The following is a 57,671-nucleotide window of genomic DNA, read 5'->3' as shown; positions in this document are numbered from 1 at the left end:
CTATCGTTTTGGTGAAGATGGCTATCAACGTTGGTTGAAAGAAGACGCGGGATTCTTAGCCCGTGCGCTCAACGATACCCGTTATCTGAGCAAAATCGCGCGTGAATATGTGCAATTAATCTGTCCAGATACACGTGTCATTCCTGGACAAATGACGGCTATGCTGCGCGCCAAGTTTGGACTCAACGATATCCTTGGTTTGAACGGTGAGAAGAATCGTAACGACCATCGACATCATGCAGTCGATGCTTGTGTTATCGGTGTCACTGATCAAGGACTCTTACAACGCTTCGCGCAAGCATCAGCTAGCTCCCGCGAAAAGCAACTCAATCGACTTGTAGAAACGATGCCGTTGCCTTGGGAGACCTACCGAGAGCACGTCGAACGCGCTGTACAGCGCATTTGGGTTAGCCATAAACCCGATCACAGTCATGAAGGTGCGATGCACAATGACACTGCCTACCGCATCATTGGCAATGGCAAGGTCAGTGTGCATAAATTCGAAGATGGCAAACGTATCCGTGTTGAAGATAATCTCAAAGTAATTCCTTTTTCTGATGTCAAACAAAACGATAGACATGGCGTATTAGACAATGGCGATCCAAAACCCTATAAAGGTTATAAGGGAGACAGTAACTACTGTATTGAAATCGTTCGTAATGAAAAAGGAAAATGGGAAAGCGAAGTTGTTTCGACCTATGACGCATACCAAATCGTAAAAATTTCTGGTATTCAGAAACTTCGAAACGATACATATGGTACTTGTGGCAAACCACTCGCGATGCGTTTAATGATCAACGATACTGTTCGATTAGAAGTTGACGGGAGAGAACAAACAATGCGAGTTGCGACTATTAGTGGAAATGGTCAAATTTTTATGGCTGCCACTAATGAAGCAAACGTCGATACCCGCAACAGAAATAAGGATGATCCCTTCAGCTATGTTTCAAAAATGGCTGGATCATTACAAAAATCAAAAGCTCGTCGAATCACCATCTCGCCTCTTGGAGAAATCCGAGACCTAGGATTTAAGGAATAGCCATCATGATAGGCCGCATAGTAGAAATCGCTGATGATCGACGACATCTATTTCTATCGCGCGGCTTTATGGTAGTTCAGGACACGGAGGGTGAGCGGAAGGAGCTAGGCCAAGTACCGTTAGACGATATTGCAGCAGTCATCGCCAACGCCCATGGGTTAAGTTATACAAACAATTTACTGATAGCCTTAGCGGAACGCTGCGCTCCTTTCGTTCTCTGCTCTGAAAATCACAATGCTGCAGGAATGCTCTTACCTATTGAAGGCAACTTCCAGCAAGCCAAGCGATTTGATGCACAACTCGCTGCATCCCAACCGACGATCAAGCGGTTATGGGCAGATATTGTTAAATCAAAACTTCAACAACAAGCCGCTGCATTAGAAGCTGCCAATGTCGCCAGCATCCCCCTCTCATCTTTAGTAAAAAAAGTTCGATCTGGTGACCCGGACAATTTTGAGGCACAAGGTGCAAGACGATATTGGACTTTACTGTTCGGCAATGATTTCAGACGAGATCAACAAGCAGGAGGTCTAAACGCCATGCTGAACTACGGCTATACGATTTTGCGGGCAACAACAGCGCGCGCCATCGTCGCCGCCGGATTACATCCGACCATGGGGCTGCACCATAGCAATCAAGGTAATGCTATGCGCTTAGTCGATGATTTGATGGAACCATTTCGACCAATGATTGATCTAAAAGTATGGCAACTGTATCGGCGGGGTGAACAAACAATTACACCAAATTCCAAACGTGCACTCGTACACACTATGTATGATGATATGCAAACAAATGTCGGCGTTACGCCAGTCATCGTATGTACGCAAAAGCTTGCTACCTCACTGGTGCAAATTTTTCTGGGTGAAAGAGAAAAACTCGATTTACCTTTACCAGGATTACCACTCAACTTATCAGCCGCTTTACAAGACGAATAATCCAATACTCAAACATCTTTTTCCTGCGAAGTTTTTTTAAGTCCAAAACATTATGCTAAGCGGATATCGTATTATGTGGATGATCGTTATGTTTGATTTACCAGTGATCGAGAAAAAGGAGCGTAAAGCCGCTACTGACTTCCGCAACTCATTACTGGATATGGGCTTTGAGATGTCGCAATTCTCCGTCTACATGCGCTTCTGCACGAGCCAGGCACAAGTCGACACCTATTGTAAAAAAGTTGAGAAAGATTTACCAAGCGGTGGCAAAGTCAACATCCTCCAATTTACCGACAAACAGTACGAACGAATCATCACTTTTCAAGGGCAAACCAAACAAGCGCCCAATAAAACACCTGACCAATTTAATCTTTTCTAATGAAAACAGAGATTTTTCCAAGCACAAAAAAGCACAAACCCTTGAATAATCAAGGGTTTGTGTTGTATCTAGTTTAGCAGATTGGGATATGTGCTGTGACCGGAACTACAAAGGCTTAACTTCTAATTAAGGAATTAGTTTAGCAGATTGGGATATGTGCTGTGACCGGAACGCAGCTCAGGCGAGTGTGTCAGATACCACGAGTTTAGCAGATTGGGATATGTGCTGTGACCGGAACTACAGAGCAACAATGGCAAAAATTGCGAGAAGTTTAGCAGATTGGGATATGTGCTGTGACCGGAACTCTCAAAAAGCTCTGGAAAACCAGTCTTATAGTTTAGCAGATTGGGATATGTGCTGTGACCGGAACTCGTGGCCTGGCACTAATTGATTTTCAATTAGTTTAGCAGATTGGGATATGTGCTGTGACCGGAACTCGGTGATCAGTGTAGCAACGGCGGTTAGCAGTTTAGCAGATTGGGATATGTGCTGTGACCGGAACTACATTTTCACCACAGCCATCAGCGGGGAAAGTTTAGCAGATTGGGATATGTGCTGTGACCGGAACACGCCAACCACTGATGCAACAACTGGTGCAAGTTTAGCAGATTGGGATATGTGCTGTGACCGGAACAGAAGGAGGTTAGTGATGGAGATAAACACTAGTTTAGCAGATTGGGATATGTGCTGTGACCGGAACACAATCGACTGTGTAATACCGCCAATAGGCAGTTTAGCAGATTGGGATATGTGCTGTGACCGGAACTACGTTTCTAGCGCAGAAACAACAGAACTAAGTTTAGCAGATTGGGATATGTGCTGTGACCGGAACAAAGCGAGTGTGTTGGTTTCTGGTATGCCGAGTTTAGCAGATTGGGATATGTGCTGTGACCGGAACTCACGATCAGCGGCATGTTTTTGCCATACGAGTTTAGCAGATTGGGATATGTGCTGTGACCGGAACTCAGCCATTTACAAGATGTTCAAGCGCCCTAGTTTAGCAGATTGGGATATGTGCTGTGACCGGAACCCTGGGATCAAGCTGACGAACTTCTAAAAAAGTTTAGCAGATTGGGATATGTGCTGTGACCGGAACCTGTAGATTGGGAGCCCTACGAAGTCTCGCAGTTTAGCAGATTGGGATATGTGCTGTGACCGGAACAGCGGCTGTGTTATTGAGCGGTGGCATGGAAGTTTAGCAGATTGGGATATGTGCTGTGACCGGAACTGGAGGCGTAATACCAAGTAGTATTGAAAGAGTTTAGCAGATTGGGATATGTGCTGTGACCGGAACCTCAAGCATGTGCTCGAAAAATACCCACATAGTTTAGCAGATTGGGATATGTGCTGTGACCGGAACTTGCTATTAATTATTAAAAGCGGACAAACAAGTTTAGCAGATTGGGATATGTGCTGTGACCGGAACAGTGTATACGAACTAGAGAAAAAGAGGTAAAGTTTAGCAGATTGGGATATGTGCTGTGACCGGAACTACAACGCCAGGTGAATAAGGCCTAGCGCTAGTTTAGCAGATTGGGATATGTGCTGTGACCGGAACTCAAAGCTTGGCTCTACAGAGCGGACGACAAGTTTAGCAGATTGGGATATGTGCTGTGACCGGAACAAAATTGATCACGTATTACATTTAAAATTGAAGTTTAGCAGATTGGGATATGTGCTGTGACCGGAACTCAGCTGCTGTCTTGACGTCGGTCATCTTAAGTTTAGCAGATTGGGATATGTGCTGTGACCGGAACCGATTCGGGATCGATGAAGGCGCAACGGGTAGTTTAGCAGATTGGGATATGTGCTGTGACCGGAACACCGCCACCGGCAACGATTAAATAGTCAGCAGTTTAGCAGATTGGGATATGTGCTGTGACCGGAACTGATACACCTTCGACTCGCCAGTCGTTATGAGTTTAGCAGATTGGGATATGTGCTGTGACCGGAACACTCATGTAAAATTAAGATTATTAAGACAGAGTTTAGCAGATTGGGATATGTGCTGTGACCGGAACTGCAGAGCATCGCCAGTGCACCACGATCAAAGTTTAGCAGATTGGGATATGTGCTGTGACCGGAACTGGGAAGACTGCGCAATTCATGGCGGATTCAGTTTAGCAGATTGGGATATGTGCTGTGACCGGAACTATCGGCTTTGGAAAGGTATCGAAGGGCGAGTTTAGCAGATTGGGATATGTGCTGTGACCGGAACCTAGAAGAACTTATGCTTGAGAAGTGCCGAAGTTTAGCAGATTGGGATATGTGCTGTGACCGGAACTGCGGCTGTTTTGTTGCCGATTGACCGAGTAGTTTAGCAGATTGGGATATGTGCTGTGACCGGAACTACTGCGGCGGCTCATCACCCCATTTTGATAGTTTAGCAGATTGGGATATGTGCTGTGACCGGAACAGCACGACATTTACTAAGCCAACTGGGTATAGTTTAGCAGATTGGGATATGTGCTGTGACCGGAACTTGGTCATCAGTTGGAGCCTTGTCGATTTCAGTTTAGCAGATTGGGATATGTGCTGTGACCGGAACAATCTGACGGTATTGACGATACAGTGACAAAGTTTAGCAGATTGGGATATGTGCTGTGACCGGAACTGGCATCAACTATTCGTCATAATCGCGCTAAGTTTAGCAGATTGGGATATGTGCTGTGACCGGAACTTGCACAGCTAGAGACAGATCTAGCGGCAGAGTTTAGCAGATTGGGATATGTGCTGTGACCGGAACAGCACGACATTTACTAAGCCAACTGGGTATAGTTTAGCAGATTGGGATATGTGCTGTGACCGGAACTTGGTCATCAGTTGGAGCCTTGTCGATTTCAGTTTAGCAGATTGGGATATGTGCTGTGACCGGAACATTACTCCCTTAGTTGACATTTTCTTTGGCAGTTCAGCAGATTAAAATGGCTACGAATGACGACAAAAATTAGCTAAATTCATTAGCACCTTAAACCCGTCAAGTTCGACGGGTTTAGATCATTAGCGATCGCAATATTTCAAGCTATATCACTCAGATAAACCACAAAAATCTACTGACTCACTTGTGGTTTATGCACGGTGACGGTATAGCTCTCGCCGCGCTCTGATGGGGAATAGACGACGATCAATGCTTGTCGGGCGCTGTATCTTTGTCCGTAAGTATCCGTGCCGTCTTTGAGGTAATCGATCTTGACGCGTTCACCAGCTTTGTAAGGTCCCATGATTTTTTGAAATGCGATGGATGAGGAGCCGAATGCGCTGTGCATTTGATATTGGTTGCCAGACATCCAGATTTCCCATTTTAAGTTCTTTGCTATGCCAGCATCAACCGTGACGTCAAAATGCGCTGGTGCGTAACCGGAGTACCCTTTTGCATCAGGCAATGAGGTGTAGGGTACGGTCTTTACATGGATTTTGCCTAAGCCAGCTGGGCTTAATGCATAGCCCGCTTGCCAATCATCGCCACTGCCAATTTTGTTTTGAAAAACTTGGGTACTGGATTTAACTTCTAAGGCTGGGTCATGGAAATTTTCTAACTTGGCGTAATCGCTTGGTCCTACATGTTGAGCGACAATATTGCCACAACCGAAAAGACCGCTGCTAATGATACCTACGGCGAGTAACTTAGTGAAAGAAGTGATGTGAGCTTGCATGATTATTCCCCTTTAATGGTGTGCAGCGACATGATTTTCATGTCGATAGCCGCGTGATATTAGTTCGTAACAATGCTATGCTACGAGTCTGGTTTGACTACTTTTTTTACTGGTATTAAGTTCTATTTAGTTTTGGTATTTTCTGGATCAGCGGCAGCTAGCATGGACTTCAACTCGGCGAGTGTTGCTTTCAAAGCGGGCCACAGTTTTTCAGAAATAAGATCGGATTCATTCGACATATAGGCACGTAGCTCTTCTAAACCAGGGTTACGCTTTAAAAAATCCTGCTGCGAACGCTCTGCTGCACGTTGCTCATTGGCGACGTTGGCTTCGGCGTTTTTCAATTGCGCTTCCAACATTTTTTGATTTGCCAATGTATTTTCGCGCACCATGCCTTTGAATGTGGTTTGGTCAGAATACGAACCTCGGCTGTCTTTATAGCGTATGACATCTGGGCCGCTTCCCAGTGCTTTATAGAAATTCGCATTGTTGGCTAAGGCGCCTTGCAATGAATTAGTATTAGCCATTTGGGCCTCACGCAGGCGTTCGTTTTGCTGCCCCTGCACTTTGACTAGTTGCGTGTAATTGGTTTTTTTGCGCACGACTTCCATGCTTTTTAGACGATCGATAATGTCGGATAACTGACTCTTCAATTTGGTTTGATTCACCGGCAATTGAGCGTAATAAGCATAGGTCGCCTGAGCGCGTTTGCGATCACCTTTGAACTCATCAGTCATGCCATCGACACGCTCTTTTTCCGTTCCTTGATAGAAGCGAGCTTCATTGAGTTGCCGCAGAACCGAGGCATTTTCAGTGATGAGTACTTCGCTGATTTTAATGTCCGCGAGCAGTTCGTCCGACGGACCAAATTCTGCCCCTTTTAAGGTCGCTTTTGCATTCCCGATTAAGGGGTCATGCACGGCAACGCAGGCATTCAACATAAAGATGACGCAACAAAAGCACATTGCCCGAGTAGGTAGGCGCTGAAGGAATAACATGATTTTTCTCCCAAATAGTTTGACCCGCACTTACACCTCATCTGTGGTGATTCCAGCATCATCTGATTAGAAAAGTCGAGGAGGAAGGGTGCTTAATACGTAATGCAAGATTTCTCGTCAAACTGGCTCATGGGATCAAAAATAAGATGAAAAATATTTTGTAGGCGGGCGCAACTTGTGCCGCCAAACCACTGGACACCTGAGCAGCGCGGGTTTCACCCGCTCTACGAAATCACTTATTTAGATGGTCGTGTTGGATGGACGTGAGAGTAGTTCTGGAATAGCAAAGTTTTGGATGACTCGACATAACACCAAATGAAAGCATTTAAAGTGCCTAATAATGTCATCTTAATTTGGACCACCCTCATCCCCGCCCCTTCTCCCGCTTGCGGGAGAAGGGAGTGCCAATCCAAAGGTATCGGGAAAATTAGTCCGGACAGGGCTGTGCCTGCGCGGGTGTAACGATAGGTTAATGTTAGCTTGAGTAGATTTTAGGCTAGGGTCATCCGATCGAGTCCAGTATGCCTGCCGACCAGCCGGAGCTCTATACCAGCACCTACGGTGAAGCCGGATGCAAAAAGCCCTGTGCTTCTGTAACCCATTTACTGCCAGGCTCTTTCGTAAAAATATCGGGATATTTCTTGGCGAGTTGCAGAAAAATTTCAGCGTGTTTGCTGGCTTCTTGCCCATTTTTTTCTGCAAAGTAGGTTTTGCTCAAAAGAAAACTCGCCTCACCTTGCTGACGTCGCATGTGGGGCAGCACATCGATGGTGTCGGCGAATCGCCAAAGCGCGATACTTTTCAACAATTCTTGTTTCGCTTCGGGCGCTTGTCCTAGCGCTAATAACACGCGTCCAAAGTGCGTGTACAAACGGGCGTTTCCACTCAGTATTTCTATGTTTTCAGTATCGAGCTTCATTAATTGATTCGATACCACCTGCGCTCGCTGCAGACGGTTAACGACCTCTTTCGCAAGCTTGGGATCGGCGATAAATTGCTCCATGGCGCTATTCATCAAGGCGGTTCGTTTATGTAATAGATGGTTGAAGTTATCAGGCTCGCGCGCTATCCATTGGTCGATGATCGTGATTTCTGCATCCGACAATTTCAAGGCCGCCTCCAATCCCTCGAATGCCATCGCTTGCCGATATTGAATGCGATACATAAACATTTGCATGTTGTCGATTTCTTTATCGCCGGGTGATCGATCGGCTTTCCAAATCGAAAATTGCTCTTGCGCCTTGGCTAGTAGCGGTGCCGCCGTTTTGTCGTCATTTAAGGTGGCCGCTGCTGCTGCCAGATAGGTGCGTATCAATTCAAAGCGAATATCGCCATTTTTGTCTGGTCCTTTGAGTGCCAAGAGATAGTGCTTGAACGCCATGTCAAAGCGTTTCAGTGCTTGCTCAACATGGTCGGTACTGCCTAATATGGCGGCGACGTCCGCATCCACCGCTGCCATTTCGGCGTAGGCGCTCGTATTATTGGGATCGCCACGAATCACTTTTAAGAGCAATTGTTCTGCCTTGAGGCGGGCGCTGTCACCGCCAGCTCTATCGCCAAGACTGGCCATATTGCGGCCATTAAACAGAACTTCGCCCATCTTTCTATAACCGGTGGCGATATCGACGGCTAAGCGTGGATCGTAATCTGCTTCTTGTGCTAACTCGTCAAGAAAAACCAAGGCGTCTTTCACCATATCGCGCCGTACTGCCACTGTGCCCGCGATGGTCTCAATGCGGTCGTAGTATTTGGTAATCACACGGGTGGGTATTTCTCTTACTTGTTCGTAACGCGCTTGTGCTTTATTTTTTTGAACGATCGTGCCGACTGCACCGGCGGTGATCGCACAGCCGGCCATGACTGATAGCGCCGTGCCAACTCGATGACGACTGACAAATTTACGGGCTAAATAGCCCCAACTCGGCGCACGCGCTGCAATCGGTCTTTGCTCCAACCAGCGGCTCAAATCATCGGCCAAAGCCGCCACGGTGGGATAGCGTTCCTGCTGCGACTTGGCACAAGCTTTCATCAGGATCGCATCGAGATCACCTTTGAGTTGCGGCGCAAATGCGGGCATCGCCTGTTTTGCCAGTGAGCTGGCCGTCGCGATAGTATCTTCTGCCACCACTCGCATGACTGCTGCAAAGTTGGTGATGTCGGTGTTGGTCATGCGCGGATAAGGGCTGGTTCCCGCGAGTAGTTCATAAAGTAAGGCACCTAAACCATAAACGTCGGTCGCGACACTGACCGGCGTGCCATTGACCTGCTCTGGGCTGGCATAACGCGGCGTGAATAACATGGCATCGGCCTGCGTCAAATCGGAACGGCCTTCACTCTGTTCATTGAGTTCATTTTGTTTTTTACTCGCCTCCAATAATCGGGCGATACCAAAATCCAGCAGCTTTGGTTTGCCATTGGCATCAACCAAGATATTAGATGGTTTGATATCCCGATGGATAAGTAATTGCTGATGCGCGCTCTGTACCGCATCACAGACCATTCTGACCAAATCAACGCGTTGCGCCACGCTGAGTGCATGGTGTTGTGCGTAGCGCTCTATGGTGTCACCTTCGATATATTCCATCACCAGAAATGGCGTTCCACCTGCCGTGGTGCCGCCATCGAGCAAACGCGCTACAAAGGGATGAGTCAAACCGGCCAAGGCTTGTCGTTCACGATTCATGCGAGCGACATCTTGACGTCCGGCGCCGCGCAATAATTTCACGGCGGCACGTTGAGTGTATGCACCATCAGCGCGTTCTGCCAAATACACGACACCCATCCCACCACGCCCAATTTCCTCCAGTAAACGCCAAGCACCAAGCACTTGTCCAGCCAAGGCTGATTTCTCTTCCAAACTAACGGTGGGCACTTCGATGGGCGAATCAAGAAAACCAGAGCGCTGCCCTTCCACCGTTTCTACACCCAACAAAGATTCAACCTCAGCACGCAAATCCGGAAAATCCTGCAATTGCGCTTCGACAAATGCGGCGCGCTTATCGGTATTTAATTCAAGCGCATCGGCGACGATATTTTTGGCACGTTGCCAATTGTTGGCGGCGGTATTCATCGAGACATGGCTCTCTTTAAAAATAGACGGGCAACAGCCCATTCGCGTTTGACGGTGGCGACCGATAGTTTGATCGCATCGGCGGTTTCTTCTATCGTCAGTCCGGCAAAATAGCGTAGTTCAACAATCTCTGCCTGACGCGGATCGAGTTCCCCCAAGGCCTTTAGGGCTTCGTCCAAAGTCAGGATATCTACAGCCCCATCGACTTGAGCTTCGATCTCAGGCTCAGCTCCGGTTAGTGTCAATTTGATCCAATCACCGCCACGCTTTTCAGAGCGATGTGCCAACGCATAGTTCACCAAAATTTGACGCATCGCTCGGGCTGCAATAGCACGAAAATGTGGGGCGTTTTCCCACTTCAAATCAGTTTGTACTAGTTTGAGATACGCCTCGTGCACCAAACCCGTTGCCGACAAAGTATGATCGGCACGTTCTAAGCGCAGACGTGACGCAGCGATGCGTTTTAATTCGCTATATACCACTTCCACTTCACTCCCTACGGCGGGAAATAAGGGTAGGTTCATAGGCTGACACCTCTTTGTATGGGTTTGATTTCCACGAATAGATTTATTCAGCGTCAATCGTGGAAACAATTAAACTAACATAGATCTTTATTAACAAGGCATGAATGCGCGACGATGTGGTTTTCTCATCTTGTGACACGGCATAGCACGACTTTATTCTGGACTTAGTCCCTGCGGTTACGACGCTCGGCGGTAACCACGTGTAAGTAAGGAGTAGACATAAAAAAACCGCCACGAAGGCGGTTTTTTTATATAGTAAAACTGTGACCAAATTACTTGCTAGCTGCTGGTGCCGCTGCTGCTGGCGCAGATGCTGGTGCTGCTGTCATTGCTGAAGCCGATGCTGAAGCAGATGCTGCTTTCTCGCCGACGATGTCAATCTTCGCTTTTTCTTTCAAGCCATCCAAAAATTTCTTCAAGCTTTGTTGTTGCAGTTGCTGAGTCAAACGTGGTTTGACTTGTTCTAAGCTTGGCGCTTCTTTCGCACGGCTGTCGTCGAGAATAATCACGTGGTAGCCATATTGGGATTTCACTGGTTCTTCAGTAAATTTACCTTTTTCCAATTTCGCTACGGCACTACCAAATTCTGGCACCATACCGCGTGGATCAAACCAGCCCAATTCGCCGCCTTTGTCTTTAGAGCCTGGATCTTTCGATTGCGCTTTTGCTAAAGCTGCAAATACTTTAACGTCTTTTTTCAATTTTGCGATGATCGCTTTTGCGTCGTCTTCTTTTTCTACCAAAATATGGCGTGCAGAGTATTCATTGCCAGCTGTTGTTGCTTTGATTTTGTCGTATTCTGCTGCGTATTCTGCATCAGTCACTGGCGTGTTTTTCAAATAGTCTTCCACAAAACTTTGTGCCAATACATTGGTTTTCATCATTTCGAGTTGATCTGCAACGTCACCCGATTTGTCCAAACCTTTTTTTACCGCTTCTTGCGCGACTAAAGATGCCATCGCCAGATTGTCGATAATCATTTTGCGCATTTCTGGATTGTCTGGCATACCTTGAGCAGCTTGCTGCTTCATAATCATGTCGACTTGCTTGGTACTGATAGGCTTGCCATTCACTGTGGCAGCGATCACACTGGCTGCACCTTCAGCTGGCTTGTCTGCATTTTTTGTACAAGCGGATAAAGCCAATACTGCTACAGCACTACCGATCATGAAACGGGATTTAATCAACATCTTGGTCTTCCTTTATGATTTTCTATATTGTAATAAAGCGGCGTTAGCCGCTGGTGTTTTGGATAAAGCAATTATTGAAACAAAAATTTGTGCTGGCGAATTTTACCTGTGATTTTGTAATTGCACTTAGAATTTGCGCAGATTCTGGTGATTTCTAAGACTTTTTGAATGTTTTTTGAGCATTTATTGACGTGAAGAAAATCATCAACACTCAACTCGTGGAGATGGAAGTAATGATCGATTTTTCAGAAATGCTGCCGGTTGGTATGGTGGCGCATGGTGGACAGGTTGCGCAGATCATGGCGGAGCTTGCCAAACGACAACGTGGTCTGGCAGACTGGGAGGCTTTTCATTATGAAAAAGTGTCAGATGTGGCCGTCGAACTTACCGGTGGGATTGTGAGTATCACGAATGGGGCGAAGCGATGGTTAGAGCCACATGACTGTATTACCATTCCACTCGCCGCAGTGATCTCCGAAATGCAAAAACAAGGATTGTTGGAAACAGCACCCGAACCGCCGATCACACAGCTTCCCGCTCAGCGGCAGACGCAATCGGGCAATCAAACAAATATCCCTGGCACCAGCAACGCAGATTATCCCTATCTGCATTTAAAATTGGCATTGCCAGTCGATCCACTCAGCCGCCAAAAGTTGCTGCAAACACTACACTTACAAGCTGATTTGATGGGGGCGACGATTATTGCTTGCAGCTTGGAATAAGCGTTTTCGCGCGGCACACTGTCATCGTACGGTCACAAAATTTGCCTACATTGGGAAGATGATTTTTATTTCCCACCGCCAACTTTATTTGCGGAGTCTGTATGCAATTTTTATTCTCCCCTGCAATTACACTGATGCGGCAACTGCGTCTGCTACCCAAATTTTTAATGGTTGCCTGCCTATTTGCCCTGCCGGCACTGATCGTCTCCGGTTTGTTCGTGTATGAATTAAATAAGGCAATTGGTTTGAACAAACTTGAACAGGGCGGTCTGCAAAATCTGCGTATCGTGCAAGAGTTAAGCCTGCAGACGCAACAACATCAAGCCTTGCGACACTTGGCGTTGGCAGGCAACGTGAAGGCCAAACAAGCGGCACTGGAAGTCAAGCGAGAAATAGACAAAGGCTTCCAACGTTTGGTGGCATTGCAGGCGCAATATCCCGAACATGACCTCGCCGACGCATCCATTAAGGCGCTCATTGAGTCCATCAAAAATGTCCAAAGTAGCTGGACTGCGCTGCAACAAGCTCTCGATACAAGCAAAGCAAAAGAGAGTTACGCTGCACACAATGGCGTATTGCTGCAATTAAAATCGCTGTCCAACATGATCGCCGATCAAAGTAACCTCAGTTTAGATCCGCAGGTCGATACCTATTATCTAATCGCTCTGTATGCAAAATCCTTACCTGAACTCACCAGCGTGTTGGCAGATACTGCAGCGCGTGGGGCTCCCTACATTGATACTGGATTATTAGAGGCCAATGAAGATGTCTTGATCAATGCAAATGTACTATTGAGTCAACGCGATCTACCGAAAGTACAGGCGCAGTTAGAAGCGATTGTGAAAGCCTATCCGGCACTGCAAAATTTACAGCAACAACAGCAACAAGTCATTGCCAACCATTTGGCTTTTTTAGAGCGCACCAAAACCGAGATTCTCAATACCCTCAATCAGACTAGCGGCACCGACTATTTAGCCGCAGGACAAAAAAGTATTAATGCTTGGCATGATTTAAGCGTAAGTCTGGCAGATTTAATCCACTCGCAATTAGAACAACGCCTCAGCAATCATGTATGGAACCGGAATGCAATCGTACTGGCAATCGCCTTAATCATCAGCATTGCCACCTATTTGTTAGCGGGATTTTATCTGGCGTTTGCCCGTGAGCTAGGACAATTGACAGTTGCTGTGCATAGAATCAGGGATGGTAACTTGAGCATCGCCTGCGAGGCGCATGGCAAAGATGAAGTGGCGCAGCTTGTGTTTGAATTCGAAAGCATGCGGCAGGTTTTAATCGGTCTGGTGCAAAGAATACGCAGTAGCACAGAGCAGATCGCCAGTTCATCCAAAGGAATTGCGAGGGGGAATGCCGATTTGTCTATGCGTACCGAGCAACAAGCGAGTTCATTAGAGGAAACCTCCAGCTCGATGGAAGAATTAACCAGTACCGTTAAACAAAACATCCAGAGCGCGCAACAAGCGAATGCGATGGCAATTGAGGCGACTACTATCGCTGGACATGGCGGCAATGCAGTCGCGCAAATGAATGCCATGATGACGGGAATTCAGAATTCATCCAAACAAATTACCGACATCATTGCTGTGATCGATAGCATTGCCTTTCAAACCAATATTCTGGCGCTCAACGCCGCCGTGGAAGCCGCCCGTGCTGGCGAACAGGGGCGAGGCTTTGCAGTGGTTGCAACCGAGGTACGCAATCTAGCACAGCGCTCGGCTGGTGCCGCGAAAGAAATCAAAATTCTCATCGGTAATTCGGTGCAACAAGTCAATGCAGGTCATCAGCAAGTGCAGCAAGCAGGCAATACGATGACGCAGATTGTTGATGCGATTGCCGAATTGAATCGTAATATGCAAGCGATTACGGATGCTAGCGTAGAACAAGGTGATGGCATCCAAATGGTCAACTCAACGATAGGCCAACTCGATCACATTACGCAGCAAAATGCGGCTTTAGTCGAACACGCTGCCGCGGCGGCAGAAAATATGCATCAACAGGCACTGAGGTTAAGTGAAGCAGTTTCCGTCTTTGTGACCGAAGATCAGCTTAACGCACAAGAGAAAGATATGCAGGAATTTGAAGAGCATTCTTTCCCTTCTGCACCCACTTCGTTGCAGGTGCCTACACATAGAGCACAGAAGCAATCGGCGCGATCGGACAAGCGAAAACGCAAATTAAATGACCGCCTTAAATTAGCATGAATGATTTGACTGTTTGACTGATTGAATGGCTTGAACTTCCTACACAAGCTTCATCGCAAGCTTAGCAAAAGGCGGTCAGACATAGTGATGTTGTGCGATATATCTTATGCCATATTTTGCGGCATATTCCATACGTAAAAAAGCCCCGAACTTGTCGGGGCTTTTTACATGCAGTGATGACTTCGATCAATTAGCAACCTGTAGTCGTCAACGTCAGTGTTGGAGCTGTGGTTGCCGAGGTTGGCTCAGCATAAACCACAGAACAAGTGGCTGCCGTCGGAGCAGAAACTGGGGAAACCGTCAAAGTAGTACCTGCCGCCGTCAACGTGTAGTCAGCTGCGTTCAATCCTGCAGCAGCTGCAAACGCGGTATCCGCTTTTGGGTAACCTGATGCGAAAGCCGTAGAGAATGTAATCGTCGTACCTTCAAATGTCACCGTAGTTGGTACTGGAGAAGTTACCAGAAATTTGCCATGTGCCATCGCTGCAGTCGCCGCGATGGAGCCTTTAGCTGCATTAATGCTAGCAATGCGCGCATCTTTGCCTAAGTCCGCAAATTTTGGTAAGGCAGTCGCCGCCAAAATACCTAAAATCACGATGACCACGATCAATTCGATCAAAGTAAAACCCGTTTGTTTTTGTGAATTCATTTTTCTCTCCAATTTTCGTTAATAGCTTTGCGTATTTGGATCGCTTTTAAGCTTGGTATTTTGACATTTTTAATGTCACTAACATTGTCACTTATTGCTACTGTCGTTCGCACTAAAGACACCTAGTACCAGTATCACACACAGCCCCCTTATCTACAAGTAACATTTTGTGAATTCGTTGTATTCAAAAAAAATTTCAAAATTACAATTTTGTTCGCAACTTTGTCTTTAGAAAATACAAAAAATTCACTGCCAAACTAATTATCGGTCAAAAATAGGTGAACATGAACTAGCATGACGAGCATGGCTTACACCGCAGCCTGCATGTTATTAGACTCGGTTAGAATTTAACCTGTGTTATCGATCTGACGCACACACTTCACTCACACTCTATGCGCACACCCCTTCCCGCCATCGCAGAATTTCATAACGTCACTTATGACCTATTTCATCAAAAGATTCAGCCGCTGTATCGTCCCGCAATCTTGCGCGGACTGGTACAAGATTGGCCTTTGGTCCAACATGCAAAGCGGGCGATGCCAGATTTGCTAAATGACTTGGCAAAACGTGACAGCGGTGCTGCAGTCGATGCCATCATGCTGCGCCCCGAACATGACGGGAGAATTTTTTATGATGAGACGATGGATGGTTTTAACTTCATCAAAAATCGCGTACCGATAACGGCCGTACTCGAACAATTGGTGCGCTATGCACAGTTTGCGACCCCGCCCTCGGTGGCGGTACAAAGTGCACTGGTCGCCGAATGCTTACCTGGCTTGCAGCAAGATCATCCCATGCCTTTACTGGGCGACGATACTGCGGCTCGCATCTGGCTTGGGAATCACATCGTCACGCCGACACACATTGACGGTTCTGACAATATTGCCTGCGTAATCAGTGGACGGCGCGAGTTTGTCTTGTTTCCACCTGAGCAGATCGCCAATTTGTACATTGGCCCTTTAGATTTTGCACCAACACCCTCGCCGATCAGCATGGTGAATTTAGCGACGCCAGATTTCGATCGATTCCCACACTTTCAGACAGCATTGGAACACGCACAAAGCGCCATTTTGGAACCCGGCGACGCGATTTATATTCCGAATCTGTGGTGGCATCATGTTGAGTCTTTGGACAAGATCAATATTCTGATGAATTATTGGTGGGGTGGATCGAATTTTTCGACTGAGAATAAAACGTCACCGTACGGTTTGTTATTGCAAGCACTCTTAAGTTTTAAAGAATTACCACTCGCACAGCGCGCTGCCTGGGGCAGTGTGTTTCAGCACTACGTGTTTAGTACAGACGACCCGGCCGCACATATTCCTTCGCATCGCCGGGGTGTTTTACAAAGATTAGGAAAAAAACAAAAATTCAGCTAGCTGCGAACGCTGCATCTAAGCGTTTCAGCAAATCTTTATGCGTAGAAAAATGATGCGACTGCCAATGTTTTTTCATTTGTTCTATCTGTTCGCGTTGCTTCAATGCCGTACTTTTGTCGCCCTGTGCCAACGCCCAAACCGCATGTTCCACATAAGCTTCAACACTACCGTGATCGCGTGTCGCTTTCGTAAATTCTTCCCCTGCAGCCTGATGTTGCCCTGCCAGCGCATAGGCTTTCGCCAACAACAAAGCGACTTGTTCTAAACGGAAATCAGCATGGTGCTGGCGTAGCTTCAGCAATAATTCTATCGCCGCATCGGCTTGCCCGTTTTGCAATCTGGCGCGCGCCGCACCCAGTAACATTTCTCTTTCATTGGCGAATGGGCCTTTCAAACAAGCTTCATATTCATGTGCCGCTTGTTGTGCATCACCCGTCTCCAGATAGGCTGCCGCCAAACGCATTTGATTTTGTGCAGACGGTGTCAACTCAAAAGCTTGTTGCGCTTCACGCAATTCTTTGCCCGGATCGAGCGCTTTTAAAGTCGCAGTCGTTATCTTACGTGCGCCATATTGCAAACGACTGTCCGGCAAATAAATCGCAAAGAAATACACGACACTACCCAATAAAGGAAAGGCAAATAAAATCATCAACCAATACAGTTCACGTCCATGGCGTATCGCGTGCACTGCAAAAAAAATCGCGACCAAAATATGTAAGCTAACACCAATATACGGCATGTTTTCCTCTGCAAATGTTGAAATAATCTGGATTTAAAACTTCGCTACACCCGTTCAAAAATGAACGCAAGCGAAACAAAAAGTGAAACTATACCTATTTTATACACACTAGTCTGACCTGTTTCATATCGGTGATACCGGACAGCACTTTTTCCATACCATCCATTTTCAGCGTCAGCATACCGTCTTCCAAAGCTGCGGTGAACAGCTGCGCTACGCGCGCATGTTCTTGTATCAGCTTCTTGACGGGATCGGTACCGACCATCAATTCATGCAAGCCTACACGACCTTTATAACCACCGTTACATTTGTCGCAGCCTTGCGGACGATACAGCGTCAATTGCCCTTGCGGATTCGCATATTCTTTCATCCACCGCTTCAACACTTCGCGCTTAGCTGCATCGGCATCAGCCTGAAAGGCGGCGGTCGCTAACAACTCTGAACAATATTCATTGAGCAGCGATTGGATTTCTTCCGGTGCTGGCTGATACGCGACTTTGCAATTGCTACATAGGCGTTTAGCCAGACGTTGCGCCAAGATACCCAACAGGGCATCTGCGAAATTGAACGGGTCCATCCCCATATCAAGCAGGCGAATAATCGATTCTGGTGCGCTATTCGTATGCAAAGTAGCGAACACTAAGTGTCCAGTCAAAGATGCTTCGAGACCGATAGAGACCGTTTCTTTATCGCGCATTTCGCCGACCATAATGATATCGGGATCAGCGCGCAAGAATGCCCGCATCACCGTGGCAAAATCCATTCCCGCTTTACGGTTAACTTGCACCTGACGCAAACCTTTCTGCGTGATTTCAACCGGATCTTCGGCGGTCCAGATTTTGGTTTCTGGCCGGTTTAGATAATTCAAGACCGAATGCAAAGTCGTGGTTTTGCCTGAGCCAGTCGGCCCACATACGAAGAAAATACCATAGGGTTTTTCCACGACGTCTTTTAAGCGCTGCAAATTGTGCGGCAAGACCCCCAGCTTATCGAGTGGAATCGGTTCACCCGCAGCCAAAATCCGCATAACGACGTCTTCCATCCCTGCCGACGATGGTATCGTAGCAACCCGCAATTCAATGTCCAAGGGACCATATTTCTTGAACTTAATCTTGCCGTCTTGCGGCTTACGTTTTTCAGAAATGTCGAGGTCGCACATAATCTTAATCCGCGCTAGCAGGGCGTTTCTATAACTAGCGGGAATTTCTATATAGGGCGACAAAGAACCGTCTTTGCGAAAGCGGATCAAGGTTTTTTCTTTACCTGGACGTGGCTCGATATGAATATCCGATGCTCCTTGTTGATACGCATCGACAATAATTTTATTGAGTAATTTGACCAGCTCATTTTCTACTGCTGCCGATACTTCTGTATTACCACTTCCACTATCGTCCTCTTCACCTTCCATACCTGACAACAACTCACCAACACTAGCAGATTCGCCGGTTTGTCCAAAGAATTGGTCAATGGTCTGCGCAAATTCACGCTTAGTGGTGACCTTATAATGCAGGCGCGCTGTTGGGAAAATCAAATTCACAACGCGCGTCGTCTTCACTTGTTCAGGGTCAACCGCAAGTATCGTCATGCCGGTTTTATCGTCCGAAATCGGTAGCCACAAATTTTCCTCGACATACTGACGCTTCAGTTTCTTGACCAATTCAACATCGATCACGCGTTCAACTTGCCAAGCTTCATACGGCACACCGAAAAAGCGCGCGAGCGCCTTGCCAATTTGATCTGGCGAGACTTGAAATTCATCGATTAAGACATCTTCTAAATCAAGTTGTTTTTTACGAGCGGAACTAATTGCCAATTCAAATTCTGGTACCGAAAGAACGCCATCGGACACCAATCCGTTAAATTTAGAAGGCGGGATTTGCAATGGCTTGTTCTTTTGCGTAAAGGCAATCGCCAAGGTTTCACATAATTCGCGAACACCTTCTTGCGCTATCGACGTAAATGCTTTTCCATGACGGCTATTAATAAATTGTATCGCGCCTAACAGTTCGTCTTTTTCCGCATCAATAATCGGCGCAACTAACATTTCTTTGGTGCGATAACCCGTACGTCCGTCAATCGCTTTTTGAAAATGTAAATGCGGCGAGATTTCTTTTAACTCAGCTTCGTCATACACGTCATTCAGACACAAAACTTCTTTATGCAAAGCGACAAAGCCGGCAATACTTTGATCAGAAATTGGCAGGCGAATATCTTTAAACGAATTTAAACCTTTCTTCACCTTAGAAATCAGATTATTGCCATCAGGTGCAACCACGTAAATAGTCAAGCGATCGCAATCAAAGAGATCGCAAATATCGGAGGTCAAATCGAGCATGATTTGATCGACAGCGTGGGTTGCATGTATCTTATTTGTCAGTGTCTGTAATCGTTTAAAAAAAATCAGGCGCTGCGCAGCGCTTTCTGCTTTTCCTGCATCACTGACTGGTTTGACCTGCATCATGTGCCTCTTTCCTGAAACAATATGGCGTCTAATTTGGTGCAAAAATAAATGTTAAAAACGAAGGTAAATGCTTGCACTTGAATTGTTATTTTGCATTGCTGCATTATCACCCAATCCCAGGCAATTCGATTCCATTAGCGAGCGATCCGGTGATACTTGGGGCACATCTGCAACAATTCTCCGCGTATCAAGGCGTGAACGCGGTAGATGCTGACAAATATTCAGCGATGAGCTTCGATGTTAAAAAATTTCAAAATAAACGAAGTTAGCGCACTTTATTGCTTGATGTTTTACACAGCTGTTTTTTTAACAATGAAAAAAAGATTAGGTGATTTTGGATAAAGCCTGTATATTCCGGTTTGTACTTGTATCAGGTCGTAATATTGTTGGTCCCAATTCCGCATGGCTGTTCTCTTCTAGTCGTTCTGTTTTATCTCCTTCGGTTTCATCTCTTGGTTTTAAGTGCCTAATAGGCAATATCGCCTTTTGGCTACTACCTTCAGCTGCGCAAATTATCATGTGCGTGCTGAGTTGGTCGCCATCCATAATCTAAAGAAATAAAGGAAATAAAATGAGCAATCAAACTGGAATCGTAAAATGGTTTAACGACGCTAAGGGCTTCGGCTTCATCACACCTGATGCTGGTGGTCCTGACTTGTTCGCCCACTTTCAAGACATTCAATCTTCTGGCTTCAAAAGTCTTTCAGAAAATCAACGCGTTTCTTTCGAACGCAGTGCTAGTCCAAAAGGCGACAAAGCAAGCAATATTCAGATTTTGTAATTTACAAAGTCACTAAAAATTTGGTGTGTGATCTCAGCATGACACACCAAGGAATGCAGATTCATCGTTCGCTAAGGCGTATCGATGCTTCCTCAGTGAGCATTGCACCATGCAGATAGCACGGGTGATGTTTACTTAGAAAACTGGATTCAACCGCAAATGGTCGACGTGCACGCACACAGACCGCACAAACTGATTCTAACCGGCTTGGCCCACTTTGCAGATAGCATTGGGGTGAGGAAAATGGTTTAGTCAGGCGTAGTGAAAATCAAGATGAGCGCAGCATGCAAGAATCCTGCGCTCGCTTTAAGATACCTTGGACACCACGCAAAGCTAAAATTTCGCAAAATAAGATGCTGATTTGTGTTCTTTGTGATTTGACGATTTATCGTCCTACGCAAAAATTTGCTGCAAATAATTTGTACTTTGCACTTCACTGGTGTGATCAAACCAGTCTAGTCGCATAATTCCAAACGCACACCACGCAGATAGCATGGGTGCCGGAACCTTAATGACACTTGGCAGATAGCCTTGGTGATTAATGAATTATCGCAATGCATGAAGAGCCCGCCTTTGGTGGGCTTTTTGCTTTTGTGCGTTGAGATTCGCCTCCCTGAATTTATTTTTGTTTTTTGTGTTTGCTTTTTTCAATTTGAATTTTGCATGCTATGGCAAGTGTCGGAGCGGCTGTTGGTCGCCGGCGTCATTTTTCGCAATCAAATTTGACCAGCATCGTGGTAGCAAGGATACTAAGCGCCTGTTCAGAATATCCTCACGGCAATTTCTTTCCCCCTTGGAGTCACAGATGAAAAAAACAATTTGTTCTACCCTAGTGGCAGCGGTATGCGCATTCACAGCCAACGCATTTGCGAGCGATGTCTTGATTACTGCCAGCAATATGTTAGATGTACGCACAGGTAAAACCATCGCCAATCCACAAATTCTGGTGCGCGACGGCCGCATTGTGAGCATCAAAAATGGCGGCGCAGCTAATACCGACGCGAATGTGCAAAAAATCGATTTGCCTGGCATGACCTTATTACCTGGCCTGATCGACATGCATGTCCATCTCGATTCTGATCCTACTTATGGCGGCTATAACACCTTGCAATTTGGTGATCGCTTTTGGTCCATATTAACAGTGCCACATGCTAGTCGTACTTTGGATGCGGGATTCACAACGGTTCGCAATGTTGGTGCGGATGCCTGGAATGATGTCGGTTTACGTCAAGCGATTGAGGAAGGCAAAGTGCGTGGTCCACGTGTCGTGACAGCGGCGTATTCATTCGGTGCGACCGGTGGACATTGCGATTCCACATTCTTCCCACCATCGATGAATCAGCAAAGCGCATTCAATGCCGACAATCCAGAAGAGGGTCGCAAGCGAGTGCGAGAATTGCGTAAATACGGTGCGCAAGTCATCAAAATCTGCGCAACGGGTGGCGTATTTTCGCACAACACCGAACCAGGCCAGCAGCAAATGAGCTTGAAGGAAATGACTGCGATTGCCGAAGAAGCGCATCAATGGGGCTTACGTGTAGCCGCGCATGCGCACGGCACTTCCGGGATTAAAGACGCAATTCGTGCGGGTATCGACACGATCGAGCACGCTAGTCTGATCGACGATGAAGGTATCGCGCTGGCGAAGAAACATGGTGCTTATCTGTCGATGGATATTTACAACACCGACTATACCCAATCGGAAGGTAAGAAAAACGGTGTACTGGAAGACAATTTACGCAAAGACCGTGAAATCGCAGATGTGCAACGAGAAGGCTTCCGCCGCGCAAATGCGGCTGGCGTGAAAATGGTATTTGGTACCGATGCCGGTATTTATCCACATGGTGACAATGCCAAGCAATTTGCCACCATGGTGAAATACGGCATGACGCCAGTCCAAGCGATTCAGTCTGCAACTGTGGTGGCGGCAGATGCCCTCGCGAGTAAGGATGTTGGTGTGATTGAAGCAGGTCGCTTTGCCGATATCATCGCCGTCGTTGGCGACCCTGCTAAAGATGTACGCTTATTGGAAAACGTGGCCGTGGTGATCAAAGGTGGTGAAGTGGTGAAGTCAACGATGAAGTCAACTAAGTAGGACAAACATACATCGCGGCATGACCTGAGTCCGGTCCGAAAGGACCGGTACAACTCACGGCGTCAATACATTACGCACCAGAACAACGCGGGTCGCACCTGCGATGCGAAATCGCTTAACGAGATAGCTGCCTAGATAGTTTGGACGCTCAGGTCGGTGTAGATAAAACCAAAACTATGAGAATGATTATCCCTGCCTATGCTGGGATAATATCCCGTTATTTCCAGCTTCAAGAATGGTTCACCCATCAACTAGATTTTTTCTTGAGTTTTAGTTCACCTAAAATTTGCGCAGCCCGCTCTGCAGCAGCTTGCTTCAATTCGGCGCTAGAATTTTGCGCCATGTCAGTTCGTCGAAACCAGTCAGCACTGATGTCATCGCCAAGTTGATCCGACACTAAGTGCCAAGCATAGGCTTCTAAGGTATTTTTTTCTTGGTAATACAGTTCAGCGATAATGCCGGCTGAACGAATATTGCCAGCAATCAAGGCATCTTGAAACGAGGTTTTGGCGGCTTTAGCGTAATCCATATTTTTGTCAAATTCAGGATGACTAGGCTGACCTTGCAATTCAAAATAATATTTTTCGCCCATGTGCATCATGGCAAACGCGTCGCCGGTTTTTGCCATTCTTTTCAAAGCCTTTAGATCTTTGGTGTAGTAATCCGGTGGCAGCATATAGCCTAGCTGTTCTAGTTTTTTGCGGCGCGCAGCCTCGGCTGGCGAAACCACTTCTGGCGCTGGCATTTCCAGCATATTTTTCGTTGCCGACTTGGATTCTCCGGCAATCTGCTCGGCCATTTGCGCACCCGCATTACCCAACTCAAAAGGAGAGGCATGGACGCCTGTTCCATGAGTTGGATCAAGCGCTGCTTGCTTAGCATTTATCGCATCATGGGTCGACGAGTTTGCCTCTGTGGAGGAAACAGTGTGTTCAAGAAGTCCGCGCTGATTGTCATCGCCTTTCATCAGCAAATACAGCCCAACTGAGGTCAGCAAGCACGCCATGCCTAGCGCTACCACGCTCATTTTTTTCATACAATTTCCCTAGTGATAGAAATTCGTTCGCAGCATCTGACTGCGAACGAAGCTGAGGCTTATCATTCACATAGAATGGTCCTCTATTTATGTTCACACACGTGGCAAGCTACCAAGACATTTCGTGATGCCATTGGTGTAACCCCAACGTGTGTAGTAATCGCGTTGCGCTGGTGTACCGTGATCACCACCGGCATAAGCACGTGCTGTGTTCACTGCAGTCGTCAGAAAATTTGCGTAACGCAGGGTATCCACCGCATAACGGATAAAGGAACCGCCAGCACAATCCGCTTGCAATTCCATATATGGCGCAGTCTGTCTGATATTGCGCGTAAATTGAATCGTGTGACCCCACTCATGTCCAAGAATTGCCTTGGCTGCGTAGTTACCATAATTACTCTCCGCGCCTTGCAAGAATGCCGTACCCACACTGATCGTATAAGGGCCACAGGCAAACGCAGATAAACTCGATTCACCACAGGCGCGGCGATCGATATAAATCGTCGGATTTGAATAACTACCAAACACCCCGCGGATTTCAGTCCCGGTTTTGTTGATATAGGTCGCATTCACAGTTACTGCATTAGCGCTATGCGCAATACCTGCTGCTGCCATGGCGGCGAGTAACAAGCCGTGTATTTTTTTCATAAAATTCTCCCAAAAATGGACTTTGTTTTATTGAATTACCAATGAATTTATTGATAACCATTTGTAGTTAAGTCGATTTTTTGAAACATGGGGAATATTTATTACTAGAATAATTGACAACCAGAAACGGGCATATTAAACGAATATTAGTTGCCGGACGATTTACCTGCGGGCGAGCATATAATATTTTTGAACGATCACAGCTTCTCTATAAAAATTTGTTACTAAATGACTTTTGATCACAGATGTTTTGACTAAAACAGCGCTGCAATAAAAACCACAGATTCAAATTATTTACACTATATTTTCCTCAAAAGCTAAATTTTATTTGGCAATTGCTTTATTTGTGGTGGTCGAACAAAATTTCCCACGTGAATTGCCTTAATCTGATGAGATGGCAGTTGGGCGGCGGTCATGCAGTTTTGGGCGGCAAACTCGCTCTAGTTTCAAGTCGGCACCCAGAAAATACTTAGTTTCAGCTCTGCAATATCAGAGTCGGACGCAAAAGCGCAATGGCAGCTTATGCCTGTTCGCGCCTCCATAAAGCAAGCAAACAAAGCATGCTGAACAGAATAAATGGCCAGCTCGGCAAGCGTTGCCGTGACCCAGCAAGCTGAGTTGCCGATTGCGGTAATTGCTGCCCATACTCTGCACTTGCCAGACGTTTTTGTTGCCTTTGCCAGGTCGGCCAATCGTTGGTGTTGTACACATAAAGTGCTCCCGCACCCTGCTCGTTGTTTTTATCCGTAGTCGATGGTTTTCCATCTGCAGGCACAACCTGCCAATCGTGCCAACCCGCCGCTTTCGGCCAGAATCCGGCGCACTGCGCTTCGGCTTTCGCGGCATGTGCTCGCAATGGCAAGCTCTTGCTGTTGGCTGCACTTTCAGAAGTACTGTTCGCCGCTGAAATCTGTATCTGCGCTTGCGCATACCCTCGCCCGCAAATTTGCCAACTTTGACCGGCAAGCGGCATGCGTTGCTGTGCCTTATTTGAATCCCATTCCGAACTCTGCGCACGCGTCACTGCACTTTGATCAATCAGTGATTGCCACCATTGCTTCAAAGCTGGAGTATCACTAATCAGTGCCTGATGCCAGCCCGCTGCCGCAATCCAGACTATTTTTCCCTGCCCCCATAGCCGCGAAGCTAGCCAGGGCTGAACTGGATCCAGTTGCCAGCCCGACTGTGGCGTATTCTGCGGCATCCAAGCAACCGAGTGTAAATGCACAGCTTGCGGCGTTTGCCATTCTTGCTCTTCGGCCACACTTGCTTGTTGGCGCAAATTCAGACCCATGGCATTTTTCCAGACTGCCACTTGCTGCGCGTTCGCACCGAGTATGAGTAAAGAACGCCCCGCTGCAACCTGCGCCAAAACCTGAGTGCGCTGTGGCACTGACATTTGTTCAAAATAGGCGGCATCTTGCACCAGCAAATCGGCTTCCATTTCGGTGCGTGCGGTTTCGCGACGCACTAAGCCTTTACCAATTTGTGTTTGCCAATCTATCAGCGCATGACTTTGCACCAACAATTGATTCAATGTCTGGGTATCAAATGAAGGTGCTGCAAAGCGCCCTTGAACTCGTAGTTCGGGCATGGGTATGACATCGAGTGGTATCGGCCCCTGGTCTATCAGGTGATTTTTTTCATCTAAAACCCGCGCCCGTAACACCATGCGCGCAGCAACAGGTGGTAACCAATGTACGCTGATACTCGCACCCTTGCCAGTCTGTTCTGCTAGGACTTGATGATTTTCAGCGATCAATTGCACACGCCAGTCACCTCGCGCTTGCGGACGTTCCACCTTCAGCTCGAAGATACGACCAAACGGTATTTGTTGCGAAAAATTCAGACTCAGGCTTTCGGCTTTAGACCAGCTACTCTTATCCCAGATCAGTTTTCTCGGTGGCAGGTCGCGCCATTCGCTGGCGAAAAGGCCATCACCTTGCAGGCGTAAAGTTTTCGCTTGCGCAAGTTGCGATCGAAGCCTTACCAGATCTGGATGTTCCTGACGAGTATCGATCAATAACTCCTGCTCTGGGTTACGCTGATATTCCACTGGGAGCATGAGTAAGATCAACGACAGGCTGGCACACGCGATCAAGAGACTATCGAGCCGTCGCGCACGACGCCAATACAAAACTACCGACATGCTGCCAACAGCAGCAATCGCCAACACGGAGGCGAGTGGCCACCAAGACCAATTCCCCATCACCAAGATACCCGTCATGGCTTGCTCCCCTGCACTGGTTTTTGTGTTGGTCTTTGCGTAGTTTTTTGCGTCATTGCGGAGGTCTTTTGAGATTCAACCGCAGGCAGCGAATGCGCATTCCAGTAGCGATCCAATGCGCCGGCTTGGCTTGCTTTAAATTTAGATGCCGCTTGCAAACTGATACCTTCGTTAGCGATTCCCTGACGCAACCATGCAGCAAGTTCAGCGCGACAAGGCTGGCAGCCATCAGCCACATCTTGCAATGCGGATTGCGCTTTCAAACGTTGTTCATCATCCGAAATATGCGTCGCAATCCACGCGCGTGCAGTTTTGCTCCACAAAGCCGGCAAAGTATCTGCTTTAGCCAGTGCGCTTAAAAGTGCGGTCAATTCTGCCGGCACACCGATTTCGGATTCTGCCTGCATTCTTTGCTGATTTTTAACGTCGAGTACATCACCGCTTAACCGCTTTTCTTCTTTAATTGCGGGCGGGGTGAACGCCGCTTTATGCAAATAAATCCTATCAGCCTGCTGCAGTTGTTTAATCGCTTCTAAGGCCTTGTTTTCAGGCGCTAATGCTGTTTTCGGCGTGATCGCCCGTAGCGATTTTTCTGCGTCCCACATCGCCACTAAAGCCCGCCGTAAAATCTTCTTAGTTGCTTCATCAAACAAGGTGGCGTTTTCTTCCTGATCATGCGCATGGCCATATTGTGCGGCTAAATCGCCAACCGGTTTTTCGTTGGCATGCGCACCATCTTCATGTTCATCGCCGAATAGACTGGATTCTTCCCCCAAGAATCGACCATAACGTCGACGCAGGGCGGCTTGATCATTGGCAATCATTTCACTACGGTTGCGTATCAACGGCGGATTCAATTTAGGATTAGCCTGCATGTCTGTCACCAACTGCTCGGTATCGATAATAATTTGGCGCTGACTGCGCAAGGATTCAGGTTTAACCAAAATCGGTAGCACTGACGTTTCTTCCTCCAGCGCATCGGGTGCTGGTAGACGCAAGGTGTAGGTTGGCGAACGCACGATATGTGGATTCTTTGCCGCATTGTCGCTCGCTCGCACAAAGAAATATAATTCGTCACCCGGCTCCATGCCTAATTCTGTCAGGCTCCAGCGCTTATTCCACTGACGTTGACGTTGATCACTCCCCTGCGGTATCACTATTTCTTTGTCGCTGAAGCGAATGTTTTCACCACTACCCCGTGCCAGGGTCATGTGCACGCTCGCGTTCGCTATTTGATAGTCATCCTTGATCTGTATCGACATCGTGATATTTTGCGTCTGTGTGGAGAGTACTTGTAACAACTCTAGCGGCTGTAACACGGCGATCTCGGGCGCTTGATCCTGTGTGACTTTGAGGGTGTAGCGATGCTGTTTGGTATCAGCGCTCCAACTCCAGAATACCGTTTCACTCGCTTCCCAACGTGCACATGTCGTTCCTGAATCTTCTGCAAAACTCATTTCCTGCCCATTGCTGAGGCGTATATGACTGGTATTTACTTGATTCAAATATTCGGCGTTCAGCAACGACTTTGCGATACACCATTCGATCTGGCTATGTTCCGGCACCTGCAAGTCTTGCGCCACAGACTGTGTTGCGGGTACTTGTGTATAGGCTGGCGGATTGACCTTCAAGCTTAATGTCAAACTCAATGCAGACACACTTGTGCTCTGAACTACCGATGCCACAGCGCGCGGTGCCATGGTCTGAACCGGATGGGTATAAACGGTAAGCAGCGCAGCGAGCGTCGCACTCATGAAAAACAAACCGGCTAAGGTCCAGCGGCTGAACCGCAATTCCCGCGCACCAAGTTGCTTGAACGCGGCGGGTGTCAACACGGTTTCTAGTCGTTGTAACAAACGCGCCCTTTGCAACTGAATCAAGGGCGAGTTCTTTTCTGCGTGTTCTAGCAATTGCAAACTATCTTCGAACGCAGGAAATGCCGCATTAAGCCAACTCAAAAAGTGGATTTGCGATTGACGCCAAATCCAGATCAGATCGCAGGCTATCAGCAGCAGACAAACCAGCAAGCCAGGCCACGAGCGTGCAATGATCCAAGGTGCGCACAATCCCAGATAGGCGAGCAAGCGATGACGCACGATCTGCATGAGCAAACGTGTCGGGATGTGTTTAAGAACGGCGGACATGGGCAAGACTCCGTTCTACGATAAATAATAAGGCAAGCAAGGCAAATAAAAACTCACGCAGGTGATCCTTGGAACCAACCATAAAATGCGCTGAGAGCGTCACTTTAGTGGCTGGCAAGTCGAGCGAATTTTGCACACTTAAGGGCACAATCTGACTTTCCGCGCGCACCGCTTGCAAGGCTTCAAACAAAACTTTGGCCTGCTCCAAATCAGCATCTTGCAATGGCCAGTCAAATTGCGGATCCTTTTTCCAAATCAAGCCGCGTGTACTTACTTCCGAATGGATGTGCAATTTCTGTAGCAATGCCGAAGTTGACTCATTTGTCGACGCATTTATTGACGCATTTGTTGAGCTACCATCTGGCCTATCGCCTGACAACACGTTCGACGCCACCGTCATCTGCTCGGTTTTTGCTGTACGCCAGATGAATGGCGCATGCCAGTTTTGATCCGGCTCTTTTTGCTTATCCCAAATTGCCAGCCAGGTATTCGCTTGAATTTTTTCCGTCAAATTAAACTGCAGATTCTCAACGCCAGCAAGTTCAAACAGCTTGAAAACACGACGCCATAAATCGACCCGATCAGTCTGAATCGCGACCTGCAAAGTTTGTTTGTCGGCTGGAATTTGGCCTAAGGCTTGATGCGCTGCAAGCGGCGCGATTCGTACCGAAATAGTGTGCCCAACTTGCGGCACCCGCGCGCTCATCGCTAACTGCTGGTCTTGCGCCAATATAAGCCAGCGTGCTTGCGTCTGCCATTGTGCTTGTTCCTGTTCCAGCCACAATAGCAAATGGTCCGTCTGGATCTCACATGCCATCGCCGGACAATAACTAATCCGTTGTGCCTGCTTAAAACCCGCTTTATCAATCTCAGCAGCGACCCATTGCGGATCAAGATGCTCGCCGACAAATACCGTATCACCGCGCCAGCTCCACAGTGGCTGGACGAGTATCGCCAGCATGGTGATCAGCATCAGGCAACGCAATAATAGCAATAAGAGATCGCGCCAACGCCATACCCGCAACAATTGCGGTGAGGTCGCAGACAAAAATTTTGCGGTTGCCAAGACACGCATTTTTTGTGTTTGACGTCGTTGACGATGCCACCACAGTGGCAACCCCACGACTGGCAATAGCAACCACCAATACGGTGACAGTCCCATCAGGCTAACTAAACTCATTAAACTCATCATCGCAGACTCGCCAGACGCAACCAACTGCGCACAACTTTGGCAATATCTTGTTCGATATTCGCCTGTAAATAAGGGATGTCGGCGCGTTTCAACTCGCCGCGTACCTTGTCAAAATGTTGGGCGTATGCAGCCTGATAAGCGGGCTTAATTTGTGGCGTAAATTGCACTGTGTGAGCCACCTGTTCTGGATCGCAATAGCTCGCCTCCAAAGGAAATGCAGCATTGCGCTCGGCCTCCGTATGTAGGCTCAGGGCACGCACGTCATGCCGCATACGACGTAAGCGCAGCAAACTTTCTCCGCTGGGGGACGGCCAGTCTAAAAAATCACTGACCGCAAACAATAAACTCGGCGCTCGCACAAACTGCATCTGCGCCTTGATTTGCAGGGCGTCCGGCAATTCTTGCTCAGCTTTGGTGCGATTTAAATGGGCCAGCACACGATGCAATTGCCGCGGCCCACGCGATACCGGCGTCAAATGGATCCGCCCCTGATTAGCAACGATCAGGCCAAACGCATCGCCTTGACGTTGTGCCACCGCAGCAAGGCAAGCCAGCACTGCGCGCGCATAATCGAGTTTCGTCACATCGGGATAAACATAACTCGCTTCACGCATTGACGCGCTGGCATCGAGCCATAACCAAGTCGCGACATGGCTATCACGTTCCGCTTCGCGCACATAGTATCTATCATTGCGCGCCAAGAGTTTCCAATCAACGCGACGCCATTCATCACCCGGCGCATAAGCGCGATATTCGGAAAACTCGACACCGGCTCCACGTTCGCGACCGGCGTGCAAGCCATGCCCTAATCCCGCCAATACATGACGAATGATCAGGTCAAGATCCTGGCTATGTGCCAATAAATAACTGGTGTCGATCATCTCATTGAATTTTTCTTGTGAGCCGGCGCTTGGTTGATGAACTCGTGTCCATAAACTATGACTGACTAATCGATTTGTATTTCACGACGCAAGGCTTGTAAGACTTCAGCGATTTCTACACCATCCGCTTCTGCCTCAAAATTACGCAAGACCCGATGCGCCAGTACAGGTAGTAGCATCGCTGCGATATCTTCACGTGTCACCGCCAGGCGGCCGTGCATCAAAGCCCTTGCCTTGGAAGCGAGCACCAAAGCCTGACCAGCGCGCGGGCCTGCACCCCAAGCGATATGTTGTTTCACAGCGGCGACCGTTGTCACTTGCGGACGGGTCGCACGAATCAGGCGCGTTGCATAACGCAATAAATGCTCGCCAATTTCAATCTCGCGCACCAATTGCTGAATGCGCAGTAAAGTCTCCACATCCATCGCTGGACTCGCAGCATCAAGACTATTTTGTGTCGTACGCGAGACCATTAAAATCTCTTCGTCTTCACTTGGATAGACGACATCAATCCGCAATAAGAAGCGATCCAACTGCGCTTCGGGCAAGGGATAAGTACCGGCTTGTTCAATCGGATTTTGTGTTGCCAATACGAAAAAAGGTCGCGGCAAACGATGGGTGTGTCCAGCAAAAGTGACGCAGCGTTCTTGCATCGCTTCTAGCAAAGCCGATTGGGTTTTCGGTGGCGCGCGATTAATTTCGTCAGCAAGTAATACCTGCGTAAAAATCGGACCTTGTTGGAAGCGAAACACACGCTGACGTGTACTGGTATCTTCTTCTAAGATTTCGGTGCCGACGATATCTGAAGGCATCAGATCAGGCGTAAACTGTACGCGTCTAAATTGCAAGTCTGTCGCTTCTGCCAGTGATTTCACCAGTAAAGTTTTTCCCAGACCAGGTACACCTTCAACCAGCGCATGTCCACCCGCTAACAAACAAATCAACAGCGAATCAATGACTTCATGCTGGCCGATAATCACTTGCGACATGCTTGCGCGCAAAGCCGCAATTTTTTTACCGAGTTCCGCAATCTCTGTTTCATTCCAAACGGCTTGCATACTACGCTCCTAAGGCATACTGAATAATATTGACGGCGAAGCGGGTGTTGTCGACCGCTAAAAACCGCTTGTTCCGAAAATCGTAATCCCACTCGCAACCATAATCTTTATTGCTGTACAGAAGCCGAATTCGGCCTTGTACTTCGATTGCTTTTAAATAGTCGTGTACTAGATCATCGCCCCAGCCATTTAGTTCCACACTCGTATTCGGCGGACCATCAAAATGAAAAAAACTAGAATATAAAGGGTGTGAATTCGGAATTTTTTTGAGTGCCTTGCTGCCAAAAATGCGCGCTATTTCAGCCTCAAATGATTTCGCGAACAGTCCATCAATATCGTGATTACAATCATCCACAAATAGAAATCCGCCACCTTTGATATAGCGCTCCAAATGTTTGCGTTCGATTGGACTTAACTGGACGAGCTTATGTCCAGCAAGATAGCAAAACGGGGCGCTCAGCATTTTTGGATCAGAAAGGGCAACCACGCGCTCAACCGTATCGACGCGCAAAGTCGTGTATTCAACTAGCGAGTTAAGGATATTACTAGGCGTGCGAATATCGACATCCCAGTCGCCGGAGTCATACATTAAACGGGTGAAATAAAAATCGTAGTTAGACATGAAGAGCTGCGTTAGCAGAAATTTGAGTAGGCTGAGTTCGCTGAAAAAGACAAGCATTCATGAACTCAGCTCAACAAGAAAAAACGTATTAGGTTACATCAAACCGTATAAGCGTTTTACACCGCATCCGACAAAGAAGTGAAATTAAAATCGCGCAATTTCATTGCAGGCACAACCGATTTGCGACCATCACCAAACACCTGCGTTTTACCCAGATCATCAATATTATTCAACATGGTGACCGGGCTTTCGTTGAAGCGGAAATTCTTCACTGGATGTTTCACTTTGCCATTCTCAATATAGAAAGTTCCATCGCGGGTTAAACCCGTCACCAACAAAGACTGTGGATCAACCGAACGAATATACCAAGTACGCGTGACTAAAATCCCTTTCTTAGTCGAGGCAATCAATTCTTCAGTGGATTTATTGCCACCCGCCATAATCGTATTACCAGCGCGACCTTTCGCGGCGACGCCCTGCTTCTTGGCCCAGAAATTTGAATATTGCAGCGATTCAATTTTACCGCCTTTTACCAGCGACATCGGTTCACGTGCCATCATCGATCCGCTATCCCAAGGATTCACCGGCGCATCCGCATTCCATGGATCGGTCCAGATATTCACCTGTTCATCAAACATCTTCTCACCGAGACGATTACCACCACCTTTCTTCGATAAGAAACTGCGACCTTCATCGGCTTGGCGCGCATCAAATGCATTGAACATGAAATTCAAAATATCTGAAGAAGCAGCCGGCTCTAACACCACGGTGTAACGACCCGGCTCCAACGCTTTCGCATCCACCGAGCGCATAGCTTTTTCTATCGCGACTTCTGAAGCTTCGCGTGGATCAAACAAACGCGCATCATTTGCGGTTCGTGTAACCCAACCAGAGCCACGTCCATCTTCTGTTCTGGCAGTGCAACTAAAACTCAGATTAGAAGATTCTTGATAGCCGAATACGCCGTTTGAATTTGCAATCACTTCAAAGCCTAAGGTGTCGAGAAAGAAACCCGCTGCGATCAGCTTGTTTTTCTTCGCGAGGCTGATACTTTGCGCCGCGACCTCGGCGCGATAATCGGGATCGATCGCTGCGGTTTGTTCAAAGAATGTGGGAGTCGCTTTGAATTCTTGTTTGCCGACTGCTGGCATGAATTCTGGATTTTCTGGTGCCAAGCGTGCGATATCTTCGGCGCGGCGTACGGCCTTTTCCAGAGACTTATCGTCGAATTCATTAATCGTTGCCGTGCCTTGACGTTTACCAAATGCCACGCTAACCGACAATTGCGTGTCTTGGTTTAATCCTGCGGTCGACACACTATTTTGCGCATAGCGAATATTGCCAGCACGATTGCCAGAGATCGCCACGCGGCACTCATCCGCTTTGGAAAAACTGATCACGCGCTCACAAATGCGCTTCGCTTCTTCCTGGGTCATTTTCTTCATATTAGTCTTCCTTTTATTTTTCTTGAGAATTTTACAAAATCAGTTAAGCAATTTTGCGTGCGGTATTAATCACATTGATACCATTGAAGCGGGCTGTACTGGAGCCATGCGATACTGCGCTGACTTGACTCGGCTGACCTTTACCATCAAAGAAAGAACCACCCATGCGCCAATCTTTGTCATCACAAATCGCGCTGCAGCTATTCCAAAATTCTTGCGTATTTGATTGATACGCAACGTCTTCCACTGGGCCGACAATTTTGCCGTTTTTGATTTCGAAAAATAGCTGGCCACCGAATTGAAAGTTATAACGTTGTTGATCGATAGAGTAAGAACCGCGACCTAAAATATAGATGCCTTTCTTGACGTCTTTGACCATTTCATCTGGCGTCAATGCGGCTTTGCCAGCTGCCAGTGAAACATTCGGCATACGCTGGAATTGCACGCTGCTCCAACTGTCGGCATACGAACATCCATGCGATTCTTTTTCATCGATGATATGCGCCTGATCGCGGGTTGCCTGATAGTTGACCAACACGCCATCTTTAATGATGTCCCACCGCTTGCAAGCAACACCTTCGTCGTCATAGCCCACAGCGCCGAGTGAACCCGGGGTCGTTTTGTCGGCGAAGAAGTTGACGCGGTCAGAACCAAATTTGAATTTTTTGGTACGCCATTTATCCAAAGTCGCGAAGCTGGTGCCAGCGTAATTGGCCTCATAGCCGAGCACACGGTCCAATTCGGTAGGATGTCCAACGGATTCGTGAATGGTGAGGAATAAGTGATCAGGGCTCAAGACCAAATCATACTTGCCTGGCTCGACTGATTTTGCGGCGAGTTTTTCTCGTGCCTGACGACCGGCTTCGCGCGCCTCTTCGATCACATCCAAAGAATTCTTATATAAGGTTGCGACACCGCCTGCGGCTTTCACTTTGTCTTCTGGTTTCACGTCGAAGAATTCAAAGCCCATACCGACTGGCGACGATAAGCTTTCACGCGTACGGAATTTATTGGTCGCTTTATCAACGGCAGTCGCCGTCATCGGCGCCCATAAGCGATGAATATCTTGGTCGATGTACGAACCGTCGGTCGAGGCGAAATATTTCTCTTGATTGACTTGGAACAAATTCGATTGCATGAAATTCGCACCGGCTTCCAAACCTGCGCGGTTTGCCGCAATTAACATATCGGCTTTTTCTTTGACTGGGACAGTACGCCAATCTTTCGTAAACGGCGTGGCCCAACTGACTTCGCCTACGCCCTTTACCGGCGCTAGGATTAGTGGTTCTGTCTGTAACTTGGCATTCGCTTTAGCAATCGCCACGGCTTGCTTTGCCATCGCCGCCACAGCATCTAAGGACAAATCATTGGTCGAGGCAAAACCATAAGCACCGCCAACAATCACACGCACACCGACGCCCATGGACTCCGTATTCACGATATTCTCAACGCGAGTATCACGGGTGGTGATGAATTGATTCACATAACGCCCGATGCGTACATCGCAATAACTAGCACCGGCCTTGGTCGCGGCATTCATCGCAGCATCCGCCAAACTTTTCTTAAACGCACGACCAACCGGATTGAGTAATTCTTCTGCCGCGATCGCGTTACCACAGACCGGAATAATTAAGCTACCGGCAGCGATACCACTAATCTTTAAAAAGCTACGTCGTTCCATAGCAACTCCTGAATAGAAAACTTAAACAGTTGAACTTAGACGGCGGTATTTTCAAATACCGCCGAACCTACAATGCCACTTACAAAGTCACCTACACCGGCAAATTTACACCGCATCAGATAAAGAAGTGAAATTAAAATCGCGCACTTTCATCGGTGGAATCAACATTTGATACGGCACTTCATCACCTGCAATGACGACTGGTTTGCCGATTTCTTCAATATTATTCAACATGCTGACTGGGCTTTCATTGAAGCGGAAATTTTTAATCGGATACATGATCTTGCCGTTCTCGATATAAAAAGTGCCGTCGCGCGTTAGGCCTGTCAGTAAGACCGATTGCGGATCAACCATGCGGATATACCAAGTACGGGTGACCAACACGCCTTTCTTGGTATTCGCGATCAATTCGGCCGTCGATTTATCGGTACCCGCCATGATCATATTGCCGTGACTGGCGAGCGGTGCAAGCTTTTGCTTTTGCGCCCAGAAACGGGAATATTCGAGGGCATTCACTCTGCCGTTTTTAATGACTTCAGTACGTTGACGCGGCAGCATAGAGCTATCCCACGGCAAGACCGCGACTTCCGGATTCCATGGGTCAGCCCAGATATTCACTTGCTCATCAAAAAGCTTTTCACCGAGGCGATTACCGCCACCTTTTTTCGATAAGAAGCTACGACCTTCATCAGCCTGACGCGCATCAAATCCGCTCAACATATTACCGATTAAGTCGGAAGTTGCAGCCGGTTCCAAAATGACAGTGTAACGTCCCGGCTCTAAGGCTTTTGCATTGACTGAACGCAGTGCTTTTTCGATCGCCACGTCCGCGGCTTCGCGAGCGTCAAAACGCGCTGCATCGCCAGCCGAACGTTTCACCCAACCCGAACCACGACCATCTTCGGTGCGTACAGTACACGTAAAATCGAGCCCAGTTTCTTGCTGATAACCGAACACACCATTCGAATTGGCGATACTGGAAAAACTGCTGTTGTCGGTAAAAAAACCGGCAGCAACCAGATTTTTCTTACGACAAGCTTCTATCGTATACGCTGCCACTTCGGCACGAAAGTCCGGATCAATCGCAGCAGTTTTTGCGCTAAAAGTAGGTGATGATGGATAAGCTTGTTTTGCTACAGCCGACATGAATTCAGGATTTTCTGGTGCCAGTCGCGCCAGGTCTTCAGCACGACGCACCACTTTTTCTAAAGACGCATCGTCAAATTCATTGATGGTGGCGATCCCTTGCTTCTTACCAAAAGCAAGGCTAACTGCCAATTGTGTATCGCTGACACTACCGGCTGTTGAAACCGCATTGCGCGCAAAGCGGATGTTTCCAGTATTACTACCGCCCACTTGCACATTGCATTCGTCGGCTTTTGACAGACGCAAAACTTTGTCGGTAATCGCTTGCACTTCGGCTTGACTAAGTAGTTTCATGATCGCGCCTCTCAAGCAATTTTACGTGCAGTGTTAATCACATTGATGCCGTTGAAGCGTGTTGTACTCGAACCGTGCGAGACCGCACTCGATTGCGAAGGCTGACCTTTGCCATCGAAGAAGGAGCCGCCCATACGCCAATCGCGTTCATCGCAGGTTGCGCTGCAAGCATTCCAGAATTCTTGGGTATTTGATTGGTACGCGACATCTTCGAGTTGCTCACCGATCTTACCGTTCTTAATTTCAAAGAACATCTGACCACCAAACTGGAAGTTATAACGCTGTTGATCAATCGAGAAAGAGCCATCACCAATGATGTAAATGCCTTTCTTCACGTCCTTGACCATTTCATCTGGCGTCATACGTTTTTTGCCAGCAGCCAAGGAAACATTCGGCATACGCTGAAACTGTACGCTGCTCCAGTTATCCGCATAGGAACAACCGTGCGATTCGGTTTGGCCGAGCATGTGCACCTGATCACGGGTGGCTTGATAATTAACCAAAATACCATCTTTGATAATATCCCAACGCTTAGTCTTGACACCTTCATCGTCATAGCCTACGCCGCCCAAGGAGCCCTGCGCGGTTTTTTCGGCGATGATATTGACTTGCTCGGACCCGTATTTGAATTTTTTACTTTCCCATTTATCGATGGTCGCAAAACTAGTGCCAGCGAAATTCGCTTCATAGCCGAGTACGCGATCAAGCTCAGTCGGATGACCAACGGATTCATGGATAGTCAGCCACAGATGCTCAGGGCTGAGTACCAAATCATACTTACCAGGTAACACAGATTTCGCCGTGAGTTTTTGACGTGCACTAGCACCGCAAGCGCGGGCGTCCGCGATCAGGTCATAGGAATTCTTGTACAAAGTAGCGACGCCACCAGCTGCTTTTACCTTATCTTCAGGACGCGCATCGAGGTATTCATAGCCCATGCCGACTGGTGCAGACAAACCTTGACGGGTGCGGAATTTGTTCGTTTTTTGATCGACCGCTGTTGCTGAAATTGGCATCCACAAGCGATGTACATCTTGGTCGATATATGAGCCATCCGTAGAGGCAAAATACTTTTGCTGATTAACCTGGAACATCACCGATTGCATAAAATTCGCGCCACCTTCCATACCCGCTTTATTCGCGGCAATCAGCAAATCGACTTTCTCCTGAATCGCGACGGTGCGCCAGTCTTTCTTAATTGGCGTAGCCCAACTGACCTCGCCCACACCTTTGACAGGCGCTAACTGCAACGGGGAAGTTTGTAATTTAGCGTTAGCTTTGGCAATCGCAACCGCCTGACGTGCTGCGCTAGCGACACTGTCCGGCGACATATCATTGGTCGCGGCAAACCCGTATGCCCCATTTGCAACCACGCGGATGCCGACACCAGCCGATTCGGTATTGGCAACGTTTTCGACATTCAAATCGCGGGTAGAAATAAATTGGTTCAAATAACGACCTATGCGCACATCGCAATAACTAGCACCAGCGCCAGTAGCGGCGCTTAAAGCAGTATCTGCCAAGGCCTTACGAAATTGATTGGAAACTGGTTTGAGCAGTTCATCGACCTCGATGGCGCGGGCAAATGCTGGCATCAACAAGCCACCCAGTGCGGCTCCACCGAATTGAAGAAAATCACGTCTTTGCATTTTGTCTCCTGTTTTATAAGTCGCTACGGATTGCTCGATTCTATGCCAAATGCGTTGGTAATCTGAGCTTGAAGGAAGTAGGACTAAACTGGAGGAAATAAGTTCCGAAACGAGACAGGATTCTGCGGCCAAGGGCGGAAACGGATCATCAACCGGTTATGCTTGCAAAATGTAGGATGGGTGCAGCTCGCACCGCCTAGCCTTCGATCATCTTAGCAGCGCGGGTTGCACCGGCCCTACCACATCGCTACTTTGATAGGAAAAGGTGTGCCCTATGTCGAAATATTTTAGAAAGATCAGTGCTTTTATTTTTAAAAAAGCTATCTAATAAAGTCATTAGATTTTATGTATTCGCATTGCGATAGGCACGACGGGCAAATTCTTCAAATTCGGGTAGCGCTAGCGGTCGGCTATACAGGTAGCCTTGATAGCCGCGACACCCTTGTTGTTCTAGAAAAGCTTTTTGTGCCAAGGTTTCTACCCCTTCTGCGACCACACTCAATCCCAGACTCTCAGCCAGCACGATCACCATTTTGGCGATGGCCGCGTCGTTTGGATCGATCAAAATATCGCGCACAAAGCTTTGATCAATTTTTAATTGGCCCAAAGGCAAGCGTTTCAGATAAGATAACGATGAATAACCCGTACCAAAATCATCGAGTGAGAAGCTGACGCCGTATTGCCGCAGGGTCGACATTCTGACGATCACGTCTTCAATATTTGAAATCGAAAACCCTTCAGTCAATTCAAGTTTTAAGCGACGCGGATCGGCGCCAGTCAATTGCAAAACATCCACCACCTGGTCAACAAAGTTCTTTTGATGAAATTGACTAGGGCTGACATTCACCGCCAAGGTGAGCTCCGCAAATTCTGGCTGGCGCGCCCAGACTGCTAATTGCTGTGTCGCCGTATTGAGCACCCAATACCCAAGAATCGCGATCAAGCCGGTATCTTCGGCAATCGGAATAAATTCGGCTGGTGAAATCATTCCGCGCAGTGGATGGTGCCAACGAATTAATGCTTCTGCTGCGAACAGGCGTCCTTCGTCATTGAATTGTGCCTGATAATACAATTCAAACTGATCATTCAACATCGCATCACGCAAGTCTTCTTCCAGCTCCGCTCGTTGCGTGACCATGGCTTGCATCTTTGGATCGAAGAATCGGATCGTATTGCGTCCTGCGGCCTTGGCCTGATACATCGCTAAATCGGCACGCTTGAGAGGCTCGGCAATTGTCTCCTGATTTTCACCAAACAGGGTGACTCCGATACTGGGCGAACTATGATGTTCACTCACTCCCAGCCAATACGTTTGATTCAATTCCGATAAAATTTTAATGGCGACTGTTTCGGCTTGATTCGCAGCATCGAACACGTCTTCTTCCAGATTTTCTAGCATCACCACGAATTCATCACCACCTAAGCGCGCCACGGTATCGCCTTCGCGCGTGCATTTGCTCAAACGCTCTGCGACCTGTTGCAACAGAAGATCGCCATGATCATGTCCCAAGGTATCGTTGAGCGTTTTAAAATTATCTAAATCAATAAACAATAGTGCGCCCTTGCGATGATGCCTGTTACCGGAAGCTAATGCTTGTTCCAGTCTATCCATCAACAAACGCCGGTTCGGCAATTGTGTCAAGGGATCATAGAATGCCAGATTGCGGATCTCATCCTCGGCGCTCTTCCGCAAAGTAATATCGTTAAAAGTGCCAACATAATGCGTAATCGCCCCCTGCTCATCGGTGACGCTAGAGATATTTACCCAGGCATGAAAACTCTCTCCATGCTTGCGTTGATCCAATACTTCACCTTGCCACGCTCCGCGTTCCGCAATGCTTTTGAGCATGTCAGCATACGCAGTATCTTGTCGAAATTGTGCACATAAAAACCGTGGCGGCGCACCGACAGTTTCTTCTGCCGCATAGCCAGTAATTTGACTAAACGATTGATTGGTGCGCAGGATATTCCAGTTCGCATCCGTCACAAACATGCCTTCTTGTGATTCAAACGCGGTTGCGGCTATGCGTTGCGATTCTGCATGACGCTTGGCTTCAGTCATGTCATGCCATGCCACATACACCGAAGGCGCACCATCGAAATCGATCAACGCTCCTTGTGCCATCACGTCGATCGCGCTACCGTCAATTTTCACAAATTGCATTTCGTAACTTTGATCATCGCCACCCGGCTCATTGATCGTCTTGATCCGATTTTTCAGTAGATGATGATAGCCCGGATGAATAATTTCGCCGATAGGGCGGCCGATTAATTGATCGGCGGAACTGGCACCGAGCATACGAATCGCCGAGGCGTTCACATAAATCAGACGCCCTTTGCGATGCACATTAATACCCTCTGGCGACCATTCAACCAAAGTTCGGTGGCGCTCTTCGCTCGCATGTAGCGCAGATTCGACTTTCTTGCGCTCAGAAATATCGCGCACACTGGCTTGTATCAAACTCTTGCCATCGAGCTCAACCAGATTTAATAAAACTTCGGCATCAAAACATTCACCGGTATCGAGGCGCTGGTGCACCCATTCACAGGCAAAGGTTCCATGTTCTCTCGCTTGCTGTATATAGGTTCTCGCCAAATCGGCGGAACTCACACCAGGGTGTTGCCATACCGGTGACATATCCACAATCTCACATTGCAAAAGATGCTGGCGATCACGCGCACCGAACAAGCTGATCGCCGCCGGATTACAATCGACCATGCGTCGCACATCCATCACAATCACAGCATTCGCAGTAGCATTAAATAGCGTCAAGTGGCGCGCTTCAGACCATGCTAGTTCCTGACTACGATCAGCAATTGTTGCTTCTAGCGATTCCTGCGCGTTTTGCACCGCATCGGCCATGCCGTTAAAAGCGCGCGTCAAGACTTGAATTTCATGTGCCTGATAGTCTTGCAACACCGCCCGCACATGCAAATCACCATGTCCCAGTTGCGTTGCAGTTTGGGCTAGCCCATGTAAAGGTCGCGTTAAACGACGCGCCGCCATACGGATCAGACTCAATGCCATCAAGGTGATTAAACTCCCCGCGACGAGCAACAAATTGACGTTATCTAGTAGCCCCGCCAATAAATCGACTTTCGACACGACGTGCACCATGCTCCAGCCTTGCCCGGGACTCAAAACTAGGTTTCGGTATACCGCGATTAATTCCTCGCCAGCCTGATTACGTTGCGACAAACTACCTTCTATTCCTGTCAGCATCTGGGGGTCGGGTGCAAAGGTGGACTGCATACGAGATACTTTCGGGAAGCTGAAGATCAGATTCGCCTGCGCATCGAATAACATGGTGCTGCCAAATCGACTCCATGCTTGCTGCTCAAGAGACATATGTCCCTGAAAAAATTCCTCGACGTCCAGAAACCCAACCAACACCGCCTGCATTTTGGCATCGACCACGACAGGCAAAGCCACCGCGAGCAAAACTGTATGTTGCGCTGTCAGCCAATTCACCATTCTAGTTGGCGTAGTAGCCGTTTCTATGAGTGCATGTAAACGCTGTGGGGTGAGAGTCTCAGGCATACCCAAAGCCACATGGGCAATACTGGTCTTTTGTTGGGTATCGATTAATAGCAGGCCCGAAAAGCGCTTGTCATGTGCCTTTTGTAAGATCTGAAATTTCTTTTCGAGAAAGCGCTGTATATTTTGCGACGCTGGTTGCAATGCGGGTTGCGAAGATTGATTCGGCGTTTGTTCTTGCTCCTGCTTTTGTAGTCGCTTTTGCTCTTGTCCAAGCGCCTGTTTTAGCTCCTCACTTTCAGCAATAAACAACATATCCGCGCCACTGTCGTGTAAATCAGAAGCGATCAGATTTCTTTGTAAATCAGCCTTCATTTCTAATTGCGCAATTGCGCTGGCGATGCGCTCTTCGCGTGCCCCAATTAATCCTAGGGCGGGAACGCCAACGTACCAAAGAAAAAACAGGATGCCGAGCGCTGCTACCAGCACTGCAGCAAAATACCCTGTCATTCGATTGGAAAAGGAAGTAAACATAACGCCTTAATTAACCTAAGCCAGCCACAATATCGGCTTAGAACAGACACAAAACAGCGGCATCATCAACACAAAAGCAGGTCAAACCGCCGCAAAAAATTGCTGACGTAACTCGGCATATTGTTGTGCCTGCAAGCGCGGTCCGTATTGCGAGACGATGGTCGCAGCAGCACGATTTGCGAACTCAGCTGCACGGGAGAATCCGCAGCCTTGATTGATACCGTACAAAAATGCACCAGCAAACATATCACCGGCGCCATTCGTATCTATCGCAGGGACTTTAGGTGCAGGAATTTGATGATATTGTTCTCCATCAAACACCACCGCACCATCTGCGCCACAGGTGATGGCAAATTGCTTGGCATATTTTTTCAAAGACTCACACGCTTCTTCAAAGCTAGCAGCATCCGTAAAGCCTATCGCTTCGTCGCGGTTACAGAAAATCAGGTCAACGCCGTCGCCGATCATTTCAAGCAAACCTTCACGGAAAAACTGCACCATGGCGGGATCCGATAAGCTAATTGCGACCGCCGTGCCATGCTGCTGCGCTGTTTGACGCAACTGTATCGCAGCCGCTCTACCAGTTGGGGATGTCACCAGATATCCTTCAATATACGCAAAGCGTGCATTCTTTAATGCGTTCAGATCAAGCTCGGCGACACTTAATTCCGCACTAATACCAAGAAAGGTATTCATGGTGCGTTCGGCATCGGGTGTGATCATCACCAAACACTTGCCAGTGATACCAGCGCCCGGCACGATATGCTGCGGAGTGCTAACACCGGCGGCTTGTAAGTCCGCCAAATAAAACGCGCCGTTTTCGTCATTCGCTACTTTACAAGAGTAGAAGTTTTTGCAACCAAAATAGCTGGCGGCGATAATCGTGTTTGCAGCTGACCCTCCACTGGCTCGCTTCGATGCCACTAAATGCTGGTCAAGAGCCGCGATCAATTCAGTTTGTCTAACCTCATCCACCAAGGTCATGATGCCTTTATCGACTTTCATTTCGATTAAATCAGCATCGGTTAAAGTGATTTCGGTATCGACTAAGGCAGCACCTAGTCCATAAATTGCATAAGTTTTGTTCATACGTGACTCTAAGGGGTAAATAATTTATAAAATACAAATCAATCAGCACTATCAGCTTAAAACGGAGATTAAACTTCGCCTATCTACGCGCAACGTGGCTGAAAATTTTGGTGCCCATTCCATGGTTCTCACCGCGTTGCTCTCACTGCGCAATAGCCGCATCAAGGCAACTTTAGGCTTAATTCTGTCTTTTTGGAGGGGATAATTTCACTCTCAGCGCGAATACTTGGTCAGCGCAAAAAAGCGCACCCGCTATTTTGAACTCAAAATGTTGCATTTTCGCGCAAATTCACGCTTCTCAAAAGAAATATTTGATTGACGGCAATATCAAAACACCGCAATACTTGAAAATCATCAATCGCATGTCAACCACATGTCAACCGCATTACACAGTATGGACGGTGTTGCGTGAAGAATCTCCGACTCAAAAAGCAGTGGCAGCCCCCTCAGTATTTGCCCACCGCGATCTTTATAATTGGCATGTGCTTCGCTAGCGCTGGCACCTGGTGGCTCAATCTTAATGAAAAAAATAGACTCGACAATGAATTTAACAACAAAGCCGATCGTCTTAGCAATGAAATTGAACAACGCTTATCGCAGCAAATCTATGGATTAAATGGCGTCAAAAGCCTGTTTGGTGTTGATCAAAACCTCAGTGCTAGTGCTTTTCATACGGCCATCGGTACCCATAAATTAGTCGACGAATATCCGGGTGTACGTGGTTTTGGTTTCATCGAAAAAATCAATAAGACCGATGTTGAGAAATATCTGGCGCATCAAAAGAGAAATAATAATAGCCAATTTTCTCTACAAGAATTTGGCCAGAACAACACGGATGCACGTTATCTGTTGAAATATTTCGAAACACCCTACACGAATCATTTTGTAGCAGGAGCCGATTTCGGTTCAGATAAACGTCGCCTGACGGCGATCGAAGAAGCGATCAATACTGGCCTGCCAAGCATGACTCCGCTCATTTATGCCCCCCCAAAGGCTGAAAAAAGAGCCAGCGTTTCGCTGTTTGTTCCAGTCTATCAAAATGGCGCCTCACTCGAATCTTCAGCGGCACGGAATAGAGCGATATTAGGCTTGGTGTATGCACCTATCATGTTAGACGAATTAATGTCCACAATTGCCGAAGTGGACAAAGATATAGTTCAATTTCAATTATCTAATACACAAGCCTACAATCAAGACGACATCACCCGCTTTTTTAGTAGCAATGCGCAAATAGAGCCGGTTAAAGAAGGAAGTGCAACACGTCAGTTAAAACCTTCGATCTGGTCAACCACTCGCCTGTTCACTTTGCACCAACGTGCTTTTCAAATCACGATTGCGAGCACCAAAAACTTTGAAGCGGATTTTCATCGCGGCGTGCCGATCGCCTTCTTTATTGCGCTCAGTTTAATCAGCGCTTTACTGGCCTCGCTCCTGAGAACTCAATTGAGTTTCAGCAAACAAACACAGACCAAACTTGATGCAGCGGTGCGTGATAACGAAGCTTTGTTAAGCACACTCAATATGCATGCGATTGTGTCGGTCACTGATGCCGGTGGCAGTATCATCGATGTGAACGATGCTTTCTGTCGTATTAGTGCTTACCCGCGTGAGTCACTAATCGGTCAAAACCACAGAATTATCAGCTCGCGTGAACAGTCTAGTCAATTTTGGAGTGATATCTGGTCGCAGATTTCAAGTGGAACTCCGTGGCGCGGCGAGGTTTGTAACCGAGCACGTGATGGTTCTCTGTTCTGGGTCGACACATTTATTGCACCGTTTAAAAACAGCCAGGGCGTAATCGAAAAATATATCGCAATTTGTACCGATATCACAGACAACAAATTAGCTGCGCAACGCCTGCAGGCAGCTTTGCGTGACAGTGATGCTTTACTAAGTACCTTGAATATGCATGCCATTGTGTCGATTGCGAATGGTGCAGGCAAGATTATTGATGTCAACCAAGCTTACTGTCGTATCAGTGGTTACACCCGTGAAGAAATTTTAGAAGGGAATCACAAAATCGTCGCCACCGGAGTGCAATCACCAGATTTTTTATCGAACATGTGGCGCACAATTTCCTCCGGAACACCGTGGCGCGGGGAAGTTTGCAATCGCACTAAAAATGGCAGCCTATATTGGGTCGATACTTTCATTGCACCATTTAAGAATGTGAATGGCCAGATCGACAAATTCATTTCGATTCGTACGGATATCACTGCCAGCAAAAAGTCCGCCAGCCGCCTGGCAAATCAACGCTCGGCGCTCGCCCACATTATTGAAGGTACCAACGTCGGTACTTGGGAGTGGAATGTTGAAACCGGTGAAATGCGTTTAAATGAACGCTGGGCAGATCAAATCGGTTATGAACTCAATGAGCTAGGTAGTCCCAACATACAAATCTGGGATGATTTGACTCATCCTGAAGATTTACTCAAAGCGAAGCAATTGATGCAGCAACATTTTTCGCATGATTCGTCCTACTACGAATGCGAGAATCGCCTAAAACATAAACATGGTCATTGGATCTGGGTACTCACCCGTGGTCGGGTCTCCTCCTACACACCTTTAGGAAAGCCTGAATGGGTGTCAGGTACGCAAATGGACATCACCGAAAGAAAGACCGCCGAAGCCGAACTGCAAAAGAGCACACAATTGCTCCTAACCGTACGTGATCAATTAACCAAGGCAGCCAAGGTCGCCGAGTTGGGTATCTGGAGCTGGGATGTACGTAGCAATGAAATGATTTTCAATGAACGGATGTACGATATTTATGAAGTTCCGAAAGCATTGAGAAATGAAAAGTTATTTTATGATTTTTGGCGCAATAAGATACATCCTGATGACCTAGCAGAAACCGAGGAACGCTTGCACGGCGCGATCGCTGGCACCCATATTTATAGTCCGATTTTCCGTATCATCAGTCCGGCCAATGGAGTACGCTACATTCAGGCGGCAGGAGGTGTGGAACGTGATGAACATGGCAATGCCATCTTAGTTACCGGGATTAATCGCGACATTACTTTGCAATATCAAGCAGAAGAAGCACTACGCCAAGCAAAGCAAGCTGCAGACGATGCGAATCAGGCAAAATCCGCATTTTTGGCGAATATGAGCCATGAAATTCGTACCCCGATGAATGCGATTTTGGGGATGTTGAGCCTGCTACGCAAAACGCCATTATCAGCCCAACAAAGCGATTACGCCTCCAAGACCGAGGGTGCAGCACGCTCTTTGCTCAATTTGTTGAATGATATTTTAGACATTTCTAAAGTCGAAGCTGGCAAAATGAGTTTGGATCCGCATCCGTTCAGACTCGATCAATTGCTGATGGATTTGTCTGACTTGTTATCGATCAATATTGCTGAAAAACCAGTCGATATTTTATTTGATATTGATTCTAAAATACCGAATCGTTTGATCGGCGATGCCTTACGCTTGCGACAGGTATTGACTAACCTTGGCAGCAATGCGGTGAAATTCACCGCGCAAGGAGAAGTCATTATCGTAATTAGGATGCTGGAGAACAACCACGACACCGTGCGTCTGCACTTCGCAGTCAAAGATACGGGGATAGGCATTGCTCCTGAAAATCACAAAAAAATATTTACTGGATTTACCCAAGCGGAAACGTCGACCACGCGACGTTTTGGTGGCTCGGGCCTGGGGATTGCGATTAGTCAGGGACTAGTTGAAATGATGGGTGGCAAGCTTGAATTAGAAAGTGCACTTGGTGCTGGTGCCTGCTTCTATTTCAGCATCACGCTCCCGATTGCCAACGAACAGAAAGTGCGTACGGAAGACACTCGCAAAACGCAACAGACGACGCAGTTACTCATTGCTGAAGCAAATCTCTTTGTGCGTGAAAATATTAAGTCGGCTTGCACGGATCTGCATCTTGGAACCGAATTTGTTGACAGCAGCGAAGCAGCGTTAGAAATTTTACGCGCGGGCACTAGTCAGTATCATGCCATTTTGATTGATTGGGATAGCATAGAAACCGATGGCTGGGGCAGTATCCGAGAAATTCGTGACATCGCCAATCAGCGTTCATTACCTATGCTCCTGATCATGCGCGAAACCGAACGTGTTCTGCTTCAAAGAGCATCTCCGAAAGAACAGCTTTTGTTCGACCAAATTTTACTCAAGCCAGTCAACCTAAGAAAATTGCAGGATAGCTTAAACACCACGCAGGAAATTCAAGCACATGGGCTTGACTCTGCTTCCATGCCGCTACAAAATTTGCGTATATTGCTGGTGGAAGACAATCTGAATAATCAGCAAGTTGCCCGTGAATTGCTGCAGGCAGAAGGTGCCGTGATTGTGATCGCTAATCATGGTCTGGACGCAATAGAAATGATTGCAAATGAACGTCTTCCGTTTGATTTAGTTTTGATGGACCTGCAGATGCCAGTCATGGATGGATATACAGCAAGCAAAAAAATCCGCAGCGAACTGGGTCGTACCAAATTGCCCATCGTCGCGATGTCAGCGAATGTCATGGAAGCCGATAAACAAGCCTGCATCGCGGCAGGCATCGATGATCATATTGGCAAACCGTTTGATTTGCACAATCTGATCCAAGTCATCTTGCAGCATACTTCTCGTAGCCCTCGAGTACATGAACCAATCGCAACCGCAACGACACAGGAAGATATAGAATTAAATAACACCGCCGCACAGCTGGGTATCGACATCTATCCAGCCCTGAACCGACTCGGTAACAAGCACGATCTATACTTACGCATGCTAGATATGTTTCGCAACGACTTGCAACTTATCCCCGAGCAACTACATACCTGTATTCCCGATCATTTAAGCGTAGCATTACGTCATTTGCATACGATGAAAGGTTTATCGGCGACGCTGGGGGCAAACGAGCACGCCAAGGTTTTTGCTGGAATAGAAAAGCAATTCGCAGCTGCGGTCAGTCAAGATAACTTACCCGACTGCCGCCCTTTGATGCAACAAACCTGCCAGACCATTGTTGAATTAGACCGCCAACTTGCAGAACTAGCAAAATACTTGCGCGGAAAACAGCTTCAAGTATTAACACCAGATAAAACGGCACCGCAAGAATTTGACCCAATCGCCTTTCACCGTAAGCTGGTTGAACTTGCAGAACAACTAGAGAATGCGGATATGGCAGCAACCGAAACCATACTTGAACTGCAGACGCTGTTTGGATCAGATCTACGTGATAAGCTGCTCCCTATAGAAACCGCCATTTCAACGCTCGACTTTACACTCGCCCAAGCCTTGTGTGCCGACTTATTGGAGCAACCCTACAAGTGACGCCCGCTGCCAACGCCTCTAGTTATCCTTCTGGTAATCCGAACGAGGATTTGTTCCCGTTACCGAGCCGCCCACGCCTATTAGTCGTGGATGACCAAGCAACCAACATCCAGGTCTTGTATCAGATTTTATCTAGCGACTATCAAGTATTGATGGCGACCAGTGGCGCGCAGGCATTGGCTCTATGTGCATCGAAACAACCAGATCTGGTGCTACTAGACTTGGTTATGCCTGATCTGGACGGCTATCAAGTTTGCCAGAGACTGAAAGCCGATGCCGCCACGCGCGATATTCCTGTGATCTTTGTCACCGCGCAAACCGACGAGTCAGCAGAAGAAAAAGGCTTCGATCTGGGGGCGGTTGATTTCATCTCGAAACCCATCAACCCACGTATTGTGCGTGCCCGCATCAAAACCCATCTGATGCTCAAGGCGCAATCCGATTTATTACGCAGCTGGGCCTATTTGGATGGATTAACCGGCGTTCATAACCGACGCTTTTTTGATGAACGGGTAAATGCTGAAATGGGGCGTGCGATCCGGAATCATACGGCGCTGAGTCTAGTCATGTTGGATGTCGATTTCTTTAAAAGATTCAATGACCACTATGGACATCAGGCTGGCGACGATTGCCTGCGCCGCGTCGCCAAAACCTTGAAAAGCAGTCTGATGCGCTCGAGTGACCACATTGCCCGTTATGGCGGTGAAGAGTTTGTGTGTTTATTACCCGATACAGGATTTGCCGGCGCAATGCAATTAGCCGAGACCATACGCAAAGATATTAGTAACTTACAGATAGAGCACGCTGAGTCATCGGTCGCACCGTATGTTACCGTAAGCATAGGCGTGGGTTGCAAATCTGAAAAAGCCCACGGCACAGCAAATAGTTTAATTAAGCTCGCCGATATGCAACTCTATAAAGCGAAAGAGCATGGCAGACACCGGATTTTTGGTGCTGAATTAGCACTCGATGTGGAACATGGCTTAGAACATGGCAGCGGGCTTAAAGAGAGTTAGCTCACCATCTACATCGAAGAAATTTGCTATTTGTTCACTGCACATAAATCAAAATTTTCTCTTTTACAAACACCGCTGGGGCAAGCTTGGCGTTGAATGCGAATAGTGAAAAAACTTTGAGTTATACACCTGTTTTATTTTAATCCGGTCAGACTGCTATTCCTGAATAACCAGCACTAATTTAAGAGTGTGTTAATTTTACTGGTACCGCTCTGTGACACTGGCGCTGTCACTTGAGACACACTCTTACATGCATCAAAATCATCTTCATTCTTTTCTTCTCGCTACACAACGATCGACAATCAACGCGCTGCACGATCTTGTGCATCCATTGCCAATTTTTGCGCTGGGCTCAAACGCTTGGCACTGATCACCACGGTTTGCATACCGGTCGTTTGCAAGTCAAATGCCAATTTTTCTTCAACACTCATACGTTTCGCTGCAACTGTCACTTTTTGCATTTTTTGCTTGGTGATATTCACGCCAGAGCTCGCTGCTTGGCTAGGCTGAGTGGCTTGATAAGCGGTTGCTGCACTGATGACGGCGACTGCACATACGGCAGATAAAATCAGTTTGCTGGTCAATGTGGATTTCATTTTGTGGCTCCTTTTCTCATACATCGTTAATAGTGTAAAACTGGCTCTTGCCTTGTCGTATCGGATTCGATCTGAATCGATGGTTGAACTATAGCGAGGCTGGTTTTCACTTACCATCGACTTGCGACGAAATGCAAAAACGCAGGGATAAAGTCACCAAATGCGCTGGCGAGAATACTTTTTCACATCAGAAATGACGGTCTGAATACACAGTCTCAGACCTGCCAGCGTACAATGACACTTTTATGGGATCGCACGCCAGCTCCCACCTGCTATTCCAGCCTGAACGCTACACCAGACCACACTTATGACGATTTTGCTCTCCACTTTAAACGCACGCTACACCCATGCTTCTATGGGCTTACGCTATCTTTATGCCAACATGGGAGAATTGCAGGCGCAGACGCATTTGCAAGAGTTTGTGATTGGCGCGAAGACCACCGATTTACTAGAGCGTTTATTAAGTTGGCAGCGTGCCGATGAGAAACTGATCATTGGTTTTGGGGTGTATATCTGGAATGTGGAAGAAACAACCCGTCTAGTCGCTTTAATCAAACGCGTCGCGCCAGAAGTGATCATCGTACTAGGTGGTCCAGAAGTCTCGTATGAGACACAAGAACAAGAAATCGTGCGCTTAGCCGATTATGTTATTACGGGCTGGGGCGATATCAGTTTTGCCACGCTGTGCCAACAAATTATGAACGGCCCGCAACCTTTGATGAAGGTCCATGCTGGTGTCCAGGCGAAACTCGATGATCTGCAATTGCCTTACGCCTATTACAGCGACAAGGATATTCAAACCCGCACGCTGTATGTGGAAGCTTCTCGTGGTTGTCCATTCAAATGTGAATTTTGTCTGTCTGCGCTGGATAAGACTGCCTGGCCTTTCGATATCGACCGCTTTCTGGCAGAAATGGAAAACCTGCACGCACGCGGTGCCCGCTTGTTTAAATTTGTCGATCGTACCTTTAATCTAAACATCAAAACTAGTTTAAAGATTATGCAATTTTTCCTCGATAAACTCGCGGCGAATCCAGATGATCCGGTCTTTGCGCATTTTGAAGTCGTGCCCGATCATTTGCCCGATGCGTTGAAAGCAGGGATACAACAATTCCCTGAAGGCTGCCTACAATTTGAAATCGGCATCCAAAGTTTCAATCCGGAAGTGCAAAGTCGTATCAGTCGCAAGCAAGATAATGCCAAGGCAGCAGCCAATATCGAATGGCTCTGTCAGCATTCCACGGCACATCTGCACGTCGATTTGATCGCAGGATTGCCAGGAGAAACGGTGGAAAGTTTCGCCGCTGGCTTCGATCAATTATATGCATTGGGGCCACATGAAATTCAATTCGGCATTTTAAAACGCCTGCGTGGTACGCCCATCATTCGCCATACCGAAGACTTCGGCATGCGGTTTGATCCCTATCCACCTTACACCATCCTGGCAAACAAAGATGTTCCATTCGCCGAGATGCAAAAGCTGATCCGTTTTGCCCGTTATTGGGATTTAGTCGCGAATTCAGGACGCTTTAGTAACACCTTGCCCGTTATCTTGGGCGAAGCCCCCTTTGCAAATTTTATGGCTTTGTCGAATTGGATCTACGCACAAACCGATGCAACCCATAAAATCGCGTTGGACCGCTTGGCCAATTTGGTCACTCGCTGGCTATGTGAAGAACGTGGCATGCCGCAACAACAAGTACTGACGATGATAGGCAAAGACTATGCGGGTGACGCCAAGCATAAGCAAAGCCCAGAAGTATTGAAGAAAGAACAGAAGAATCCCCCCCAATCTCATGACAGACTGGAGCCGACTGGCAAATCGATTGCCAAACGTCAGCATCGTCATTTAGCAAATTAAACTGGTCGCATTTGTTGCATATTATTTAACTGATAAATCAGGAGCCAACGAAGACAAGAAATGATTTTTTGTGCGATCTGTATCTTTTCCCAGAAATTTGCCCTAAAGAATGTTTTTTGACAGATGTTTCGCGCATAATGTAGAAATTATTCTACGTTTAAAGAAATTCGCATGTCGCATTCCCAAGCCTTGCCGTTTCAACAGAGTCCTCATCGTCTGCGCCTAGGCTTGCGTCTGCTGTTCATCTTTCTTGCCTATTTTGTTTCTGGCAAGTTAGGTCTACATTTCCCCTTTATCCCCCCCAATATCACCCTGATCTGGTTACCAACAGGAATCGCCGTCGCCGCCATTTATGGCTGGGGCTATCAAGTCAGTATCGGGATTTTTCTGGCAGCGCTGGCGTTAAATCTTGGTACTGGGGTTTCTTGGTATGCAGGAACCATGATCGGCTTGGGAAACACCTTGGCACCTCTCGTAGTCGCCTGGTATCTGAAACGTAAGAATTTTTCACTGAATTTCATCCATCGCGATGATGTCATTCATTTTTGTATTGCCAGTATGCTGGGCATGACGATTTCGGCCAGCTTTGGCAGTTTTGTGTTGTGGCAAACTGATTTATTCACTGATCCGAAATTTGCCTGGATTAGCTGGTGGGCTGGCGACACGGTCGGGGTTTTTCTGGCGACACCTTTTCTATTTGCTCTGATGGGAAGTTATTCAAAAATTCGTCAGACCTATGAAGAAAATTTCATCTTCTTATGTATTTTTGGCGTCGTTCATTGGGCAATTTTTTTATCCCAATCTAGCCTGCTGCACTTAACCTTTATCGCGATTGCTATCATGATTTGGGGCGCGATCCGCCTCGGTAACTTCATGGCATCAGTGACCGTGATCGCCTCATCTGCATTTGCCGCAATCGCTACCTATCGCGGACTTGGCCCCTTTCAATCCTTTAATCCTGCCGAAAGCTCGATCGTCTTGTGGCTATACATGGCGACACTTTCTATCACCGCCTTACTCATCACGGCCTTGCAGGCAGAACGGATCGCCGCCACTAATGAATTGCGCGATGCGTTTGAACGCATCAGCAAAGTCGCCTCACGCCTGCCTGGCGTGGTCATGCAATACCGGATTCGACGTGACAACAGCACCAATGTGTTGTACGCGAGTGATGCCATCGAGGGAATGTTTGAAATCACTGCCAGAGACATCAAGAACAATGCATCTATGCTGGTAAAGCGGATTGATACTGCGGATAAAAAAGCGTTCTTACAAAATCATGAATATGCGACCAAGCATTTAAGCCCTTACCAGATGGAGTTTCGTTATCACCGCACCGATGGCACCGTGCGCTGGTTGTTTTTAGATGCCTTGCCGGAACTCGAGCCAGACGACGATAGCACACTCTGGCATTGTTTTATCAGTGACATTACCGAACGTAAAGCGGCGGAGCAAGACTTACGCGTAGCTGCAATTACCTTTGAATCGCAGGAAGGGATTTTCGTCACGGATAATCAGTGGCGAGTGCTACGCATTAATCAGGCTTACTCGCGCACTACGGGCTTTGACGCGCACGAGCTGATTGGTAAACCTTTGCCGCGTCACCTCACTGCGCAGCAGGATGAAATTTTCTTTAGCAATATTTATCAAGCCTTAGACCAGCATCGCTACTGGCAAGGTGAACTGTGGGCAGAGAAGAAAAACGGAGAAATCTATCCGCAGTTGATCACCTTGACGGCGATCGCCAATGACACGGGCATGATCACGCATTACATCGGTTCATTCACCGACATCAGTCGTCATAAAGGCTATGAAGATGAAATTCTGAATCTGGCATTTTATGACCCGCTCACACATTTGCCAAATCGTCGGTTATTGATGGATAGATTGCAGCATCTGATCGCGATGAACCAGCGCGACGATGCCCATAGTGCGATTCTGTTTATTGATCTGGACAACTTCAAAACGCTCAACGATACGCGCGGTCACGATGCCGGCGATTTGTTATTGATCGAAGTCGCGCAGCGGTTGCAAACCTGCGTCCGTGAAAGTGATACGGTAGCGCGCCTTGGCGGTGATGAGTTTGTGGTGGTGTTACAAGCACTCAATCAGGATAAAGATGCGGCGGCAGTTCAGGCCGATAAGATCGCAGAAAAAATTCGTTTGCTATTGAACGAACCTTATCAAATTACCGACTTCATCCATCATGGCGCGGGCAGCATAGGCGTGTGTCTCTTCCAAGGTGGTGACATCACGGTCAAAGACTTGTTCAAACGTGCCGACACCGCGATGTATGAAGCGAAAACGTCGGGACGTAATGCAGTGCGCTTTTTTGATCCGGCAATGCAAGCGGTGCTGGTTGTGAAGATGATGCTGGAATCAAACCTGCGGGTCGCACTCGCATTGGAACAATTCCAATTGTATTACCAGATACAAGTCGATGCTGACGGCAATGTGATCGGTGCCGAAGCTCTGTTACGCTGGATACACCCTGATCGCGGGTTCATCTCTCCATTAGAATTTATTCCGATTGCAGAACAAACAGGATTAATTATTCCGATTGGTACCTGGGTCCTAGAAACCGCTTGTCATCAATTGAAAAAGTGGGGACGCAATCCGCGTACGGCGCATCTCAGTTTGGCGGTCAACGTGAGTGCCAAACAGTTCCAGCAAACCAATTTCGTCGAAACGGTAACCGAGATTGTGCGGCTGCATAATATCAATCCTAGTCGTCTAAAAATCGAACTTACAGAGAGCACCATTCTCGACAACGTCGATGCTACCACCGAAAAAATGCAGCAATTGAAAAAACTCGGTATCGCGTTTTCTATGGATGATTTCGGTACTGGCTATTCTTCGCTCGCCTATTTGCAAAAACTGCCACTGAATCAATTGAAAATCGATCAGTCTTTTGTGCGCGATTTAAGTGATGATGAAAATGATGCGACTATCGTGCGTGCGATTATTTCTTTGGGTCTGAATCTCGGCTTAGATGTGATTGCCGAAGGAGTAGAAACAGTAGCACAACGTCGCTTCCTGATTGAACACAATTGTTTAACCTTTCAGGGCTATTTGTATTCCAAACCCATCCCAATTGAAGGCTTAGATGCATTGTTGGCGGGTGACTCTAGCGATCATCAATTTCTGTTGACGCCGCCTGATCCTGACGAATGATAGTAAGCAATTAGCAGATTTAAGACAGCGGCGTTTGTTGGTTTTTGAGTTGTATCCACTGCGACATATATTGCGTACTTTTCAGACTGTGATGACGGAGCATCGCTCCCGTGAAATTCTGTAAGCGGCGCTCTTGCTGTTGCGTACGAGCTTGTAAAATTGCCTGCATAAACTGCGTCGAAGCCGCAGTTCGATCAAAGTAAGTCTGTAAAATTTCTTGCCCGCGCTGCTGTGCCAATTGCCATTGCTGGGCATCGTTCATTAGCATCACCGCAGCATCAACAAAAGCCTCAAGCTCATCGGTCACGACGCCCGCCCACGGCAAGACACCGCACATCGATTCGGCGCCGATACTCGTAGTCACACTGGGCGTACCACATGCCATCGCATCGGCTAGCTTGCCTTTTATACCCGCGCCAAAGCGCAGCGGCGCTAAACAAACACGGGCCGCCCGCATTACGGCATGTGCATCTTCCGCCCAACCACGAACATGAAAACCTTGTGCCGGCTGATGCAGGGTCATCGCTTTTGGTGGAGGATAAGAACCATATACATGCAGTTGCGCCTGTGGCAAACGAGCGCGTATACGCGGCCAAATAACTTGGTACATATAGAGCGCTGCATCCCAATTCGGTGCATGACGAAAATTGCCTATACTGACAAAATGTTGACGCTCATCAAAGCTTGGCAGGGTTGACGAGATTGGCGTCATCAACATTAAGTTATTGCAGCATAAAAGATCGTCTGGAACCTGAAAATAATCGCGTAGTAAATCGACTTCGACCTGCGAAATCATCAAGCTCAAATCACAACGATAGATCGCCGCGATTTCGCGTTGTGCGATTTCGTCCTCACACATAGCACGATACAATTCGACGTGGTTCGTGGCACGCACCAATAGCGCCGCAGATGTGCCAGTGTGCGCCTCAGTTGGCGGATGTAAAGCCTGCTTCAATAGCCGATGTCGAGCTTCACGCAAACTATGCAAATCACAAGTATCGAGGACGCGCAAAGCTTGCGGACAGTGACGTTCAATCCGCCAGCCAAATTGTTCTTCGGTAAAAAAGCGGTCAAATACAACCAGATCAGGTTGATAGCTGAGTATAAATTCATCAAAGCTATCGCAGTTGAGCGCCAACTGTTTTTCTTCGATTTGCAAAGCTTGTAGGTCGGCGCGGTGCGGCGATAACGCCGCCACGCTGGCGAACACGACTTGCCAATTTTGTAGGCGAAACAGGCGCAAAAATTCCATCGTCCGACTGCCCGCCGCAGACGAATTCGGTTCAGGCCAAACATAGCCAATATATAAAACTTTGTGGATATTCATGCAGAGACGCGATTTTTTTCTGGTGCCGACAATTTATTCTTCTGGCCAGACGGACAAAACGACTTGCTCAACATCATCCGGATCGCCGACTTTTTTCTTTGCCTCTATCCAAGCTTTTGGCTCAGGAATCACTTTGGAAGTATGAACGGCCGTGTCGACCGCCATTTTGATCGCGAATACCAGAATGCCATGGTCGACTGCCAGAGGGCGCATTTTCTTGATCGACTCAATAATTTCATATTCATAGTATTCGTGCAGGACGGGCTCCATATCGAGCCAGACCGCCACTTCTTCATCTGAGCGTATCGCCACCACAATATAACCGTTGCCGGGCGCTGCCTGTGCTTTCTTCATAATTTTGCCGACTCTAGCCTGCAAATTACGGGTGTACTGCGCCAATTGGTCCTGATCGATCTTCATGGCCTGCAGTTGCTCTTCATTTTGAAAA

The 57,671-nt window shown here is 47.5% G+C and carries 37 protein-coding genes and 1 CRISPR repeat array (2 of these 38 running past the window's edge); of the genes, 12 read left to right on the top strand and 25 right to left on the bottom strand.

Annotated features, from left to right (window positions below; all coding sequences use genetic code 11):
* From cas9 to cas2, 3 genes are all read left to right on the top strand, one after another.
* A protein-coding gene (cas9, locus tag ACO0KW_RS12360) for a type II CRISPR RNA-guided endonuclease Cas9 (protein ID WP_423053372.1) crosses the window boundary here: on the top strand, window positions 1–1,039 show its 3' end. 2,009 nt of this gene lie to the left of the window's left edge; the window shows 1,039 of its 3,048 coding nt (coding positions 2,010–3,048); its start codon lies beyond the left edge, outside the window; it ends in the stop codon at window positions 1,037–1,039.
* A 5-nt stretch (window positions 1,040–1,044) separates the two neighbouring features.
* Complete coding sequence (gene cas1 / locus ACO0KW_RS12355; RefSeq protein WP_423053371.1) at window positions 1,045–1,974, top strand: type II CRISPR-associated endonuclease Cas1; 930 nt, start codon at window positions 1,045–1,047, stop codon at window positions 1,972–1,974.
* Between the two features lie 73 nt (window positions 1,975–2,047).
* Window positions 2,048–2,353, top strand: coding sequence for a CRISPR-associated endonuclease Cas2 (gene cas2, locus ACO0KW_RS12350; protein WP_423053370.1), 306 nt, complete (start codon window positions 2,048–2,050; stop codon window positions 2,351–2,353).
* Window positions 2,354–2,423: 70 nt separating this feature from the next.
* Window positions 2,424–5,231: a CRISPR direct-repeat array (repeat unit 36 nt; unit sequence AGTTTAGCAGATTGGGATATGTGCTGTGACCGGAAC).
* A 172-nt stretch (window positions 5,232–5,403) separates the two neighbouring features.
* Here the strand turns inward: cas2 and ACO0KW_RS12345 are convergent.
* From ACO0KW_RS12345 to ACO0KW_RS12325, 5 genes are all read right to left on the bottom strand, one after another.
* Window positions 5,404–6,006, bottom strand: coding sequence for a hypothetical protein (locus tag ACO0KW_RS12345; protein WP_423053369.1), 603 nt, complete (start codon window positions 6,004–6,006; stop codon window positions 5,404–5,406).
* 122 nt (window positions 6,007–6,128) lie between these two features.
* The gene (locus ACO0KW_RS12340; RefSeq protein WP_423053368.1) at window positions 6,129–7,004 is read right to left on the bottom strand and encodes a hypothetical protein; all 876 of its coding nucleotides are present in this window, start codon (window positions 7,002–7,004) and stop codon (window positions 6,129–6,131) included.
* Window positions 7,005–7,560: 556 nt separating this feature from the next.
* The gene (locus ACO0KW_RS12335; protein WP_423053367.1) at window positions 7,561–10,074 is read right to left on the bottom strand and encodes a serine/threonine protein kinase; all 2,514 of its coding nucleotides are present in this window, start codon (window positions 10,072–10,074) and stop codon (window positions 7,561–7,563) included.
* On the bottom strand, window positions 10,071–10,598 hold the full coding sequence (locus ACO0KW_RS12330; RefSeq protein WP_423053366.1) for an ECF-type sigma factor: 528 nt from the start codon (window positions 10,596–10,598) through the stop codon (window positions 10,071–10,073). The genes ACO0KW_RS12335 and ACO0KW_RS12330 overlap by 4 nt, the downstream gene beginning before the upstream one ends.
* Window positions 10,599–10,870: 272 nt before the next feature.
* Window positions 10,871–11,788: a foldase protein PrsA gene (locus ACO0KW_RS12325; RefSeq protein ID WP_423053365.1), complete on the bottom strand. Its 918-nt coding sequence runs from the start codon at window positions 11,786–11,788 to the stop codon at window positions 10,871–10,873.
* Window positions 11,789–12,021: 233 nt separating this feature from the next.
* Here ACO0KW_RS12325 and ACO0KW_RS12320 point away from each other — a divergent pair, with 233 nt between their 5' ends.
* Window positions 12,022–12,510 (top strand): hypothetical protein, encoded by a 489-nt coding sequence (locus tag ACO0KW_RS12320; protein WP_423053364.1) that lies wholly within the window; start codon window positions 12,022–12,024, stop codon window positions 12,508–12,510.
* Between the two features lie 101 nt (window positions 12,511–12,611).
* On the top strand, window positions 12,612–14,729 hold the full coding sequence (locus tag ACO0KW_RS12315; protein WP_423053363.1) for a methyl-accepting chemotaxis protein: 2,118 nt from the start codon (window positions 12,612–12,614) through the stop codon (window positions 14,727–14,729).
* Between the two features lie 190 nt (window positions 14,730–14,919).
* Here the strand turns inward: ACO0KW_RS12315 and ACO0KW_RS12310 are convergent, their stop codons facing one another.
* Entirely contained in the window at window positions 14,920–15,378 is a 459-nt protein-coding gene (locus ACO0KW_RS12310) for a type II secretion system protein (RefSeq protein WP_423053362.1), read from the bottom strand.
* 392 nt (window positions 15,379–15,770) lie between these two features.
* Between ACO0KW_RS12310 and ACO0KW_RS12305 the strand changes: the two genes are divergently transcribed.
* On the top strand, window positions 15,771–16,757 hold the full coding sequence (locus ACO0KW_RS12305; protein WP_423053361.1) for a cupin-like domain-containing protein: 987 nt from the start codon (window positions 15,771–15,773) through the stop codon (window positions 16,755–16,757).
* Here ACO0KW_RS12305 and ACO0KW_RS12300 read toward each other — a convergent pair.
* Entirely contained in the window at window positions 16,750–17,496 is a 747-nt protein-coding gene (locus ACO0KW_RS12300; RefSeq protein WP_423053360.1) for a hypothetical protein, read from the bottom strand. The genes ACO0KW_RS12305 and ACO0KW_RS12300 overlap by 8 nt on opposite strands.
* Window positions 17,497–17,590: 94 nt before the next feature.
* Window positions 17,591–19,957, bottom strand: a complete 2,367-nt coding sequence (locus ACO0KW_RS12295) for an ATPase, T2SS/T4P/T4SS family (RefSeq protein WP_423053359.1) — start codon at window positions 19,955–19,957, stop codon at window positions 17,591–17,593.
* Between the two features lie 571 nt (window positions 19,958–20,528).
* Here ACO0KW_RS12295 and ACO0KW_RS12290 point away from each other — a divergent pair.
* Both ACO0KW_RS12290 and ACO0KW_RS12285 read left to right on the top strand, forming a co-directional pair.
* On the top strand, window positions 20,529–20,738 hold the full coding sequence (locus tag ACO0KW_RS12290; protein ID WP_423053358.1) for a cold-shock protein: 210 nt from the start codon (window positions 20,529–20,531) through the stop codon (window positions 20,736–20,738).
* Window positions 20,739–21,543: 805 nt separating this feature from the next.
* Window positions 21,544–22,833: an amidohydrolase family protein gene (locus tag ACO0KW_RS12285; RefSeq protein WP_423053357.1), complete on the top strand. Its 1,290-nt coding sequence runs from the start codon at window positions 21,544–21,546 to the stop codon at window positions 22,831–22,833.
* 247 nt (window positions 22,834–23,080) lie between these two features.
* On the opposite strand, the gene ACO0KW_RS12280 is transcribed toward ACO0KW_RS12285, so the two are convergent.
* From ACO0KW_RS12280 to ACO0KW_RS12215, 14 genes are all read right to left on the bottom strand, one after another.
* Window positions 23,081–23,869 carry a hypothetical protein gene (locus ACO0KW_RS12280; RefSeq protein ID WP_423053356.1) on the bottom strand — a complete coding sequence of 263 codons (789 nt, stop codon included), beginning with the start codon at window positions 23,867–23,869 and terminating at the stop codon, window positions 23,081–23,083.
* Window positions 23,870–23,962: 93 nt separating this feature from the next.
* Complete coding sequence (locus tag ACO0KW_RS12275) at window positions 23,963–24,517, bottom strand: hypothetical protein (protein ID WP_423053355.1); 555 nt, start codon at window positions 24,515–24,517, stop codon at window positions 23,963–23,965.
* A gap of 520 nt (window positions 24,518–25,037) precedes the next feature.
* The gene (locus tag ACO0KW_RS12270) at window positions 25,038–26,744 is read right to left on the bottom strand and encodes a hypothetical protein (protein WP_423053354.1); all 1,707 of its coding nucleotides are present in this window, start codon (window positions 26,742–26,744) and stop codon (window positions 25,038–25,040) included.
* Window positions 26,741–28,888, bottom strand: coding sequence for a hypothetical protein (locus tag ACO0KW_RS12265; RefSeq protein WP_423053353.1), 2,148 nt, complete (start codon window positions 28,886–28,888; stop codon window positions 26,741–26,743). The genes ACO0KW_RS12270 and ACO0KW_RS12265 overlap by 4 nt, the downstream gene beginning before the upstream one ends.
* A complete protein-coding gene (locus tag ACO0KW_RS12260; protein ID WP_423053352.1) occupies window positions 28,872–30,068 on the bottom strand; it encodes a hypothetical protein in 1,197 nt (398 codons plus the stop codon). Before ACO0KW_RS12260 ends, ACO0KW_RS12265 begins: the two co-directional genes overlap by 17 nt.
* 8 nt (window positions 30,069–30,076) lie before the next feature.
* Entirely contained in the window at window positions 30,077–30,961 is an 885-nt protein-coding gene (locus tag ACO0KW_RS12255; RefSeq protein ID WP_423053351.1) for a DUF58 domain-containing protein, read from the bottom strand.
* 65 nt (window positions 30,962–31,026) lie between these two features.
* Entirely contained in the window at window positions 31,027–32,019 is a 993-nt protein-coding gene (locus tag ACO0KW_RS12250) for an AAA family ATPase (RefSeq protein WP_423053350.1), read from the bottom strand.
* Window position 32,020: 1 nt separating this feature from the next.
* Window positions 32,021–32,641 carry a DUF4159 domain-containing protein gene (locus ACO0KW_RS12245; protein WP_423053349.1) on the bottom strand — a complete coding sequence of 207 codons (621 nt, stop codon included), beginning with the start codon at window positions 32,639–32,641 and terminating at the stop codon, window positions 32,021–32,023.
* 116 nt (window positions 32,642–32,757) lie between these two features.
* Window positions 32,758–34,086 carry a TldD/PmbA family protein gene (locus tag ACO0KW_RS12240; protein WP_423053348.1) on the bottom strand — a complete coding sequence of 443 codons (1,329 nt, stop codon included), beginning with the start codon at window positions 34,084–34,086 and terminating at the stop codon, window positions 32,758–32,760.
* Between the two features lie 43 nt (window positions 34,087–34,129).
* Window positions 34,130–35,767, bottom strand: coding sequence for a TldD/PmbA family protein (locus ACO0KW_RS12235; protein WP_423053347.1), 1,638 nt, complete (start codon window positions 35,765–35,767; stop codon window positions 34,130–34,132).
* Between the two features lie 105 nt (window positions 35,768–35,872).
* A complete protein-coding gene (locus ACO0KW_RS12230; RefSeq protein WP_423053346.1) occupies window positions 35,873–37,207 on the bottom strand; it encodes a TldD/PmbA family protein in 1,335 nt (444 codons plus the stop codon).
* 11 nt (window positions 37,208–37,218) lie between these two features.
* On the bottom strand, window positions 37,219–38,856 hold the full coding sequence (locus ACO0KW_RS12225) for a TldD/PmbA family protein (protein ID WP_423053345.1): 1,638 nt from the start codon (window positions 38,854–38,856) through the stop codon (window positions 37,219–37,221).
* 343 nt (window positions 38,857–39,199) lie between these two features.
* The gene (locus ACO0KW_RS12220; protein WP_423053344.1) at window positions 39,200–42,868 is read right to left on the bottom strand and encodes an EAL domain-containing protein; all 3,669 of its coding nucleotides are present in this window, start codon (window positions 42,866–42,868) and stop codon (window positions 39,200–39,202) included.
* 81 nt (window positions 42,869–42,949) lie between these two features.
* Window positions 42,950–43,957: an adenosine kinase gene (locus tag ACO0KW_RS12215; protein WP_423053343.1), complete on the bottom strand. Its 1,008-nt coding sequence runs from the start codon at window positions 43,955–43,957 to the stop codon at window positions 42,950–42,952.
* A 480-nt stretch (window positions 43,958–44,437) separates the two neighbouring features.
* On the opposite strand from ACO0KW_RS12215, the gene ACO0KW_RS12210 reads away from it, so the two are divergent.
* Together ACO0KW_RS12210 and ACO0KW_RS12205 are read left to right on the top strand one after the other, a co-directional pair.
* Window positions 44,438–49,249, top strand: coding sequence for a PAS domain-containing protein (locus tag ACO0KW_RS12210; protein WP_423053342.1), 4,812 nt, complete (start codon window positions 44,438–44,440; stop codon window positions 49,247–49,249).
* Window positions 49,246–50,265 (top strand): diguanylate cyclase, encoded by a 1,020-nt coding sequence (locus ACO0KW_RS12205; RefSeq protein WP_423053341.1) that lies wholly within the window; start codon window positions 49,246–49,248, stop codon window positions 50,263–50,265. Before ACO0KW_RS12210 ends, ACO0KW_RS12205 begins: the two co-directional genes overlap by 4 nt.
* Window positions 50,266–50,567: 302 nt before the next feature.
* Here the strand turns inward: ACO0KW_RS12205 and ACO0KW_RS12200 are convergent, their stop codons facing one another.
* A complete protein-coding gene (locus ACO0KW_RS12200; RefSeq protein ID WP_423053340.1) occupies window positions 50,568–50,861 on the bottom strand; it encodes a hypothetical protein in 294 nt (97 codons plus the stop codon).
* Between the two features lie 307 nt (window positions 50,862–51,168).
* Between ACO0KW_RS12200 and ACO0KW_RS12195 the strand changes: the two genes are divergently transcribed.
* The gene (locus ACO0KW_RS12195; RefSeq protein WP_423053339.1) at window positions 51,169–52,722 is read left to right on the top strand and encodes a DUF4080 domain-containing protein; all 1,554 of its coding nucleotides are present in this window, start codon (window positions 51,169–51,171) and stop codon (window positions 52,720–52,722) included.
* A gap of 171 nt (window positions 52,723–52,893) precedes the next feature.
* A complete protein-coding gene (locus tag ACO0KW_RS12190; RefSeq protein WP_423053338.1) occupies window positions 52,894–55,896 on the top strand; it encodes a bifunctional diguanylate cyclase/phosphodiesterase in 3,003 nt (1,000 codons plus the stop codon).
* Window positions 55,897–55,915: 19 nt separating this feature from the next.
* On the opposite strand, the gene ACO0KW_RS12185 is transcribed toward ACO0KW_RS12190, so the two are convergent.
* Together ACO0KW_RS12185 and ACO0KW_RS12180 are read right to left on the bottom strand one after the other, a co-directional pair.
* Window positions 55,916–57,223: a glycosyltransferase gene (locus tag ACO0KW_RS12185; RefSeq protein ID WP_423053337.1), complete on the bottom strand. Its 1,308-nt coding sequence runs from the start codon at window positions 57,221–57,223 to the stop codon at window positions 55,916–55,918.
* Between the two features lie 33 nt (window positions 57,224–57,256).
* On the bottom strand, window positions 57,257–57,671 hold the 3' portion of the coding sequence (locus ACO0KW_RS12180) for a hypothetical protein (protein ID WP_423053336.1). It continues 95 nt past the right edge of the window; 415 of the gene's 510 nt are visible here — the last part of the coding sequence; the start codon falls outside the window, past its right edge — the gene reads right to left on this strand; the stop codon is at window positions 57,257–57,259.

The sequence above is a fragment of the Undibacterium sp. Ji22W genome (assembly GCF_049340305.1).
GTDB lineage: Bacteria > Pseudomonadota > Gammaproteobacteria > Burkholderiales > Burkholderiaceae_D > Undibacterium.
This window is presented reverse-complemented; position numbering and strand designations above follow the sequence as displayed.

Coding starts and splice junctions, on each gene's coding strand:
- ACO0KW_RS12250 (WP_423053350.1), bottom strand. CDS start 32,019: ATGCAAGCCGTTTGGAATGAAACAGAGATTGCGGAACTCGGTAAAAAA.
- ACO0KW_RS12260 (WP_423053352.1), bottom strand. CDS start 30,068: ATGAGTTTAGTTAGCCTGATGGGACTGTCACCGTATTGGTGGTTGCTA.
- ACO0KW_RS12210 (WP_423053342.1), top strand. CDS start 44,438: ATGTGCTTCGCTAGCGCTGGCACCTGGTGGCTCAATCTTAATGAAAAA.
- ACO0KW_RS12240 (WP_423053348.1), bottom strand. CDS start 34,086: ATGAAGAAAATGACCCAGGAAGAAGCGAAGCGCATTTGTGAGCGCGTG.
- ACO0KW_RS12280 (WP_423053356.1), bottom strand. CDS start 23,869: ATGAAAAAAATGAGCGTGGTAGCGCTAGGCATGGCGTGCTTGCTGACC.
- ACO0KW_RS12315 (WP_423053363.1), top strand. CDS start 12,612: ATGCAATTTTTATTCTCCCCTGCAATTACACTGATGCGGCAACTGCGT.
- ACO0KW_RS12335 (WP_423053367.1), bottom strand. CDS start 10,074: ATGAATACCGCCGCCAACAATTGGCAACGTGCCAAAAATATCGTCGCC.
- ACO0KW_RS12230 (WP_423053346.1), bottom strand. CDS start 37,207: ATGAAACTACTTAGTCAAGCCGAAGTGCAAGCGATTACCGACAAAGTT.
- ACO0KW_RS12195 (WP_423053339.1), top strand. CDS start 51,169: ATGACGATTTTGCTCTCCACTTTAAACGCACGCTACACCCATGCTTCT.
- ACO0KW_RS12305 (WP_423053361.1), top strand. CDS start 15,771: ATGCGCACACCCCTTCCCGCCATCGCAGAATTTCATAACGTCACTTAT.
- ACO0KW_RS12275 (WP_423053355.1), bottom strand. CDS start 24,517: ATGAAAAAAATACACGGCTTGTTACTCGCCGCCATGGCAGCAGCAGGT.
- ACO0KW_RS12285 (WP_423053357.1), top strand. CDS start 21,544: ATGAAAAAAACAATTTGTTCTACCCTAGTGGCAGCGGTATGCGCATTC.
- ACO0KW_RS12185 (WP_423053337.1), bottom strand. CDS start 57,223: ATGAATATCCACAAAGTTTTATATATTGGCTATGTTTGGCCTGAACCG.
- ACO0KW_RS12255 (WP_423053351.1), bottom strand. CDS start 30,961: ATGATCGACACCAGTTATTTATTGGCACATAGCCAGGATCTTGACCTG.
- ACO0KW_RS12215 (WP_423053343.1), bottom strand. CDS start 43,957: ATGAACAAAACTTATGCAATTTATGGACTAGGTGCTGCCTTAGTCGAT.
- ACO0KW_RS12265 (WP_423053353.1), bottom strand. CDS start 28,888: ATGTCCGCCGTTCTTAAACACATCCCGACACGTTTGCTCATGCAGATC.
- ACO0KW_RS12290 (WP_423053358.1), top strand. CDS start 20,529: ATGAGCAATCAAACTGGAATCGTAAAATGGTTTAACGACGCTAAGGGC.
- ACO0KW_RS12225 (WP_423053345.1), bottom strand. CDS start 38,856: ATGCAAAGACGTGATTTTCTTCAATTCGGTGGAGCCGCACTGGGTGGC.
- ACO0KW_RS12300 (WP_423053360.1), bottom strand. CDS start 17,496: ATGCCGTATATTGGTGTTAGCTTACATATTTTGGTCGCGATTTTTTTT.
- ACO0KW_RS12325 (WP_423053365.1), bottom strand. CDS start 11,788: ATGTTGATTAAATCCCGTTTCATGATCGGTAGTGCTGTAGCAGTATTG.
- ACO0KW_RS12330 (WP_423053366.1), bottom strand. CDS start 10,598: ATGAACCTACCCTTATTTCCCGCCGTAGGGAGTGAAGTGGAAGTGGTA.
- ACO0KW_RS12320 (WP_423053364.1), top strand. CDS start 12,022: ATGATCGATTTTTCAGAAATGCTGCCGGTTGGTATGGTGGCGCATGGT.
- ACO0KW_RS12200 (WP_423053340.1), bottom strand. CDS start 50,861: ATGAAATCCACATTGACCAGCAAACTGATTTTATCTGCCGTATGTGCA.
- cas1 (WP_423053371.1), top strand. CDS start 1,045: ATGATAGGCCGCATAGTAGAAATCGCTGATGATCGACGACATCTATTT.
- ACO0KW_RS12340 (WP_423053368.1), bottom strand. CDS start 7,004: ATGTTATTCCTTCAGCGCCTACCTACTCGGGCAATGTGCTTTTGTTGC.
- ACO0KW_RS12235 (WP_423053347.1), bottom strand. CDS start 35,767: ATGGAACGACGTAGCTTTTTAAAGATTAGTGGTATCGCTGCCGGTAGC.
- ACO0KW_RS12345 (WP_423053369.1), bottom strand. CDS start 6,006: ATGCAAGCTCACATCACTTCTTTCACTAAGTTACTCGCCGTAGGTATC.
- ACO0KW_RS12245 (WP_423053349.1), bottom strand. CDS start 32,641: ATGTCTAACTACGATTTTTATTTCACCCGTTTAATGTATGACTCCGGC.
- cas2 (WP_423053370.1), top strand. CDS start 2,048: ATGTGGATGATCGTTATGTTTGATTTACCAGTGATCGAGAAAAAGGAG.
- ACO0KW_RS12270 (WP_423053354.1), bottom strand. CDS start 26,744: ATGACGGGTATCTTGGTGATGGGGAATTGGTCTTGGTGGCCACTCGCC.
- ACO0KW_RS12295 (WP_423053359.1), bottom strand. CDS start 19,957: ATGATGCAGGTCAAACCAGTCAGTGATGCAGGAAAAGCAGAAAGCGCT.
- ACO0KW_RS12220 (WP_423053344.1), bottom strand. CDS start 42,868: ATGTTTACTTCCTTTTCCAATCGAATGACAGGGTATTTTGCTGCAGTG.
- ACO0KW_RS12310 (WP_423053362.1), bottom strand. CDS start 15,378: ATGAATTCACAAAAACAAACGGGTTTTACTTTGATCGAATTGATCGTG.
- ACO0KW_RS12190 (WP_423053338.1), top strand. CDS start 52,894: ATGTCGCATTCCCAAGCCTTGCCGTTTCAACAGAGTCCTCATCGTCTG.